This window comes from Streptomyces sp. NPDC048383 (assembly GCF_040651775.1).
Classification (GTDB): Bacteria; Actinomycetota; Actinomycetes; order Streptomycetales; family Streptomycetaceae; genus Streptomyces.
Genome location: NZ_JBEZKS010000069.1, coordinates 1 through 40,497, shown reverse-complemented (window position 1 = coordinate 40,497; position 40,497 = coordinate 1). Strand labels below are relative to the sequence as shown.

The window sequence follows — 40,497 nt, the reverse complement described above, 5'->3', positions numbered from 1 at the left end:
CACTCCGCATTCGTCAAATCTCCCCGGCCAACCATGCTGACCAGCCTGGACCGAGACGCATGATCACATCAGGAGATCCAAGAAACAGAACCTAGGCGCGGAGCGCTTCGACCGCCCGTCCTTCCAGTTCGAGGCTGCGGTCCACGTGTTCGGCGCAGGCGTCGAAGAGGTCCCGGCGCTCCTCGGCCCGGGCCTTCGGATCGGCGGCGAGGGCGAGGGCGGCCAGGGCGGACCAGTGCCCGGCGGACTCCCGGAACAACTCCGCCGGTTCGGCGCGGCCGACGAGTTCGAGGAAGTCGGCGTACAGCGGGCGGGTGGCGCCCGGCGCCGTCCACTCCTCCTCCAGGCAGGCGTACAGCCGCGCGGTGCCCTGGCGGAGGGCTTCCGGGGAGCTGCCGAAGCGGCGCTCCCAGCCGGTCTTCGTGGTCCGGTCGCGCAGCTGCGCGGCGAACTTCTCCATGCCGGTGAAGCCGAAGTTGACGTCGAACTGGTTGCCCAGGACCGGCCCGGTGAGGTGGGTGACGGTGGCGGCGACGGCCCCGTCGACGTCCGGTTCGCCCTCGGGCGGCCCGGTCGGGACGATCAGCTGGTGGCGGCCCTTGCGGTGCGCGGTCCAGGCGGCTCCGAACTCCTCGCGGTCGATGCGGTGCGGGGTGTCGGCGCCGTCCTCGATCAGCAGGTCGTCGCCGTCGTAGCCGGCGATGACGACGGTGTACGGGTCCGTGCCGGTCATCTCGGCGTCCGGGTCCGCCTCGTGCCAGGGCAGGGAGGACCGGTCGACGACGCAGAAGGCGGGCTGTCCCTCGTCGAGGGCGGCGCGGACGCGGCCCCAGCGGGGCTTCATGGCGCGGGTGGCGTCGTACGGAACGCCCAGGCGGCCGAGAGCGACCTGGACCCAGGGCTCGGGGTGGGACTGGGCCACGATGGTGGGGATGGGGTCGCGGCCCGCGTACTCGAAGACGAAGTACATGAATCCGATGCCGCCCGCCAGGCCGGCGACCAACTCCTCCGGGTGGGCGCTGCCCAGGGCGTGTCGGATCAGGGAGGCCTCGCGGTGGCGTCCGGTACCGAAGTCTTCATACACGAGCACAGTCATGACATCAGCCTAGTTGCGCCCGGAGGCCCCTTTCTCCCCGAGGTGCCGAGCGGCGCGAGCGGTACTAGCGTTTGTGGGGTGAGAGCCGCCCCCACGGGGCACGCCCCCAGCGGCCGGAGTTCCCGCACGTCATGGACGGGGACCGAGGCTCTGTCGCGTGCCCGTCTCGGGGAGGTACGTCGCATTGGACGCGTCGCTGGGGCAGACGTGCGGACGTACGGAGGCAACGCCACGATCCGCGTCGCAGCGTGTTCACGTGCGGCCGCGGCCACCCGCTCCTGCCCCGAAGACGTGGTGGGAGGAGGGTGGAAGGAAGGGTATTCCCATGCATGCACAGAGAGCGAAGCGCCTGTTCGCGATTTCGGCTGCCGGCCTCCTCATGGCAGGCGGCGCCGCGATCGGCACCGCGAGTACGGCCTCGGCGGCGACCCCGTCGCACTCGGTCAGCTACCTCGCCGGTGGCGGCTGCGGCGGAGACTCCGACCACGGCGGCTGGTACAACAGCGGCTGGGACGACGATGACGACGACTGGGGCGGCTACGGCGGCCACGGTCACGGTCACGGCGACTACTGACTCCGCCCCACGGAGGAACGGTGCGCGGTCCCGCGAGGGGCCGCGCACCGCTGCGTTCCGGTGCCCGGGTGACCTCCCGATGGCCCGGCGACCTCCCATGTCCGGATGTGACAGGAAGCCGTCATTGCGGTCACCGATGGCGGCCCCCAGGATGGGTCCATGCCCCTCACCCACCGCGTCGTCATCGCGGTCTTCCCCGATGTCGACCTCCTCGACGTCACCGGCCCGGCCGAGGTCTTCGCGCTGGCCAACCGGGAGACCGCGGGCCGCGCCGGCTACCTGGTCCGGCTCGCGGGACCGACGGCGGGCGAGGTGCGGACGTCGGCCGGTGTGCGGTTGCTGGCCGACCTGGCCTTCGACGAGGTGGGCGGGCAGGTCGACACCTTGCTCGTGCCCGGCGCCGTGGACCCGGGCGACGAGGGGCCCCGGGCCCGCGTCGACCCCGATGTGGTGGCCTGGGTGAAGGAGACCGCCCCGTACGCGCGCCGGGTGGCCTCCGTGTGCGTGGGCGCCCATCTGCTGGCGGCGGCCGGGCTGTTGGACGGGCGGACGGCGACGACCCACTGGTCGACGGCGGCCCAACTCGCCGCCGACCATCCGGCCGTCACCGTCGACCCGGATCCGATCTTCGTCCGTACCGATCGTGGTCGGCTGTGGACGGGCGCCGGGATCAGCGCCTGTCTGGACCTCTCGCTCGCGCTGGTCGCCGAGGACCTCGGCGAGGAGGTGGCGTTGGCGGTGGCCCGGCAGTTGGTGATGTACCTCAAGCGGCAGGGCGGGCAGAGCCAGTTCTCCGTACCGCTCAGTCGGCCCGCGTCCGCCCGTCGGGACATCGACGCGCTGCGGCTGTGGATCGCCGACCACCTCGCCGAGGACCTGTCGGCGCAGGTGCTGGCGGCCCGCATGTGCCTCAGTGAGCGCCACCTCGCCCGCGTCTTCGTACAGGAGACGGGCGCGAGTCCCGCCGCGTACGTGGAGGCCGCCCGGGTCGAGGTGGCCCGGCGGCTGCTGGAGACCACCGACAGCCCGGTCGCGCACGTCGCGGCCGCGGCCGGGCTCGGATCCGCGGAGACCCTGCACCGGGCCTTCCGGCGGCAACTCGCCACCACCCCGGCGGCCTACCGCCGCCGGTTCCGCACCACGGCGGGGGCCTGACCCGTCGGGTCACCGTTTCCCTCCGTCCCCTCCACCGGGCCCGGGGGCCCTGCTCCGCCATGCCCGCGCACTGGAGCCCCGGCCCCCTCCATTCCTGGACACCTGAATTCCCGAACCCCCGAAAGGCACTCCATGAGCACGCCCACGCCCTCCACCACCCTGCGCGACGTCATCGGCCTGGACAACCGGCCTCCGAAGCTCGCCGACTCCGTCCTGATCATGGTGGACTTCCAGAACACCTACCGGACCGGTGTCATGGCCCTCGAAGGCGTCGAGGAGGCACTCGCGGCCGGCGCCCGTCTGCTGGAACGTGCCCGCGCCGCCGGCACGCCGGTCGTCCACGTCCTCAACGACGGCGGCGAGGGCACCCCGTACGACATCCGCGCCCACATCGGGGCCATCAGCGACGAGGTCGCCCCGGCGGCCGGTGAGCCGGTGGTGGTCAAGCACTTCCCGAACGCCTTCCACCTGACCGAACTGGAGCGGACCCTCACCGAGCTGGGCGCGGCGCCGGGCGGCGACCGGGACCTCGTCATCGCCGGCTTCATGACGCACATGTGCGTCACGTACACGGCCCAGGGCGCGTTCAACCTCGGCTACCGTCCGACCGTCGTCGCCGAGACCACCGCCACGCGGTCCCTCGCCGCCCCCGACGGGAGCGTCCTGCCCGCCGCCGCGCTCCGGGCCGCCGCGCTGACCGGCATCACCGACCTGTTCGGCGCGGTCGTCGCCACCGTGGACGAACTGCCCGCCTGACCCGTACGGACCGGCCCCCGGCGCCCCGGCGGGCGGGGGCGGTCCGGGGCGCGTGCCGTTGCGGGCCGTGAGCGGGCGACGTACCGCCGAACGGCGCGCCGGCGGCGTCGTGGTGAGGGCGCGCGGCTCCTGGGGCCGGCATCCTGGAAGCCGCCCGCCCCCGGGGCGGTCCGCTCCCCCGCGGGAATGCGCGGGGGTCGGGTGGAGTTGCCCCGGCACAGGTTCTTCCCTCCCGAAGGAGCGTCCCGTGCCGCTTTCTCCCGCCGAACGCGAGGAGTTCCTCGCCGAAGCCCACATCGCCGCGTTCGCCGTGGACGCCGGTTCCGAAGGGGACCGGGCCCCGCTGACGGTCCCCATCTGGTACCAGTACTCCCCCGGCGGCGACATCTGGATCATGACGGGCCGGGACTCCCGCAAGGCCGTGCTGCTCGCGGCCGCGGGCCGGTTCAGCCTGATGGTCGACCGGGTCGAGCCGTCGATCCGCTACGTGGCCGTGGAGGGGCCGGTCCTGTCGACGGAACCGGCGACCCGCGAGCGGCTGACGGAGCTCGCCGCCCGGTACCTGCCGGCGGACAAGGTCGAGGGGTACGTCGACTTCGCGTGGAAGGACCACGGCGAGCAGATCGTCGTCCACATGCGCCCGCAGCGCTGGGTGAGCTCGGACCTCGGCCAGGTCTGATCCGGAGGGTGCGCCCGGCGGTCCCGTCGGGGTTCCGTACGGTCAGCGGCGGCGGAGCCAGCCCGGGCGTCTGCGGGAGGTGCGGGGGCCGCGTTCCGAGGGCAGGGGCGGGGCGAGGGCGAACGTCACGGTGATGTGCGCGCCCCCGCGCGGGCCGCGGGTGATGCGCAGGGAACCGCCGGTGACGTCCGCGGCCCGCCGGGCGATGTCGAGGCCGAGCCCCGACGAACCGCTGCTGCTGCCCCGGGACAGGGCCCGGTCCGGCTCCGGGATGCCCGGTCCGGAGTCCTCCACGACCAGTTCCACGGCCTGCGCGGTCCGTGCGACGCGGACGCCGAACGGGGTCCCGGACGCTGTGTGGCGGAAGACGTTGCCGATGAGCGCGTCGACCACGGCGGCGAGGTCGTCGTCGGACAGGGCGACGGCCGTGGGTTCCTGCGTGAGTTCGACGGCGCAGGGCCGGTTCTGCTGCTCGGCCAGGATCGCCCAGAAGGAGGTCCGGCGCCGGACCACATCGGCGGCCTCGCAGCGCGCGGATTCGCCGTGGGAGGTGGGGCTGTCCGTGCCGAGCAGGCCGTGGCCCATCGGGCCGACGGCGAGCGGGGTGCGGGCCGCCGTGATGATGGCTTCGAGTTCCGTCTCCAGTTCGGCGACCGCGGCCTCGACGCGGGCCGACTCCGGCGTGCCGGCCATGCGTTCCGAGGCCAGGTGCAGGGCGGTCAGCGGGGTCCGCAACCGGTGCGACAGGTCGGCGACCAGTTCGCGTTCGACGGCGAGCAGTTCGGTCATCCGGTGCGCCATGGCGTTGAAGGCGACGCCCGCGTCGCGCAGTTCCCGGGGGCCCATCGGGTCGACGCGGGCGTCGAGATCGCCCTCCCCCAGCGCGCGCGAGGCCTGCGCGAGCCGCCGGGAGGACCGTACGACCTTCGCGCCGAGCCGGTCGGCGACCATGACGGACCCTGCGACGAGCCCGATGGCGAGCAGGACCATGACGGCCCAGGAGGCCTTGACCCCGCGGGTCAGATCCGCCTCGGGAACGAAGTTCTCGATGACGGCGACCCGGTCGCCGGGCAGCACCACCGGTTGCAGGGACGTCCAACCGGCCGGGATCTCCTGGGAGATGGACTCGCGTCCCTGTTGTGCGCGTTTCAGCAGTTCCGCGGGGGCGTGGGAGGTGCCGAGGGGTGGTGCGTCCGGCAGGTGGATCACCAGGTGTTCCGTCGCGTCGAGTCCCGCGACGGACTCCCGCAGGGCGGACGGGTCGGTGGTCAGCGTCAGGACGGGGGCGAGGGCGGCCGCGCGCTGTTCGGCGGCGGTGACGCTCTGCTCCTTGACCAGCGACATGACGAGTGCGGCCAGCGGTATCAGGAAGGAGAGGGCGCCCATGGACGTCACGGCGAGCGCGACTCCGGCCAGTGAGCGTCTCACCGCGGTGCCACCAGTTTGATGCCGACCCCCCGGACGGTCAGCAGGTAGCGCGGGGCCGCGGCGCGTTCGCCGAGCTTGCGGCGCAGGGACGACAGGTGGACGTCCACGGTCTGGTCGTCCACGTAGGGCTCGCGCCAGACCTCGCTGAGCAGGCGCCGTTTGGAGACGACCTGACCGCTGTGGTGGGCGAGGAAGGCCAGCAGGTCGAACTCCCGGCGGGTGAGGTGCAGTTCCAGCCCGGCCAGGTGCGCGGTGCGGGCGGCGGGGTCGACGGTGAGTGCGCCGACGGTGGTCGCCCGCAGCGGTTCGGCGGCCGGCGCCGACCCGGGGGCGGTGCTCGGGTGCGTCGGCGGCACGTGGCTGGTGCGGCGCAGGACCGCGGAGAGGCGGGCGATGAGCTGGCCGCCGGAGAACGGTTTGACCAGGTAGTCGTCGGCGCCCGCGTTGAGGAGCTTGATGATCTCCGTCTCGTCGTCGCGGGCGGTGGCCACGAGGACGGGGACGGAGGAGATGCCGCGGATCATCCGCAGGGCGTCCCCTCCGTCCAGGTCGGGCAGTCCGAGGTCCAGGACCACCGCGTCGACGGATATCTGGGTGATCTCCCGCAGGGCGCCGAAACCGTCGCCCACGCTCCGTACGGCATACCCGTGTTCCGACAGGACCTCGATGAGTGACTGACGGATGCTGGGGTCGTCTTCCACGACGAGGACGCTGGGCATGGGGACACCTTAGGTGCTCGGCCGCGGGAGGTCGTGAGCAGGCGGCGGGCGGCCCTCCCCACGTCTCGGAACGCGCCCGGGGACCCGCCCTACGGCGCGGCGAGCGTCGCGCCGGCGGCGGTGACCCGCAGCTGGACGGGGCGGTCGGTGACGGGGATGGTGCACCCTTGGTCGGTGCTGCAGCTCGCGTACCCGAACAGGACGCTCGCCTCCCCGTCGGCGCCGGCGCGGACGGGCAGGGTGAGGGTGACCGGGCCGTCCGGGTAGACCGGTACGGGGGCGTCGACGCCGGGCAGGGCGATGTCGCGCACCTGCGCACCGGCCTTCGGTGCGCCCGTCGCGGTGAGGGCGCCGGCGACCTTCATCGTGGTGGGCCTGCCGACGCCCTCGACTCCGGTGGCCGGTAGCTCCGCGCTGTACAGGTGGAAGCCCTCCTCCGGGGTGAACACGGCGGTCAGGGTGCCCTTCGAGGCCTGCCAGTCGGACACCGAGAGGGCGACGGTGACGCCGTTCTCGGTGAAGCGGGTGACGGGCGCGGGGGCGTTCGTCCCCGGAGACTGTCCCCCGCAGCCGGTGAGCGGCGCGCTCAGGGCGAGGAGCGCCGCGACCGTGCGGGCGCTTCGGGCGTACCCGGCCCGGCGGGGCGCGTGCGGACGCGGCGGTCTCATGACGCCCACTGGCGGAGGAAGGCGTTGAGTCCCTCGGCGGTCAGCGACGGGTTGCCCGTGGCGTGGGTGTCGGTACGCACCGTGCCGGAGGGCGACAGGACGACCAGGACCGGCATCTTGTAACTACCGCCCCCGGGGCTGTACTTGCGCAGGAGCGTCGAGGCGGCGGAGCTGTTGCCACCGATGTCGATCTTGACCATGTGGTACGACTCCCCGAGCAGGGCAGCCGTCTGCGGTTGGGCGAACACCTTGTCGGCCGCCTTGCAGTTGCCGCACCAGTTGGCGCCGAAGTCGAGCAGGACCATCCTCCCGTCGGCCTTGGCGGCGCGCAGCGCCGCGTCCACCTGCGCCTGCCCGACCGAACCGTCGTAGCCGGGCCCGGGTATCCGGCCGGCGGGCGCGGGCGCGGCCGAGGTCCGGGGCGGCTGGGAGGGGGTACGGGACGGGGTCGCCGTCTTCGTCCGCGACGGGGTGGGCGAGGAGTCGGTGGGGGTGCTCGCGGACGCGGAGGGCGAGGCCGGGGGCTTCGTACCAGGTGACACCGAGGCGGAGGCGGAGGCGGACGCCGACGCGGACTCGGAAGCGGACGGGGCCTCGGAGGACGTCGCGGGCGACGAGCCGGCGACGGACGCCGCGGCGGCGCCGACGGGCGGGGAGGAGGTTCCGCAGCCGGCGGTCAACCCCGCCGCGACCACGACCGCGGCGACCAGTGGCAGGCGCGCCCCCGGGCGGGCGGCGGATCCCGGCTGTGCGTCGCGGCGGGCGCGGACGGGTCGGAGCAGGCGAGGACTCATGGCGAAGACACCCCAAGGCACGGTTCGGACTGCGGGAGGGACGGCGGCGCCTCCCGACTCGGTGAAACCGGCGGCCCGAGCGATCGCCGGGTCGTCACGCCCGGGACGCCGAGGCCGCTCGGCTGACGCGAGCCTAGGGGCCCGCGCCACGTCCTGGGCCCTCCGGGACCGATCTTGAGGTTGCCCTAAGGAAGAGCTCACCTTCCGCTTCGCCGGAACACGTCGATCGGTGGGCGTAAGCCACCTCCGCACGCGAAAGGTGACGGGTACGGCGGATGGCGCGGATCGGGCGCGGCGGCGATGCCCGTCGAACTGCCGCCGCGCGAACCGGAAGGAGCTCGGGGTTCAGAACGACGTCTCGCGGACGCTCGCCTTCGCCACCGGCTCGATCGTCGCCGAGATGACCGACCGGTGGTCCCCGGCGCTGAACGTGACCGTGAGGGTGTCGTCGGAGGTCTGTGACGTGGTGGCCTTGAAGCCCCGGCCGGGCACCGCCGAGATCAGACACACCCCGCGGGCGCCGTACCGGACGGTGGCCTTGCCGCCCTGGGAGGGGATGGTGTGCAGGCCGGGCCCGCCCTCCTGGCAGTCGACGGCGGGCTTCGGCGCGGGCGCCTTCGTCGTGGTCGGCGGGGCCTTCGGGGAGGTGCTGGGGGACGCCGAGGGCGACGGCCGCTCCGACACCGAGGGCGAGCCGCTCCCGGACGGGGTGACGGAAGCGGAAGGGGACGGCGGTCCGCTCGACGGCGCCGTCACCGCTTCCCAGGCCGGCGGGGATTCCACGACCGTCGGAGCGGAACGGGCGACCGGGGGCGTGTGCCGGGTCGAGCCGACCACGAACTGGACCGTGGCGAGCACGGCGGTCACGCTGGTGGCCGTGCACGACAGCCATATGAGCAAGTAGCGCGGAATTCGGGGCACGGCCCCATAGTGACCGACGGACCGGACCACCTGTCACCGCCTCCCCCATCGGGCGCCCGCCCGCCCCCGGGCCGCCGGTCGCGCCGGAGCGCAGGCGGGTGGGACCGTACGCGCGGGCCGGGAACGCAGACGTCCTCCGGGCCCGGGGGGCGGGCCGGAGGACGTCTGCCGCGCGGCGGCCGTACCTGGGGGCTCGACGGCCGCCGGGACGTTCTCTCCTGCGGGTTCCCTACTCGGATTCCGGAGCCGGACTCCCGCTGGAGTCTCCTGCTTCGGGTCCCTGCTCCGGGTCCCTGCTTCGGGTCCCTGCCTCGGGTTCCTACTTCGGCGCGCCGAAGTTCTGCGTCCACCACGGGCCGCCGTCGCCCTTGTGGACGCCTATGCCGATCTCGCGGAACGCGCAGTTGAGGATGTTCGCCCGGTGGCCGGAGCTGTTCATCCAGGCCGACATGACCGCGGCGGCGTCCGCCTGGCCGCGGGCTATGTTCTCGCCCAGGCGGGACCAGGCGTAGCCCGCGGCTTCCACCCGGGTCGTCATGGTGGACCCGTCGGGTCCGGTGTGGGACATGACGCCGCTGCGCGCCATGGTGTCGCTGTACGCGCGGGCGGCGGAGTTCAGCTTGGCGTTCGCGGTCAGCGGGCCGCAACCGGCCGTCGCGCGCTCCTTGTTGACCAGGGCGAGGACCGCGGACTCGGAGTCCCCCGAGGTGCTGCCGCCGGACCCGCCGGAGCCTGCGGAGGTACCGCCGTTGCCGCCCGATCCGCCCGAGGTTCCGCCGCCGGTCGGAGCGGTCGTACGCGTCGGCTTGCTGGTCTCGGGGGCCTTCGGCTTGGCCGGTCCGTCGTCCGCCGCGGCGGGCTTCGTGGGCGCCGCGGAGCCGGGGGTGGTGGCGGCGGGCGGCGCGGCGGGCATCGAGCCCGACGCGGCGGCGGCTTCGGCGCTGAGCGACGGGGAGGGTGAGGCGGGCGTGGACGTGGGGGTCGCCGACGCGTCGCCGCCGCCGGGGAGGTCGCCGGGGGGCGTCGTCGCGGCCTGCCGGCCGGCGGCGCCGTCGGCGCGCTGCTCCACGCGCGCACCGCCGTCGGAGTCGGCCACGGCGACGCCGACCGCGACCGCCGCGGCCGCCGACGCCGCGGTGACGGACAGGACGATGCGGGTGCGCACCGTCTTCTTCCGCCGAGCGTCGGTCCGGGACGGCGTTGCGGGAGTTCGGCTGCGACTCATGCCTGTAGCACCTCACTGAGAGTGGGGAGGGGGGTGGTGCGATCGAGACTAGGACGGTGATCAGCGAAAAGACCGCCAGGAGGGGGTACTTCAGGTTCCCTTAAGGAAGCCCGCAGGGTCGGATCAGGAACAACTCGGGTCAAACACCGCGCACATGACCGGCGGCGATCCGCTCGCGCCAACAACCGCAGCGACGACCCCCGTGCGCCACACCCTCGGCGCCGAGGGCGAGCCTGGGGCGAAGGGTGCTGCGGGGGCATCGGAGCGCACTTCAGGGCACGAGGACGACCTTGCCGGCGACCGTGCCCGATTCGGCCAGGCGCATGGCCTCGGCGGCGCGGGCGAGGGGGATCTCGGCGGCCACCTTGGCGGTGATCTCGCCGCGCTGGAGGGCGGCGAACACTTGGGTGAGGTCGGAGCGCAGGCGGGCGCGGAACCGGTCCTTGGCGTAGGCCCGGCCGGCCCAGACGTTGAAGAAGTGGGCGCTGCGGCCGTTGGGCAGCGCGTTCCACAGCCACACCCGGCCCAGCAGCCGCAGGACGGGCCAGGAGCCGGAGCCCTCGTCGTCCCGGGTGGCGGCGCTGCCGTACGAGACGAGCGTGCCGCCGGGGGCCAGGAGCCGCCAGGAGTCGACGATCCCGTCGCCGCCGACGTGGTCGAAGACGGCGTCCACCCCGGCGGGGGCGAGTTCGCGGACGCGGGCGGGCACGTTGCCCGAGCGGTAGTCGACCGGTACGACGCCCAGGGCCCGCAGTGTTTCGTGGTGGCGGGTGGACGCGGTGCCGATCACCCGGATTCCGGAGGCGAGTGCCAGTTGCACCAGGATCGAGCCGACGCCGCCGTTCGCGCCGTGGACGAGGACGGTGCCCCCGGCGCTGACCGAGGCCTTGCGGTGGAGCATCTGCCAGGCCGTGATGCCGTTGACGACCGCGGTCTCCGCCTCCGCCGCCGTGACGCCCACGGGCACCTCCACCGCGTCGGCGGCCTCGACCACGACGTGGCTGGCCCAGCCCCCGGTCTTCGTCATGACGGCCACCCTCCTGCCGAGCAGGTCGGACGCGACGCCCGGTCCGGCGGCCCGCACGGTGCCCACCAGGTCGTAGCCGGGGACGAAGGGGAACTCGGGTTGGTCGTAGTAGCGCCCGCGGCGCATCTGCTGCTCCGCGAAGGACACGCCCGTGGCCTCCATGGCGATCAGCAGCTGTCCCGCGCCGGGCTCCGGCACGGGGCCGCGGTGCAGTTCCAGTCCTTCCGGTTCGACCTTGCCCGGCAGCAGGACCTCGACGCGCTCGATGGTGTTCATGACGACCTCCGCTTGTTTGTGCTTATCGCGTTCGTTAGAAGCTGTAACCAGAGTGAGCGTCGACGCGACCTCTGTCAAGCCGTCGACCCGATCGAACGCGAGATGGCGTGCCGTTGGTGATACGTTCTAACAATCGACTGGATGGAGAGGCGACGGCCATGACCGGAAGCACCACGACCCCGCGCGAGCGGTACCGCCAGCAGGTCCGCACCGAGGTCAAGGAGAAGGCCCGGCAGCAGATCGCCGGTTCCGGGGCCTCCGCACTGTCGCTCAACGCCATCGCCAAGCAGATGGGCATGAGCGGGCCCGCGCTCTACCGGTACTTCGCCAACCGCGACGAACTGATCACGGAACTCGTCACGGACGCGTACCGCAGCCTCGCCGACACCTTCGCCGCCGTGTCCGCCGACGGAACCGGGCCGGAGCGCCTGACCGCGCTGGCGACCGCCCTCCGCCACTGGGCCGTGGCGGACCCGCACCGCTACTTCCTCATCTACGGGACCCCGGTCCCCGGTTACCACGCTCCGGACGACGTCACCGCGATCGCGTCGGAGATGATGTCCGTCCTGCTGGACGCCGCCACCGCGGCGATCGGTACCGGGGCCGGCGCCGGGAGCGGCGCCCGCGCCCTCGACGCACACCTGGCGGACCACCGGGAGTGGGCCGACGGGCATCCGGACGCCCCACCGGCGGCCCTGCGTACGGCCCTCGCCTTCTGGACCCGGCTGCACGGCGCGCTCTCCCTGGAACTGGCGGGCCACTTCACCGGCATGGGGTTGGACACGGCCCTGCTGTTCGCGGCGGAGGTGGACACGCTGGTGTCCCCACCCACACCGACGGACCCGCCTACAATGACCAAATGATCTTCATTGTGGTGAAATTCGCCGTCAAGCCCGCATACGTCGACCAGTGGCCCGAGCTGGTCTCCGACTTCACCCGCGCCACCCGCGCCGAGCCCGGAAACCTCTGGTTCGAGTGGTCCCGCAGCCTGGAGGAGCCCGACACCTACGTCCTGGTCGAGGCGTTCCGGGACGGCGCGGCGGAGGCCCACGTCACCTCGGAACACTTCCGCGCCGCACTGGAGACCATGCGCCCGCTGGTCACCCGTACGCCGGACATCGTCAGCACCACCATCGAAGGCGCCGACGGCTGGAGCCGGATGGGCGAACTCCAGGTCGACTGACCGTCCCGGACGAGGTTGCCGCCGGTCAGCGGCCTGCCGGAGATTTTCGTCGGGCGGGGCGCGTAGGGCTCGACCCCCTGGGCAAGCGAGGGATCGGAACGGACGGAATGCGTTCCGACGGACCACCGATCAAGGGGGGCGGCAGTGATTTCACCGCGCCCGCAAACCGGAGGAGTTGTTTTCGCGTGACCGAGAACATGTGGAACTACCGTTCGACGTCGGGCCACCTCACGGGCGCCGATCTGTCGGGCTACAAGGTCGAGGCCACGGACGGCAGCATCGGCAAGGTCGACAAGCACAACGACGAGGCCGGGGACGCCTACCTGGTGGTCGACACCGGCGTCTGGATCTTCGGCAAGGAGGTGCTGCTCCCCGCGAGCACGGTGATCAGCATCAACGCGGACGAGCAGAAGATCTACGTGGACCGGACGCGGGCGCAGGTCAAGGACGCCCCCGAGTTCCACCGGGACCAGCACCTGGCGGACCCGCAGTACCGCGAGGAGATCGGGATCTACTACGGCATCGGCGGCCCGTTCGGTCGCCCCCTGTAATCCCGGCCGACAGGCGTGCGCGCGGGGCCCCGACTCATCCAGTCGGGGCCCCGCCGTCATGTCCGGGCGCGCTCCGCGGCGTGGCGGAGCGCAGGCGAAAACCCGGACCGCGAGGCACAGAAAACGGGGAGGGGTGTGTGCCCCGGGCCGGGCCCGGCGGCCGGGAGGCCGCTACCACTCATCGGCCGCCACTCCCAGAGTAGCCACAACTCGGGCACATCGGTCACCCGAGGTCGAAGCGCAGGTCAACGTCCCGGGCGGAGGCCCGGGGCGGGCCCCGAGTCGGGTCCTGGACGAGGTCCCGGGTCGCGACGCAGGTCCAGCCGCATCAGCACCCTGGGGTGGCCCGCCAGTACCGAGGTGGTCTCCGAGGCGTGCGAGAACCCCGCCCGGTCGAAGTTCTTCCGGATCCCGGCGTACGCCATCGTCAGGTCGACCCGGGCTTCCCCGTTGTCGAGGGGGTACGCCTCGACCACCGGCGCCCCGTGCTCCCGGGCGAAATCGACGGCCCCCGCGATGAGCGCGTGCGAGACGCCCTTGCCGCGGTACCCGGGGCGGACCCGGACGCACCACAGGGACCAGACGGGCAGGTCGTCCAGGCACGGGATGGTGCGGCTGCGGGCGAAGGAGGTGTCCGAGCGGGGCGCCACGGCGGCCCAGCCGACCGGCTCGTCGCCGTCGTAGGCGAGGACCCCGGGCGCCGTCGGCATACCGCACAGGGCGGCGACGTGCTCGCCGCGGGCCGGGCCGCGCAGTTCGTTGTTGAGCTTGGACGGGATCCGGTAGCTCAGGCACCAGCACACGTTGGCGGTGGCCGACTTGGGGCCGAGCAGGGTCCGGACGTCCCCGAAGACGGAAGCCGGACGTACCTCGATGGTCATGGCCCCACCCTCGCACGGCCTCCGGGAGGCCGTCACGCGTTGTCCGCGGGGGCGGCCGGAACCGGTCACGAATCGAGAAGCCCGCCGCCCCGGGGCCGGGCTAACGTAACGGGCATGAGCACCGGCGCGGCGCCCGAGGCCGAGGGGGTCCGCGCCGCAGGCCCCGTACGCATCAGCAGGGAGACACGATGAGCAAGGCCAAGAGGGCGGACGCCCCGTCGCCCGCGGCGCACGCAGCCGACGGGCACGACCTGATCCGCGTGCACGGAGCGCGCGTGAACAACCTCAAGGACGTCAGCGTCGAGCTCCCCAAGCGCAGGCTGACCGTGTTCACCGGCATCTCGGGGTCGGGCAAGAGCTCACTCGTGTTCGGCACGATCGCCGCGGAGTCCCAGCGGCTGATCAACGAGACGTACAGCGCCTTCGTGCAGGGGTTCATGCCGACCCTGGCGCGGCCCGAGGTCGACGTGCTCGAAGGTCTCACGACGGCGATCATCGTCGACCAGCAGCGGATGGGGGCCGACCCGCGTTCCACCGTGGGCACCGCCACCGACGCGAACGCGATGCTGCGCATCCTCTTCAGCCGGCTGGGCCGGCCGCACATCGGCTCGCCGAACGCGTACGCGTTCAACGTGCCCTCGGTCCGCGCGAGCGGCGCCGTCACGGTCGAGCGGGGCGCCGGCACCAGGACCGTGAAGCAGACCTTCAGCCGGACCGGCGGCATGTGCCCGCGCTGCGAGGGTCGGGGCGCGGTGTCCGACATCGACCTCACCCAGCTGTACGACGACACCAAGTCGATCTCCGAGGGTGCCTTCACCATCCCCGGTTGGAAGTCGGACAGTTGGTGGACCGTCCGGCTGTACGCCGAATCGGGCTTCCTCGACCCGGACAAGCCGATCCGCAAGTACACCAAGAAGGAGATGCGGGACTTCCTGTACCGGGAGCCGACCAAGGTGAAGGTCGAGGGCGTGAACCTCACCTACGAGGGACTCATCCCGAAGATCCAGAAGTCGTTCCTGTCCAAGGACCGGGAGGCGATGCAGCCGCACATCCGGGCGTTCGTGGACCGGGCGGTCACCTTCACCGCCTGTCCCGAGTGCGGCGGCACCCGGCTCAGCGAGGGCGCCCGGTCCTCGAAGATCAAGAAGATCAACATCGCCGAGGCGTGCGCGATGCAGATCAGTGACCTGGCGGACTGGGTCGCGGGGCTCGACGAACCCTCGGTGGCGCCGCTGCTGACGACGCTGCGCCAGACCCTCGACTCGTTCGTGGAGATCGGACTCGGCTACCTGTCACTGGACCGGGCGTCGGGCACCCTGTCGGGCGGCGAGGCGCAGCGCGTCAAGATGATCCGCCACCTGGGTTCCTCCCTCACCGACACCACGTACGTGTTCGACGAGCCCACCACGGGCCTGCACCCGCACGACATCCAGCGGATGAACGCCCTGCTGCTACGGCTGCGCGACAAGGGCAACACGGTGCTGGTCGTCGAGCACAAGCCGGAGACGATCGCGATCGCCGATCACGTCGTCGACCTCGGCCCGGGCGCCGGTTCGGCGGGCGGCACCGTCTGTTTCGAGGGCACCGTCGAAGGGCTGCGGACCGGCGGCACGATCACCGGGCGCCACTTCGACGACCGGGCCTCACTGAAGGAGGCGGTGCGCAAGCCGACGGGCGCCCTTGAGGTGCGTGGCGCGGCGACGCACAACCTGCGCGATGTGGATGTAGACATTCCGCTCGGCGTGCTGTGCGTCGTGACCGGGGTCGCCGGTTCCGGCAAGAGCTCACTGGTGCACGGTTCGCTGCCGAAGCACGCGGGGGCCGTGGGCGAGGGCGTGGTGTCCATCGACCAGGGTGCGATCCGCGGTTCGCGGCGCAGCAATCCGGCGACGTACACGGGGCTGCTCGACCCGATCCGGAAGGCGTTCGCGAAGGCCAACGGCGTGAAGCCGGCGCTGTTCAGCGCGAACTCGGAGGGCGCCTGCCCGAACTGCAACGGCGCCGGGGTCATCTACACCGACCTGGCGATGATGGCCGGTGTGGCCACCACCTGCGAGGAGTGCGAGGGGAAGCGGTTCGACGCGTCGGTGTTGGAGTACCGGTTCGGCGGCCGTGACATCAGCGAGGTGCTCGCGATGTCGGTGACCGAGGCGGAGGAGTTCTTCGGCGCGGGCGAGGCGCGCACCCCGGCGGCGCACAAGATCCTGGAGCGGTTGGCGGACGTCGGTCTCGGCTACCTCAGCCTGGGGCAGCCCCTCACCACCCTGTCGGGCGGCGAGCGGCAGCGGCTCAAGTTGGCCACCCACATGGCGGAGCAGGGGGGCGTCTACATCCTCGACGAGCCCACCGCCGGCCTGCACCTGGCCGACGTCGAGCAGCTGTTGGGGCTGCTCGACCGGCTCGTCGACTCGGGGAAGTCCGTCATCGTCGTCGAACACCACCAGGCCGTGATGGCGCACGCCGACTGGATCATCGACCTGGGGCCGGGCGCCGGTCACGACGGCGGCCGGATCGTCTTCGAGGGCACCCCGGCCGACCTCGTGGCCGGCGGCTCCACCCTCACCGCGCAACACCTCGCGGCGTACGTGGGCGCCTGACGGGTCGCCCCGGTGACCACCGGGCCGCCGCCGGGGCCAACGGCTCGGGCGGGCGCGCCCGGTGACGGCCGGCGGGTGCGCCGGGGGCGGGTACTGGGTGATCCTCGGGCGGGTGCGCGGAGTGCGGGTGCTTGGTGATCCTCGGGCGGGTGCGCCGGGCGCGGGTGCCTGGTGATCCTCGGGCTTCATCCGTAGCATGTAGCGGGTGACTGGTATGGGTGACACTTACTCGCTGCACGTCGGAACTCCCTCGGTGGAGGTCTACCTCAAATTGCGCTCCGGATCGGGCCTGAGCCCCAAGACCCCCGAGATGGCCCGGGCCGGAATGCCCGGAACCTGGCACGGGGTGAGCGTGCTGCACGACGACGAGCCGGTGGGGATGGGCCGGGTCATCGGTGACGGGGGCTGCTTCTTCCAGATAGTCGACATCTGCGTCCTGCCGGAGCACCAGGGCCGGGGCCTGGGCAAACGGATCATGGAGGAGTTGGTCCGGGAGCTGGAGCGGCGGGCCCCGGCGGGCGCGACCGTCTCCCTCATCGCTGACGGCGACGCCCGCTTCCTGTACGAGAAGTTCGGGTTCCGGCTCACGACCCCCGCCTCCGTCGGCATGCAGCGGATGGTTTGAGGCGCGATCTCCCCCTGTTCGAGCCTCAATTCCCCCAAGGGAGCCCGCCGTTGCCGCTCCCGACCCATCGGGTAGCTTTCTGGAAACCGAAACCGATGCGATGGGGCTGACGTGTTAGAGCTGACGGGCAGCGGGGCCACCCCGCTGGAGGCCGAGGACCCGCGTCGGATCGGGGGGATACCGCTGGCGGGCCGGCTCGGGGCCGGCGGCATGGGGCGGGTGTACCTCGGGGTCCATGAGGGCCGGTACGTGGCCGTGAAGCAGTTGCTGCCCTCGGTGGTCGGCGAGGACGAGGACTTCCTGCGCCGCTTCGGGCACGAGTTGGACAACCTGGCCCGGCTGCCCGAAGGGGCCACGGCTCCGCTCCTCGCGAGCGACCGCACCGCGCGGCCCCCGTGGTTCGCCACCGCCTACGTGCCCGGCCTCACGCTCAAGGAGGCCGTCGAGCTGAACGGCGGCCCACTGCCGGCGCGGGCACTGTGGCTGCTCCTGCGCGAGGCCGCCACGGGGCTGGAAGCCGTCCACGCGTTGGGGATGGTCCACCGGGACCTGAAGCCGTCCAACGCCATGCTGACGCTCGACGGGCTCACCCTGATCGACTTCGGCGTCGCCCGGGCCGCCGAACAGAGCCAGTTGACCCGGACCGGAATGGTCGTGGGCACGCCCGCCTACATGGCACCCGAGCAGGCCTCGGGCAAGCGTGGGGTGAGCGGTGCGACCGACGTGTTCGCGCTGGGTTCGGTGCTCGCGTACGCCGCTTCGGGCCGGCCGCCCTTCGGTGACGAGTCCGGGCACGGCGTGCTGTACCGCATCGTCCACGAGGAACCGGACCTGGAGCCGCTGCGGGAGCTGGACGCGGAGCTCGCCGAGCTCGTCGCGGCCTGCCTCGACAAGGATCCCGAGGCGCGGCCCACCGCTGCCGAACTCCTCGAACGTGCCTCCCGGCACGAGCCGTTCACCGCGCCGCTGTGGCCGGACGCCATCACCGCGCGGCTGACGGACCGGGCCGCCTTCGCGGCCGAGGTGCGGGAACCCGATGTTCCCACGCTGCCCCTCACGGGCCGCGCGTCCGACCCGGAGCCGGCCGGTGCGGGCCGGGGTCCCGAGGCCGAGGCCACCCCGGCCGTCACCGGGCGGCCCGAGCCGCGTGAGAAGCGCCGCCGTACCCGTGTGCTGTTCGCCGTGCTCCCCGTCGTGATCGTCGCGGGTGGTACGACGCTCGCCATCCAGCTCCTGCCGTACACCATCCCCCCGCGGGCCAAGGCCCAGAACACCCCGCTCCCCCCGGTGTCGGCGCCGGCGGGTACGACGCCGCCTCCGTCCACCGCGGTGAGCGGGAGCCCCTCCGGCTCGCCCTCGCCCGGCCAGTCGCCGTCCCAGGGACAGCCGCCCGGGGCCGACGGGCAGGCGAACGGACAGGGAGGTGCCTCCGCTCCCCCGGTCGCGCTCCCCGGCAACGCCTCATCCGGGCCCGGTTCCGGCAACGGCAACGGCGGTGCCACCGGCGCCCCGAACGGCGCGGTCGGCGGTTCGGCGAACGGCGTCGGCGGCGCGGGTACGCCCCCTCCCGCCGGCGGGGCGTCCACGCCACCTCCGGCCCCCCGACCCCCGCAGTCCGGGACCGGCCACTACCGCAACGGCAACAACGGTCGGTGCATCACCCAGGTGTTCGGGTCCTCGGACCACGGCAGTTGCTCGGACCCGACCGCGCGCTGGACCGTGCAGGGCAAGCCGGACGGCACGTTCAAACTCGTCAACCAGCAGAGCGGCCAGTGCCTGTACGCCAACGGGCTCGGCCAGGCCGTCTTCGTGGGCGACTGCGCGCAGGACATCGGCCGCCTGTGGCGTTCCGGCGCGGGCGGCAGTCTGCGCAGTGAGTGGGGCGGCGGCTGCCTGGACCTCGGAATGCAGAGCGGCCTCGTCACGAAGTCGTGCACCGGGCCCGCCTCCCAGCGGTGGACCCGAGAGGCCTGAGCGCCGCCGCAAGGAAGCCCGTACGCACGAAGGCCCCGGCCTCCATGAGGAGGCCGGGGCCTTGGTTCGAGCGCTGGGCAGGCCTTGCACCTGCATTCCCCCACGGGAAGTGGGATGTCTTTCCTTGGACCACCAACGCGAGGCCCCACCGCCGTGGATCACGGCCGCGAGCACAAGATCAACGATAACCCACGGATCGGGGTCCGCGCACCGCGCGCATCCGGTGGTCGGGCCGTCTCGGGGGCGTGTGACCATGTCCCCTCGGCACACACGCACCTCATGGGGGGACCATGCGCACCCGCACCACCAACGTCACTGCCGGACTCGCCGCCGTCCTGTCGGCGCTGCTCGTCCTGACCGGCTGCACGGGTCAGGGCGACGCACCGGGCGCGGCGAGGAGTTCCTCGGCTCCCTCGCCCGCGACCCCGCCCGCGCGGGGCGGCGCCGCCGGGTTCGACGGGCCCCTTCCCCAGGACCAGAACCTGCTGGCATGGACCGGTGACCCCAACGACGCGGGGCACGTGACGGCCCAGTCGGCCGCCGGTGTGGGCGGCCGGGTCACCTTGGTACGGATGGTGCTGCGCGAGCGGATCACCTGGTCCAACATCTGGCTGGGCCTCGCCGGCGTGGACCCCAACGCGCAGCTGTCCAACTGCTACCTCGGCGTGTACGACTCTCGCGGCACCCTGCTCGCGACGACGGCGGACGTCTCGCCGCAGTTGATGACGGACGCCATCGCCAAGCCCTTCCCCCTCGGCAAGCAGTTCACCGCAGCGCCCGGCACCTACTTCATCGCCCTGTTGCTGAACGGCAATTGGGCGACGAACGCCCTCACGCTCAAGGCGACCGGGGCCGGCATCTCCGTCAACGCCGGCCTCACGCCGCCGCAACTGCGCTACAGCACCCTGCTGACCGGGCAGACCTCGCTGCCGGCTTCGGTGAACCTCGCCGACCAGTCCACCAGCACCATCAACACGGGCTGGGCCAGCCAGTGGTACGCCATCTCCTGAGCCGTCCCGCGGGCGCGACACCGCCCGCGCGCCGGCGGGGTCAGGACACCGGCACCTGAGGACATGGGGGCCCGTCAGGAGCGGGGCGTCCAGGCGCGCGGCATGAGGCCGCTGCGGCGGGCCGCGTCGTCCTCCGCGCCGGAGCCCCGGCGCTTGCCCGGAGTGGCGCGCAGGACGTAGCGGAAGGGGAAGCCTCCGGGCACCGCGAGCATGCCGCCGAAGCGGGGGTCGCCCGCGAACCAGACCTGGTCGTCGGTCAGTTGACGCGGGGCGGCCGGACCGTCCCAGCCGTTCCAGGGCGGCGGGAACGAGCAGTGGCTCTGGCCGTCCGGTTGCAGCAGCACCACGCGACCGTCCGTGCCCCAGCGGCGGCCCCGCACACGCTGCCCGTCGCCGGAGATCACCCGGACCTCCTGGGCGCGGCAGGGCCACACCTGCCAGCCGTAGGTGCTCATGGCGAGCCGTTCCCTGCGGCGGGCCCGGCGCCAGAGCAGCAACAGGCCCGCCGTCACCGCGAGTACGGGGACGAGTCCGGCGGCGGTCACCGCGGCGGCCGTCGACGTGGGACCGACGAGCAGGACGACGCCGACCAGCAGGACGAACTCCGCCACCAGCAGCAACACCCCGCGTCGCACGCCGCGTTCGCGGCGCCGCAGGACCTCTTCGACCCCGGGGGTCTCCAGGGCCGTCCCGGGCAACACCGGGTAGCCGTACTCGTGCGCCAACATCGCGGTGCTCCGGTCTCGGGTAGGGATGACGAGGAGGATACCGCCGCCTCCCGTACCGCCACAGGGTCGGTACCCCCGTGCACGCGGGCCACGGGCCGGGGTGTCCCCTTTCGGGCGCCGTGTGCCGCAACGGGCACCGGGGCGGTCGACCGCACGGCATCGTCGGAACGGAACCGACAGGCCGCCCGACCGAAGTTCCACTCGTGGTCGCGGAACCTGCCGAGGCGGCGGGAACCCGACGCGTCCGGCTTCCGACTCCTTGGGGTGTGGGAGGGCGGACACCCGGGCCGGCCCACTCCCGGCTACGGAGGATCGAGGGACGTGCGATGGGCGGGCTGGACGTACGGATGCGGGAGGTGGCCTGCCGGCACGGCCGGGTCGAGGCCGTCGCCGACGTGGACCTGGAGATCGCGGCGGGGGAACGGGTGGCGCTGACCGGTACCAACGGTTCGGGCAAGACCACCCTGCTGCGGGCCGTGCTCGGGCTGCACCGGCAGGTGACGGGCTCGATCCTGGTCGGCGGCCGGGGCACGGGTTCGGCCGCCGAGTGGGCCTGGCGGCGACGGGCCTGCGCCTGGATCCCGCAGAAACCGGCGGCCGGCAGGTTCCCGCTCCTCGGATCGGAGCTCCTCGCGGCCGGCGCCCGCGGGGCGGAGGCGACCGAGGCCGCCGACCGGCTCGGGGTGGGCGCGTTGACCGGGCGGCCCCTGCACACCCTCTCCGGTGGCCAGCTGCAGCGCATGTACCTGGCTCGGGCGATCGGCTGCGTCGCCGCCGGGGCCCAGGTGGTCCTGGCCGACGAGCCGACCGCGGCCCTCGATTTCGACGGCCAGTCCCGGGCCGCCGACGTCCTCACCTCCCTGCCCGTGACCCTGATCGTGGTGACGCACGACCGTGCCATGGCCGGGCGCTGCGACCGGGTCCTGGAGATGGCCGCGGGCCGGCTGCGGGAGGTCCGGTGACCCTCGCCGGCGCGGACCTGGGCGAGCTGCTCGACCTGTTGGCCGTCCAGCGGGCGGGCCTGGCGCTGCTGCTGGCCGCGGTCGGGCTGCCGGTGATCGGTGTGGTCATCGTGGGCCTGGACATCATGCCGGTGCGGTTCGCCATGATGCACGTGGCGCTGCTCGGCATCGCGGTCGCCCTGCTGACGGGCCTGGACCCGATGCTGTGCGCGCTGGTCGCCTGCGCCCTCGCCGGCGCGGGCGTCGCGCCGCTGGCCCGGACGCCGGACGGCTTGTCGGGGGCCATGGGGCTGCTGATGAGTCTGGCCATCGCGGCGGCGCTGCTCCTGCTGGCCGTGTCGGGGGTCAACGCGTCCGGCGCGTTCGCCCTGCTGTGGGGGTCGATCCTGTCCGTGGGGATCGCCGACCTCGCCGTCCTCGCAGTGCTGGCCGTGGCCGTGCCCGGCCTGTTCTGGTGGCGGCGGCGCGAGATCGGGCTGCTGCTGTACGACCGTGAGCTCGCCGAGGTTTCGGGGGTACCTGTACGGGCCCTGACCGCCGCGCTCCTGGTCCTGGTGGCCGTGGCCGTGGCGGGGGCGATCAAACTCACCGGCGCCCTGCTCGTCGACGCCCTGACGTTGCTGCCGGCCCTGGCCGCGCGTCGGCTGGGCGGCTCGCTGAAGTCGATCACCCTGTGGGCGGTCGGCATCGGCGTCGTGGTGAACCTGACCGGCTTCGTCCTGGCCCTGTGGCTGGACTGGCCGCCCGGCCCGGTCCTCGTCCTGACGGCGGGGGCGGTCGTCCTCGCCGTGCACCTCATCCCCGAACGGAGAATCAGCTCATGGCGCCCCACCTCGTCCGAGTCCCTTCCCTCTTCGCACTGAGCGCGGTCCTGCTGTTGAGCGCCGGCTGCGGGAGCGGTGCCTCTTCCCGTTCCGAGGACGCCGCGCCCTCTCCCGGCGGGAAGCCCGTCGTGGTCGTCACGACGACGTGGGAGGGGGCGTTCGCCAAGGCGGCCGGCGCCGAGGACATCAAGGTGATCGTGCCGCAGTCCGTGCACCACGCCCCGGACTACGACCCCAAGCCCTCCGACCTCGCCGCCGTGTCGCGGGCCGACTTCGTGCTGTACGCGCCCTTCGAGCCGTACGCCGCGAAGATCAAGGAGGCGGCGGGGTCGAAGGCGAAACTGGTCGAGGTCAACCTGGACAACGACCCGGACGCGGTGCGCGCCGAGGTGGCCGAGCTGAGTCGGCTCTTCGGGACGCAGGAGGCGGCCGCACGCTGGAAGTCCGGGTTCGACACCTCGTACGCGCAGTTGAACGAGGAGGTGCGCGCGGCCTGGCCCGGGGGTCGGAGTCCCTCGGTGGTGACGCAGGTCTTCACCGCCTGGTCGGCGAAGCTGGCGGGGGCCACGGCGGTGGGCACCTACGGGCCGGAAGCGGTGACCCCGGCGCAACTCGCCGAACTGTCCGCGAAGAAGCCCGCGTTGGTCTTGGACAACGCGCACATGTCGACCGGCACGGTGCTGCCCGACTCGGGGGCGAAGCAGGTGAAGATCGCCAACTATCCGGGTGAGGACCTGGACCTGTTGTCGGTCTACCGCAACGCCGCGGCCGAACTGAAGAAGGCGATGGCCGGATCGTCCTGAACCCGCTGGTGGATGGTGGGTGTTCGTGGGGCCCGGCGGCCGATCGGCCGCCGGGCCCCGTCGCGTCACCCGGCTTGCGCGAGCGGGACGGCGTCGCTCCGGCCTTCCATCAGCCGGTCGTCCATGACCTGACCGTCCGTCACGAACGCTTTCAGTGCTGCCCGATCGGGTTTGCCGGCTGCCGTCAGCGGCAGTACGTCGACGATCAGGAGCCGTTCGGGGTGCTTGGACCGCTCCAGGCCGCGGGCGCTCAGGTGCTCGGCGAGCGAGGCGAGCGTGGGGCGCCGGGCTCCGCGCGCCACGACGCAGGCCGCGAGGCGCTCCCCCATCAGCGGGTCGGGGACGCCGACGCAGACGACGTCGCGGACGTCGGGGTGGGCGGTGAGTTCGCGTTCCACCTCGGCCGGGCTGATGTTGGCGCCGCCGCGGATGACGATGTCCTTGAGGCGGCCCACGACGTGCAGCGCCCCGTCGGGGTCGAGGAAGCCGAGGTCGCCGGTGCGGACCCAGCCGTCGGGGGTGCGGTAGCGGGCGTCGAGGTCGGGGGCCGCGACGTAGCACAGCGGGGTCATCGGTCCGCGCGAGATGATCTCCCCCAACTCGCCTTCGGCCAGAGGGGCGTGGGTGTCGGGGTCGGCGATGCGGATCTCCGCGACCCGGGGGTCGGGGTGACCGGCGATGACGCCGGCGCCGTCGGTGGGCGGCACCGTGTGCGCGAGCCCGGTGTGGCAGTTGACGCCGTCGGCGGACCCGTAGAGGTTCACGACCGGGCAGCCGAAGGCCTTCGCGGCAGCCGCCGCGGTGGTCTCGTCGAGGGGCGCCCCGCCGAGGACCAGGGCGGTCGGCGGGGGCAGTTGCCCGCCCGTCGCGTCGAGGCGTTCGAGCATCATGCGGACCATGGTGGGGACGCCGAGGACGTGTGTCGGCTCGTGCGCGCGCACCGCCTCGATCGCGGCCTGCGGGGTGAAGTGGTCGAGCAGGACGAGCGTGCCGCCGTGCCGGGCCAGCGTGACGGAGGTCCCGTTGGAGCCGAACGCCGACGCGAGCGGTACGAGGAACAGGCAGCGCGGCGCAACGGTGCGGTCCGGGATGAGGGAGGCGAGGAAGTTGCCGCGCCCGCCGGCCAGCGCGTTGTGCGAGTAGGCGACCATCTTCGGCTCGGCTTCCGAACCGGAGGAGACGAGGATCCGTGCGGCGCTGTCGGGGTCGGGCCGGGCCGGCACGAACCCGCCGGGGTCGGACCGCATGAGCTGCCGCAGGGGCACCGCGCCCTCGGGGACGGCGCCCGGGCCCGCGGCGATGACGTGGCGCAGGGCCGGCAGGGCGCCCGCCAGGGTGACCAGGTCGGCGGCGTGCCGCGTCCCGCGGTGGTCGGCGGCGGCGATGACGGCGACGGCCGAGGCCCGGCGCAGCAGGCACTCGGCCTCCAGCGTGCCCCGACCCACGGGGAAGGGCAGGGCGATCGCGCCGAGGGCGGCCAGGGCCAGATCGGCGATGACCGCGCTCCGGTCGTTGGGGAGTTGCACGCCCACCACCTCGCCGGGGCGGATGCCGAGGGCTTCGAGGCCGGCGGCGAGACATCGCACCTTGCGGTCGAGCGCGGTGTAGCAGAGGGGTCCCTTGGCGTCGATGACGGCGGTGCGGTGCAGGTCGGCGATCTGGCGGGCCCGGAAGAGGCTGTAGAGGTCCAGGTCGGGGCAGGTGCCGTCGACGACCCACGAGCGGCGCAGTTCGGCGGGCAGCAGGTCGCGCAGGGCGGGTCCGGTGGCGGTCACGCGAAGCTCCAGGGATCGGGGACTGCGGGGGCGCCGTACGGGTCGCGGCCGATGGGGCCGCTCAGGCGCGGGTCGCGGTGCAGGGTGGACAGCTCGGTGGTGACGGCCGTCGCGGACAGACCGTTCTCGTGGAGCCGGTCGAGGGCGTCGGCCGTGGTGCGGCCGCGCAGGTCCTCGGCGAACCGGGAGGCGGCCGCGGCGCTGTCGTCGGCGGGCGCGATCCAGCCGTCGGCCGTGCGCAGGGGGCGGCGGAATCCGGCGGGCATGCGGGGGTCGAGGCCGCGGGCGGCCCGTCGCAGGGCCGGGGCGGTCAGGAGGTCGGCGGCCCCGAGGAGGGAGGAGTCGACCCGGACGCCGCGGCCGGTGCGTTCGCGCGACAGGAGCCCCGCGAGGACGGCTTCGGCACCGAGCAGGCCGCCGAGTACGTCGAGCAGGGTCATCAGGGAGGGGGCGGCGGGTTCACCCTCCGGACGGACGGCTTCGCCGACGCCGGTGCGGGCCTGGACCATGAAGTCGGTGCCCATGGGGGCGTCGTCGAGCCGGTCGGCCCAACCGCTGGTGTACGCGTACACCAGCTCGGGGTTGACCGGTGCGAGGTCGTCGGCGTCCAGGCCGAGCGCGGCGGCCCGGCCCGGCGCCCAGTTGTGGAGGAACACGTCGGCCCCGGCTGCCAGTTCCCGCAGTCGGCGGCGGCCGGGGGCGGACTTGATGTCAATCTCCGCGGCGCTCTTGCCCCGGTTCAGGGCGAGCCAGCGCGCGGAGACTCCGGAGCAGGCGGGCGGCATGCCGCGCAGCGGGTCCCCGCCGGGCGGTTCGATGCGGATGACATCGGCGCCGAGGAGCCCCAACAGGTGTGCGGTCAGCGGGGCTTGGATGCGGCGGCCCGCCTCCAGGACCGTCAGCCCCGCGAGCGGGCGGCCGGGGGTGGGGTCGGCGGAGGGCCGGGGGGCAGGGGGGCGAGCCGCGCCGGTGGTGTCCAGGGGCAGCAGCGACCAGGGGGCGGCGCCGTCGTGTTCCCCGGCGCGTTCGGCGAGGGTGCGCAGGGGGCACACCTGGGCGCCGGAGAGGACGGCGGCGCGGGTGACGGCCCGCATGGGGTGGGCCCGCGCCACCGTGTGGAGGGCGGCCGGGATCGGCGCGCAGGCGGTGGCGTAGCGGAACTGGAAGGGGCGCCAGCCGGCGCGCAGCGCGTCGGCGGGCGCGTCCAGGGCCCGCCAGAACGCCGCCCAGGCCCCCGGGTCGAGGGTCTCCAGCTCGAAGAGCACCCCGTCGGCGGAAGTGAAGGGCGGTCCGCCGGGGGCGAGTTCGGCGGCTTCCGCCTCGTCCGCCCCGTCGGCGGCGAGGTACTGGGACACCGCGAGGAGCCCGGCCCGGTCGGCGGCGGTGGTGACCTCGGCGGCGCCGCCGCCGCGGGCCTGCCCGACCAGTCCGGCGAGCAGGCCTTGGACGGTGAGGACGGCGGTGGCCGTCGCCACGTAGTCGGCCGCCAGCCCGCGCGGGCTGCCCTCGCGGCGGCCGTGCACGGCCATGATCCCGGTGGCGGCCTGGACGGTGGCCTCGTCGACGAGGCCGCTGCCGGGTGACCCCCAGGCGGTGAGTGCCCGGGCCGCCTCGAAGCCGCCTCCGGCGAGGACGAACCGGCCCGGGCCGACCGAGGGGGCGGCGCGCTCGGTGCGGGGCGGGGGCGCATCGTCGGTACGGTCCGGGACGGCGCCGAGGGCGCGGAGGTGGTCGGTGACGATGTCCGTGATCCGTGGGGGGCCGGAGGTGTCGAAGCGCAGTGTGTCGAGCGGCCGGACCGTCCGCGCGGTTGCTGGTGACGCCATGCCTCTCCTCTCCTGGCGCGGCGGTGGCCGGCGCCCGGGTGCTGGCGGGAAGCGGGAACCCGGGAGCGCGTGCGCCCGACCAGTTCCACGAACAGACAGTCGGACAGTCGTTCGTACGGGTTCCCGGGACGCAGGAGGAATGCAGTGACGGATCCGAAGTCCCCTGCCGGGCAAGCGGCACGACCCGGCCCGCACGTGGCGGGGTTGAGGGAGAGGATCACCCGGTTCGTCGCCGACCGGGTGGTCCCGTACGAGACGGTGCTGGACGCGGGCGGGCCGGCCGCGGACGCCGCGCTCGACGCCCTGCGGGCGCGGGCCCGGGAGGCGGGGTTGTGGGCGCTGCCGCTCCCGGCGGAACTGGGCGGCGGTGGCCTGTCCTTCGCGGAGTACGCCGCGCTGGCCGAGGCGGAGGGCGCGAGCGACCACGGGCCGGCCGCCCTGGGCTCCGCTCCCCTGCTCGACGTCACGATGCTGGCCCGGTACGGGGGGCCGCGGGTCCGCGAGGAGTACCTGACCCCCTTGGTCGCCGGGACCCTCCGGGCCTGTTACGCCATGACGGAGCCGGACGTTCCGGGCAGCGATCCGGCACTGACCGGCACCCGCGCCGAACGGAGCGCGGACGGCAGTTGGCTCGTCAGCGGCCGCAAGTGGTTCACCTCGGGCGCCGGCCGGGCCGACCTGGTGACCGTCCTGGTCCGCACCGGCGGGTCGCCCGGGGACCGGGAGGGGCTGTCCCTGCTGCTCGTGCCGACCGGCTCCGCCGGCTTCCGGATCCTGCGGGAACTGCCCGTGCTGGGGGCGGCCGGCCAGTACGAGATCGGCCTCGACCGGGTCCGGGTGCCCGCCGACCACCTCCTCGGCGCGGAGGGCGGGGCCCTGTCCATCGCCGGTGAGCGGCTGTGCCTCGGCCGGACGCTGCGCTGCCTGCGCTGGATCGGCCAGGCGGAACGCGCCTTCGACCTGATGTGCGGCCGGGCCGCCGCACGCAGCGGTTCGGGCGGGCCGCTCGCCGGACACCAGCTGGTCCAACAGCACGTGTTCGAAGCCCTGCTCGCGCTGCGCGGGGCCCGGCTGCTGGCCCACGAGGCGGTGGCGCTGATCGCCGCCGGGCAGGACGCCCGTACGGAGGTGGGGCTGGCCAAGGTCGCCGCGGCACGCATGCTCCAGCAGGTGACGGACTCCGCGATCCAGGTCCACGGCGCCGCGGGCCTCGGCCCGGACACCCCGCTCCCGTCCCTCTTCCGCACCGGCCGTGCCGCCCGCATCCTCGACGGCCCCGACGAACTCCACATCACCTCGGTGGCCCGCCGCGTCCTGGCCGCCTACGCCCCGGTGGTACCCGCCCCCGAGCCGACCGGGCGGACCGCCCCGCCCGGCTGATCCGGAGGCGGGGTCCGTGCGGGGACGCTGTGGTGGGCGCGGCGAGCCGGGCCCGACGGGGCTGGGGGCGCTGCCGTGCGCCGGGAGGGGGTCGTAGCGACCCGGCTTCGTCGGGTGGGTACTGCGCGGCCCGTGCGGGCGGGCGCGCGCCGAGCCCGTGCCGGCGGGCGCGCGGCAGGGAGGGCTACAGGCGGGTGGGATCGACGAGGCCGGTCAGGGCCGCGAGGCCGAGGGCCAGGAAGAAGTCGCCCCAGACGAGTTCGTGCCGCACGGCCAGGGCTCGGCCCGCGTCGTAGCAGCCGTTCAGCAGCATTCCGGCCGGGCGGCCCGGACCCGGGCCGGTGACGTGTTCCCGGACCAGGTGGCCGAGGATCGCCGCGGCGCGGTGCGCGTACTGGTCGGCTCCGGGGCCGGGCAGTCGGGCGAGCTTCAGCAGGGCGACAGCGGTGATGGCGGCCGCCGAAGTGTCGAGCGGGCCATGCGGGTGTCCGGTACGGGCGGGCGGTACGAGCGGCCCGGACCGGAGGGTCGGCGCCGCGAGCGTGTCGGCTGCCGCTACCAGTCGGGCGGGGCGGTGGCCCGCGACGGCCGGGGTCAGCAGGGCGTCGGCGACCGCGAGGAGCAACCAGGCGTCGCCCCGGCTCCAGCCGGGTTCCGGCTCCGCACAGGGCCGCCAGCCCGTCGCCGCACCGTGAAAGCTCCAGGCGGGCGGGCGCGGGGGGCTCGGCGGGTTGTGGGGGGCGCGGGCCGGGTAGGCCCCGGCTCCGCGCGCACAGGACGGCGACCCCGAGAGCGGCCCGGCGTACGCGTCGGGGGGCGGTCCGCCCGAGGGCTCGGTGTCCGCGCCGGTGGGCGAGTCGAGCAGCGCCCCTGCGCGCCGGCCGGGGCGTCGCACCGGCTTCGCCGCGTCGTCGCGGCCCAGGCAAGGGTCCGGGCAGAGGTCCGGGCAAGGGTCCAGGCAGAGGTCCAGGTGCTGGTGGAGGTGGGTCGAGGCGGCGGCCGCTCCGGTCGGGCCGGCCGCGGCGAGGAGGGGGACCAGGCCCGGGGCGCCGTCCGCCCGGGCCAGCAGGCGTGGTCCGCCGAACGCGTCGCCCCAGGGCACGATCCCGAGCGCGGGGTCGAAGTCCGCCAGGCAGGCGCGGGCGGCCCGGGCGCGGAGGGCGGCGGCGTACGGGTCGTCCTCGGCCGCGGCGGTCCCGTACCAGAGGATCAGGCCCCGGGTGGCGGTGTCGGCCTCCGCCCAGCGCGCCAGTCGGGCCGTGCATGCGGACGCGGCCCGCCGGTCGACCGCGGCGCCGGTGGAGCGGGCCCGGAGCCACAGCAGCCCGGCCCAGAAGCCGCCGGTCCAGGAGCCGTTGCGGGTCGTCGTCCACGTGCCGTCCGCCGGCTCGGCGTGCAGCGGGAAGCGGTCGCCGACGGCCGCCCCGGTGACCGCGACCCGTTCCAGGACGGAGTCCAGCGCCCGCCCCGCCCACCGGCCGGTTTCCGTCGCGTTCACGCCGTACGTCCCGCACGGTCACGTCGGGCCCAGGCGGAGGCGACCGCCGCCGCGACCGCGAACTCCGCGGCCACCAGCAGCCAGCCGGCCCCGTACCGGCCGCTCTGCGCGAGGAGCCCGAACAGGGATGGTCCCAGAGCGAATCCGGCGAAGAAGCCGGCCGCGACCAGGGCCGAATCCTGTCCGGCCCGGCCCGGCGCGGCCCGCTGTACGACGAGGACCATGGAGACGGCGTTGCCGGACACGGCGAACACCCCGACCGCCACCGCGCCGACCCACACCAACGGTCCCGCGACGAGGGCGCCGCCCAACAGGCCCGCGGCCACGAGGGATCCGCACGCGAGCCGGGCCGGGAGCCGTTCGGCGCGGCCGGGCCGGGCCGCCTTCGACCAGCCGATCCGGCCCGCGATGCCCGCCACGCCCAGTACGGCGACCAGGGCCGCGGCCGTCGTCGGGCCCATGCCCAGCCGTTGCGCCCCGAAGAGGGCCAGGTAGGTGTTGACGGAGGCGATGCCGGCGCCCAGGAAGAGGGAGAACACGGCCAGCCAGGCCACCATGCCGCGCGGCACGAGCGGACCGCGCGGCGCGGCGGGCGGCGGCGGGGCCGGGTCGGCGGGCAGGGTGCGCAGGGCCCACAGCCCGGCCAGCAGGGCCGCGCCGGCCCCGGCCCATACGGCACCCCGCCAGCCGATCCCGGCCGCGAGCACCGCCAGCGGCAACCCGGCGAAGAAGGCGCCCAGTTGGACCCCCGATTGCTTGATCCCCGTCACCGCCGCCCGCCGCGCCGGCGGTACGGACCGCAGGACCGCCTTGTTGGTGGCCGGGTTGGCCAGCGCCTGCGGTACGCCGCCCAGCGCGACGGCGGCCAGCAGCAGGGCGGCGCCGGGCGCGGCGCCCATCAGGGCGAGCGCGGCGGCGGAGAGCAGCAGCAGCGCTACCAGGGATCGGCGCGGGCCGATCCGGTCCACGATCCGGCCGCCGGCCGGCGACAGTACCGCCGCCGTCCCGAAACCGATGGTGGTCGTCAGGCCCAGCACGGCGGGCGATAGGCCCGGCTCCCCCACCAGGCGGGGGCCGAGGGCGCCCAGGACGAACAGTTGGAGCATGGAGAAGCCCATGGCGCACGTAAGGAGCGCGGTCAACCGGCCTTCCTTCGGACCTGGTTCGCCGGTCTCCGCTGCCGCCTTCGTTTCCTCCGCCGCCACGAGAATCCCCCGTCCGCGCATGTTGAACCTCTCGGCCGACCGGGTAGGCAGTCGGATGCGTCGGCGGATCGGTTCCCGGCGCACGTGGTGCTCCGGACGGGCCGGAACCACCTGGCACGAGAACTTGTCGGGATGTGCGCAGCCACTGCGCGGCTCGGAAGGCCGGTGCGAGGATGAGCCCGCCATGAAGCCGGGCCACTGTCATCGAGCCTTGCGGGCCGCGTTGTTCGCGGCCCTCTGCGTGCTGCTCGCCGCCATCGGGCACCTCCTGATGTCGGGGGCGGCCGTGCCGTGGTGGGCGCTGGCGCCCGCCCCGGCCGCCCCCGCGGCGGCGGGTTGGTTCCTCGCCGCCCGGGAGCGGGGGCCGCTCCGGGTGACCGCGGCGGCCGTGGCCGTCCAGGCCTGGCTGCACGCGGCGTTCTCCCTGGTGCAGTCCCTGACCCAGCCCGCCCTGCCGGCGGGCACCCCGTTCGTCCGGCAGTGGGCTCAGTACCTGACCTGCGGCGGGCTGTCCGCCGGCCCGCCGGCGGGGGCCGCCGGAGGTATCGGGTCGGTCGGCCCGAACTCCGCGACCGGGTCGGGTGGTTCGGGCTCGGCACTGTTCGGGACGGCCCCCGGTGGCGACATGTCGGCGGCCGCCGGCCATGCGCACCACGCCCTGCACGACACGGCGCACGCCGCGTACACCGTGCAGGTGGGGGCGGGTGGCCACGAGATGGCCGGGATGTCACCGGCCGGCATGGTGACGGCCCACCTGTTGGCCGCCGTGCTGTGCGGTCTGTGGCTCGCCCACGGCGAGCGGGCCGCCTACCGCATCGCGCGGTGCGTGGCTGCCCGGCTCCGGGCGCCGCTGCGTCTCCTGTCGCGGCCGGTCGGCCCCCCGCACCGGCCTGCCGTTCCGGTGAGCCGGTCCCACCAACACCGTCCGCCGCGACGTCTGTTCCTCGTCCACGCCATCACCTCGCGGGGGCCTCCTGCGGGAACCGCTGTCCTCTGACAGCCGGTTCCCCGAGCACGCGGCGCGCCGCCGTTCCGTACGCGCCCGCGTCGTGCCTCGGGCATCGGCCGTGCCGTCCGGCCGGCCGTACCCTTCACCGGCGCCGCCCCGCTCGGCGTCGGCTCCCTTGCCCCTAAGGACCCCTGGCGATGACCCATGCCCTGCCCACCGTGCCGGCCTTGCCCACCCCGCCCGCTCTGCCCGCCTCGCCCACCACACCCCGTACCGTCGGCACGGGACTCCCGCACACTCCCGACTCCGACGCGGCGGTGACCCGTCTGGCGCTCGCGGCCCGCGACGGCGACCCGGTCAAGACGGACCGGTTCGTGCGTGCGCTCCACCGTGACGTGTGGCGGTACGTGGCCTACCTCAGCTCGGACTCCCAGGCGGCCGACGACCTGACCCAGGACGTGTTCCTGCGCGCGCTCCGCTCGCTCCCCCGGTTCGAGGGCCGCTCCTCCGCCCGCACCTGGCTGTTGTCGATCGCCCGCCGCACGGTGGTGGACAGCCACCGCCACGCCGCGGCCCGACCCCGGACCGCGGACCGCACCGACTGGCAGACGGCCGCCGAACAGGCCCAGCCGCGGGGCGTCCCGGGCTTCGACGACGGCATCGCCCTGGCCGAGTTGCTGGCCGGCATTCCCGCGGAGCGGCGCGAGGCCTTCGTACTCACCCAGCTCCTCGGGTTGCCGTACGCGGACGCGGCCGCCGCCATCGGTTGCCCGGTCGGCACCGTCCGCTCCCGCGTGGCCCGAGCCCGCCTCTCCCTGTCCGCGCTCCTGATGGACACCCCAGCGGTGCCCGCCGACACCGCACCCCCGGCCCACCGCCCGGTACCGCGAGTCCGCGGGGGCGCGTTGGCGGGGGCGCGCCCGAAGGCGGCCTGACGGGGGTACGGTCCGCCGCCCGCAGCGGTTGCGGACCGTACGTCGGCGACCGTGGAGGGCGCCCGCACGCCGGCGTCCCGCAGCGGAACGCGTGGACCCCGAAGGCGGTTCTCGATCGTGCGTACCTCACCCCGCGCCCCCACCTACCGGGCTCCGGCCGATCCCACTGTCGGATGGGCGTCGGCAGAAGTCGTACCCCCGGGGTCCGGGCCGAGTGGCTGCCGTGCGCGCTCGCATGGGTCGGCGGCGTGGGGGTAGGGGCTCGGCGAGGGAGGGCTGTGCCGTGGAACTTTCCGATTGGCTGCTGACAACCCGTGACCGCGGAAATCCGGCGACGCGCCTGGATTCCCGGCGTTCGGGGGCCTTGGCCTGGGTGGCGGGCAATGACGTCCGGCCCCTGGTGCACGGCAGCACGTACTTCCGGGAGCTGCTCGCCGGAATCCGCGCACAGGAGCGCGGTGACCTGCTGCTGTTCACCGACTGGCGGGGCGACCCCGACGAACGGCTCGCCGGCGAGGGGACCGAGATCGGCCGGGTGCTGCGCGAGGCGGCCGAGCGTGGTGTGATCGTCAAGGGCCTCGTGTGGCGCTCCCACCTGGACGGCTTCCAGTTCAGCGAGACCGAGAACCGTCACCTCGGCAAGGAGGTGGAGGCGGGCGGCGGCGAGTTCCTGCTGGACATGCGGGTCCGGCCGGGTGGCTCCCACCACCAGAAGCTGGTCGTCCTGCGCCACCCCGACCGCCCCGAGCGCGACGTCGCGTACGTGGGCGGGATCGACCTGTGCCACGGCCGCAACGATGACGCCGCGCACGGCGGCGACCCGCAGGCCGTGCCGTTCGCCGACGCGTACGGGCCCCGACCGCCGTGGCACGACGTACAGCTCGCGGTGCGCGGACCGGCCGTCGGTGATCTGGAGGCCGGGTTCCGCGAGCGGTGGGAGGACCCGGCGCCACTGACGCGCAGCCCTTTGGTCCGGCTGCGGCAGCGCGCGCACGGCGAGGACGAGCACGCCGACCGGCTACCGCCGCAGGCCCCCGATCCCGAAGCGTGCGGCACCCATACCGTGCAGGTGCTCCGCACGTATCCGAACCGGCTGTTCCGGGGCTACCCGTTCGCGCCCGACGGTGAGCGGAGCATCGCGCGCAGCTACCTCAAGGCCGTCGGTCGGGCGCGGAGCCTGATCTACCTGGAGGACCAGTACCTGTGGTCCCCGAAGGTGGTGGAGCACTTCGCGCGGGCGCTGGCCGACCGCCCCGACCTGCATCTGATCGCCGTCATCCCCACCGTGCCCGAGCAGGACGGGCCGGTGACCCTGCCGATGAACCTGGTCGGACGCATCACCGCGCTGGAGCGGCTGCGCCGCGGCGGCGGGGACCGGGTCGCGGTGTACGGGCTGGAGAACCACGCCGGTACGCCGGTGTACGTCCACGCCAAGGTGTGCGTGATCGACGACGTGTGGGCGTCGGTGGGCTCCGACAACGTCAACCTGCGGTCCTGGACGCACGACTCGGAGCTCAACTGCGCCGTCCTGGACGCCGCGCGGGACCTTCGCGAGCCCCTCGATCCCGCCGGCTTGGGGGACGGGGCGCGGCGCTTCGCCCGGGAGTTGCGGTTGGAACTCTCCCGCGAACACCTCGACGCCGAGCCGGAACCGGGGCTCGCTGCCTCGGACGTGTCCGAGGCAGCGGATCCGCTCTGCGATCCGGTGCGCGCGTTCGAACGGTTCGCGTCGTCGGCGGCGGCCCTGGACGCCTGGTACGAGGGCGGTCGCCGGGGGCCCCGGCCGCCGGGCCGGCTGCGGGCGTACCGCCCGCCGGACCTGTCGCGGGCGACCCGGGCGTGGTCCCTGCCGCTGTACCGGCTGCTCGTCGATCCGGACGGCCGTCCGCTGGGCGTGCGTCGGCGCGGCGAGTTCTGAGGCCGGCCGCCGGTCGCGCGCAGGCGCGGCACCGACGGATCCGGCGCCGGCCGTTTCGACTAGGGTCGACGGGACAGCGCGCCACCGGGCGCACGACGAACGACCACACGAGGAGCAGCCGTGAGCCAGCCGGCGTCCACCGCCCTGCAACAGGAGATCGCCCGGGAACTCCAGGTGCCGCCGACCTTCGACGCCCCGCAGGAGATCGAGCGCCGCGTGGCTTTCCTCACGGAGCGGCTGACGTCCACCGGTCTGCGGTCCCTGGTGCTCGGCATCAGCGGCGGCGTGGACTCGACCACCGCGGGGCGGCTGTGCCAGCTCGCCGTCGAGCGGGCCCGCGCGGCCGGCCACGAGGCGACGTTCTTCGCCATGCGACTGCCGTACGGTGTGCAGGCCGACGAGAAGGACGCCCAGCTCGCGCTCGGGTTCATCAACGCGGACCGGGTCCTGACCGTGGACGTCAAGCCCGCGAGCGATGCCGCCCTGGCGGCCTCCGTGGCCGGTGGCATCGCCTTCCGGGACGCCGCCCACCAGGACTTCGTGCAGGGCAACATCAAGGCCCGGCAGCGCATGATCGCCCAGTACGCGGTGGCGGGCGCGCACGACGGTCTCGTCGTCGGCACCGACCACGCGGCGGAGGCGGTGTCCGGCTTCTTCACCAAGTTCGGCGACGGCGCCGCCGACCTCGTCCCGCTGACGGGCCTGACCAAGCGCCGCGTGCGTGCCGTCGCGGACGCGCTGGGCGCCCCGGCCCAACTGGTCTGGAAGGTCCCGACGGCCGACCTGGAGACCCTCGACCCCGGCAAGGCCGACGAGGACGCGCTCGGTGTCACGTACGACGACATCGACGACTTCCTGGAGGGCAAGCCGGTCGGCGAAGCGGCCTTCGACACGATCGCCCGGCGCTACCGCCTCACCGAGCACAAGCGCCGGCTGCCGATCGCCCCGTAGCAGGTACGTTCCGCGCGCTGCCGCCACGGCGCCGACCGCTGCCGTGGCGGCCCGGGGCGCCGGGGCAGGCGCCCCGTGGGATGGTGGAAGGGGCGCGCAGGGGGGACGGAACCGGCCCGGTACGAACGGCCACCGGCTTACGGCGGCCGCCGGGGCGGGGAGAGGTACCCGGATGAAGCGCAAGCTTCGGCGGTGCGGATCACCGTGATCAACGACGGCCACACCGACCGTCGCGCCCCCTCTCGTCCTGGGAGTCGGTGGCGGTGGCGGTAGCGGTGGCGGTGGCGGTGGACTCCAACTGTCCCCGGCCGACGGCGGCGACTTCGCCCTCTGCGGCAACAACGTCCGCGCGACCGCCTTCCGTTGAGCACCGCACCAGCGGGGCGCGGAGTTCATGCGAACGCGTCGAAGGTTCGAAGGACGGTGGATTGTCGGGAAGCCCCCGGACCACACCCGACCCGGACCCGGGGGGCACCGCGCACCCCCGACCCCCGGGTCGCCCTGTGACTCCGCACACCCGGACTTGACCCACGAAGGAAGGCTTACCTAAGTTCAAGGCATGAGCCCGCACCACCCCACCCTTCCCCCCACCCCTCCCCCCGGTCAGGACGGCCCCGGCGACCGGCCGGACGGCGTCCCGCCGGTGGTCGACTTCACCATCGATCTGACCTCCCAGGAGATGCTCCGGAGGTCCCGGGTGATGGCCGCCCTCGGAGCCGACTGGGACCCGGTGGAGGTACTGCGCGGCGAGGAGGCGGCGTACGACCTCCTGTACTCCGGCTTGGACGCCGACCAGCAGCGCGTCTACGAGGACCTGGTCGCGGCCGGTGTCCTGCCCCGCCGCGGGGGTGGCCATGCTGCCGCTTGACCCGCAGGCGGACATCGGCCGCCGGGCCTGGGTGCCCTGCCCGAACTGTGACGACACCCTGGGCTGCACCCCGTGCGAGGACGGCCGGACGTGCTCGCGGCACTGGCGCTACATGCTCGCCAACTCCGGCAGCCTGATCCACCTGCAGTGCCCGGGGTGCACCCACATCTGGGCGCACGAGACCGGTTTCGGCGCCACCCGCTCCTTGTGGAGCCGTGTGACCAGCGGCCTGACCCACCGACGCTGAGGCCCGCCGCCCCCGCTGTCAGGCCCTGCGCCAGAGCGCGGGTACGTTCGGCGGCTCCCAGCCGGGCACGGCGACGTGTGCCTGGAGGCAGGTCCAGGCCGTCGAGCCGTAGGTGACCCGGTCGCCCGTGCGGTACGAAGTACCGACCGCCCAGCCCCCACCCGTCGGCGTCGCGGTGGGCGTGGGCGTGGGCGTGGGCGTGGGCGTGGGGGTCTGCGGAACATTCAGGACGAAGTCGAAGGTCCCCTCCTTCGCCGGTCCGACCTGGCGCACGGTCATCAGCAGTCGGGCGTCGAAGATCGAATCCGTGGCGTTGCGCGGCTCCCCCGGGAAGTACAGCTGGGTGGTCAGCACCGGGCGGCCGGGCGCCTGCACCTTGACGTGCACGTGGCGGGTGCGTCCGGGGTAGAGGCCGGGAACGATGGTGGTCAGCCGGAACGCGCCCTGCGCGTCGGTGAACTGGTGGCCGCGGAAGCCGTAGCCGGTGTTGTCGTAGGCGCCGTTCACGTCGGCCTGCCAGAAGTCGAGGAGGGCTCCCGCGATGGGCAGGCAGGCCCGACCGAAGACGTACCCGCTGACGGTGAGGCGGGTGCCGGGGGTGGAGGCCGTCACCAGGGAGGTCCGGCGCGGCGAGTTCGGTTTGAAGTACGGGCCCTCGGTCTGGGGCACGGTGGGTTCGTCCCCGTCGTCGCAGGCGGGGGTGAGTTCGGGCAGGACCCCCTCCGCCGCCGCCCCGCGCTGGTCGCGGGCCAGGGCCGCGCCGCCGCCGAGCAGCAACGGGGTGGCGCCCGCGAGGGCCGCGGCCTTCAGGAAGTTCTTGCGGCTGAGGCGGCTGCCCGCGCCGGAGCGGGATGACGGGGTGGGTCGGGGCTGATCGCCGGTTCGGTCCTCGTCGATGGGCACGCGTGGACTCCTTCGCGCTCGTGGGGGGATACGCCGGGTGCCGGAGCCGGAGTCCCGGGCCGCGGTGGGGCGCGGCCCGGGCGGGCGGCGACGGAACCGTCGGCCGGTTCCGTCGGCGTCACGCTACGGTTCCCGGCTCGGCGGCCGCGATGGACCGGATCCGGGGATCGTGGTGAATTCCTCCGCTGCCGGAGGCCGTGGGACCGGTGGCGATCCCGGCCCGGTAGTCGCCCGGTGTCAGGCCGGTCTCACGTCGGAAGAACCGGCAGAAGTAGGCGGGGTCCGCGAAGCCGGCGCCCCGGGCGACCTGCCCGATCGTCAGATCGGTCCGGGCGAGGAGCCGCTTCGCCTCCAGCGTCCGCCGGCGGCGGATCAGGCCGCCGGGGGTCTGCCCGGTGGCTTCCTTCACCCTGGCGTGCAGGTGCCCGGAGGTGACCCCGAGCCGCTTCGCGCAATCGGCCACGGAGAGCCCCGTACCGTCCGGTGAGGCGATCAACCGGGTGAAGGCGGCGGCCAGTTCCACGGCCCGGCCCGCTGGAACGGGGCTGCTCCCCGGGCCGGGTTCGCAGGCGCGCAGGGCCCGTACGACCAGGATGTGCAGATAGGCACGCAGCACCCCCGCGTACCCCTCGCGCAGGTCCCGGTACTCGCGCTCCATCTCTTGGAACAGTGCGGCGATCCCGTCCCGGCCGTCGTCGGGGCGCAGCCAGGGCCGGGCGGCGAGCAGGTCCAGCGCGGCGGCGTCCTCGGGGTGGCCCAGCAGGAAGTCCTCGTTGAACAGCATCACGTGTCCGGTGAGGTCCTCGGCGTCCTCCCAGTGGTGGACCTGCCCCGGTGTGATCACGCAGAGGTGGGGTGGATCCAGGGGCCAGTGGGCGAGGTCGAGGACGTGCGCGCCGCTGCCGCCGGTGACGAGGACGATCTCGTAGAACGCGTGGCGGTGGGGGAATCCCGCCCGGGAGAGCGGCCCGATGGAGTCGAAGGTGCCGATGGCGAAGGGGAGCAGGTGCGGGAGCGGTACGTCGAGCCGGTGCAGGGGCAGCTCGCTGCCGCGGGTCGCGCTCATGACGCGGTCCGGCGCGGGGCGGCCGCCCGGCACGGGGCGCTTCGGCGCGCGATGGCCCGGCGCGGGGTCGCCCCGGCCGGCGCACCCCGACCCGGTGTGGCCCGCCCCCTCGTGGTCCGACGTGCCGTCGTCGGACCCGGCGAGGCCCGACGTCGTGTGATCCGTAACTCGTCCATCGGGCCAGTCTGCGACCCGTGGCCGGTGCGGGCCCAGGGTGTGGATGGACCGGGCGGCGCACCCGCCACCCGCCGGGCCGCCGCGCCGCCGGGCAGGATGGGCGGCATGGATCCTCGTCTCGATTCCCTGCCGGACGCCTTCTGGACCGTGCCCTACACCGGTTCCCGGTACCCCGGCTCCCCCGCCGTGAGCCGGTTGCCCGGCCTCGCACCGGGTGCCAACTGCCAGCTCTTCGCCTACGAGGTGCTGCGGCACTTCGGCAGGTGCGTGCCCCCGCTGCGCTCCAGCGAACTGTGGAACGACACCCGGCACACCGCGCGGGTCGCGCGGCCCGACTTCCTCGACCTGCTGTTCTTCAACGCGGACACGGACCCGTACGGGGCGCACGTCGGCGTGTGGGCCGGCCCGGACGCGGTCCTCCACCTGAGTTCCGAGGTGGGTCGGCCGGCTGTGTGGAGCCTCGCGGACTTCACCGGCCACGACCGCTACCGGGTCCTGCTCGGGGCCAAACGGGCGGGTCCGTGCGGAGCGGGGACACCCCTCGATTTGATAGGCAAGTGAACGTTTGCCTATGCTGGGGCCGTGGCCGATGACCTCTTCAAAGCTCTGGCCGACCCCACCCGCCGCACCATCCTCGACGAGCTCACCGAGAAGTCCGGACAGACACTGTTCGAGATCTGCTCACGGCTGGGCATGAAGCACCAGCTCGGCATCTCCCGCCAGGGCGTCTCCCAGCACCTCGCCCTGCTGGAGGCCGCGGGGCTCGTCGAAACCAGGCGGGAGGGCCGCTACAAGTTCCATGACCTGAACACGGCCCCACTGCGGCACATCGCCGAGCGGTGGCCCGTGCCCGCCCCCTCCGGACCCGAGGAGATCACCCCGTGAAGATCCACATGACCAGCGTCTTCGTCGACGACCAGGCCGAGGCCCTGCGCTTCTACACCGAGATCCTCGGTTTCGCGAAGAAGCACGACGTTCCGCTGGGCGGGCCGGACCGTTGGCTGACCGTCGTCTCGACCGACGAGCCCGGCGGCACCGAACTGCTCCTGGAGCCTTCCGGGCACCCGGCCGTCAAGCCGTACCGCGACGCGCTCCTCGCGGACGGCATCCCGCTCGCCCAGTTCGCCGTCGAGGACGTGGAGGCGGAGTACGAGCGGCTGACCGCCCTCGGCGTCCGCTTCACCCAGGAACCCTTGGCGATGGGGCCCGTCACCACCGCCGTCTTCGACGACACCTGCGGCAACCTGATCCAGATCGCCACGAAGCCGCAGTAGGCCACCCGTCACCGGGGGCCATACAGGCGTACGTCAGGAGGCGCCCACCCGGGGCCGGGTGGGCGCCTC

General features: G+C 73.9%; 40 protein-coding genes. 24 read left to right on the top strand and 16 right to left on the bottom strand.

Annotated elements, in window-relative coordinates; translation table 11 throughout:
- Window positions 1-91: 91 nt before the first annotated feature.
- Window positions 92-1,096 (bottom strand): BtrH N-terminal domain-containing protein, encoded by a 1,005-nt coding sequence (locus tag AB0D46_RS33670; RefSeq protein ID WP_362883183.1) that lies wholly within the window; start codon window positions 1,094-1,096, stop codon window positions 92-94.
- A gap of 325 nt (window positions 1,097-1,421) precedes the next feature.
- Here AB0D46_RS33670 and AB0D46_RS33665 point away from each other — a divergent pair, with 325 nt between their 5' ends.
- From AB0D46_RS33665 to AB0D46_RS33650, 4 genes are all read left to right on the top strand, one after another.
- Window positions 1,422-1,670, top strand: a complete 249-nt coding sequence (locus AB0D46_RS33665; protein WP_362883181.1) for a hypothetical protein — start codon at window positions 1,422-1,424, stop codon at window positions 1,668-1,670.
- 159 nt (window positions 1,671-1,829) lie between these two features.
- A complete protein-coding gene (locus AB0D46_RS33660) occupies window positions 1,830-2,825 on the top strand; it encodes a DJ-1/PfpI family protein (protein WP_362883179.1) in 996 nt (331 codons plus the stop codon).
- 132 nt (window positions 2,826-2,957) lie between these two features.
- Window positions 2,958-3,581, top strand: coding sequence for a cysteine hydrolase family protein (locus AB0D46_RS33655; RefSeq protein ID WP_362883178.1), 624 nt, complete (start codon window positions 2,958-2,960; stop codon window positions 3,579-3,581).
- Window positions 3,582-3,828: 247 nt separating this feature from the next.
- Window positions 3,829-4,260, top strand: a complete 432-nt coding sequence (locus tag AB0D46_RS33650; protein WP_362883176.1) for a pyridoxamine 5'-phosphate oxidase family protein — start codon at window positions 3,829-3,831, stop codon at window positions 4,258-4,260.
- Between the two features lie 42 nt (window positions 4,261-4,302).
- On the opposite strand, the gene AB0D46_RS33645 is transcribed toward AB0D46_RS33650, so the two are convergent.
- From AB0D46_RS33645 to AB0D46_RS33615, 7 genes are all read right to left on the bottom strand, one after another.
- Window positions 4,303-5,688 (bottom strand): HAMP domain-containing sensor histidine kinase, encoded by a 1,386-nt coding sequence (locus tag AB0D46_RS33645; protein ID WP_362883175.1) that lies wholly within the window; start codon window positions 5,686-5,688, stop codon window positions 4,303-4,305.
- Window positions 5,685-6,407, bottom strand: coding sequence for a response regulator transcription factor (locus AB0D46_RS33640; RefSeq protein WP_362883173.1), 723 nt, complete (start codon window positions 6,405-6,407; stop codon window positions 5,685-5,687). Before AB0D46_RS33640 ends, AB0D46_RS33645 begins: the two co-directional genes overlap by 4 nt.
- Window positions 6,408-6,496: 89 nt before the next feature.
- On the bottom strand, window positions 6,497-7,075 hold the full coding sequence (locus tag AB0D46_RS33635; RefSeq protein ID WP_362883171.1) for a hypothetical protein: 579 nt from the start codon (window positions 7,073-7,075) through the stop codon (window positions 6,497-6,499).
- A complete protein-coding gene (locus tag AB0D46_RS33630) occupies window positions 7,072-7,869 on the bottom strand; it encodes a thioredoxin family protein (protein WP_362883169.1) in 798 nt (265 codons plus the stop codon). The genes AB0D46_RS33635 and AB0D46_RS33630 overlap by 4 nt, the downstream gene beginning before the upstream one ends.
- A 345-nt stretch (window positions 7,870-8,214) precedes the next feature.
- Window positions 8,215-8,790 carry a hypothetical protein gene (locus AB0D46_RS33625; RefSeq protein WP_362883168.1) on the bottom strand — a complete coding sequence of 192 codons (576 nt, stop codon included), beginning with the start codon at window positions 8,788-8,790 and terminating at the stop codon, window positions 8,215-8,217.
- A 319-nt stretch (window positions 8,791-9,109) separates the two neighbouring features.
- Entirely contained in the window at window positions 9,110-10,015 is a 906-nt protein-coding gene (locus AB0D46_RS33620; RefSeq protein ID WP_362883166.1) for a CAP domain-containing protein, read from the bottom strand.
- A 271-nt stretch (window positions 10,016-10,286) separates the two neighbouring features.
- Window positions 10,287-11,318 (bottom strand): medium chain dehydrogenase/reductase family protein, encoded by a 1,032-nt coding sequence (locus AB0D46_RS33615; protein ID WP_362883164.1) that lies wholly within the window; start codon window positions 11,316-11,318, stop codon window positions 10,287-10,289.
- A gap of 158 nt (window positions 11,319-11,476) precedes the next feature.
- Here AB0D46_RS33615 and AB0D46_RS33610 point away from each other — a divergent pair, with 158 nt between their 5' ends.
- From AB0D46_RS33610 to AB0D46_RS33600, 3 genes are all read left to right on the top strand, one after another.
- Window positions 11,477-12,181 (top strand): TetR/AcrR family transcriptional regulator, encoded by a 705-nt coding sequence (locus tag AB0D46_RS33610; protein ID WP_362883163.1) that lies wholly within the window; start codon window positions 11,477-11,479, stop codon window positions 12,179-12,181.
- Entirely contained in the window at window positions 12,178-12,501 is a 324-nt protein-coding gene (locus AB0D46_RS33605; protein ID WP_362883161.1) for a putative quinol monooxygenase, read from the top strand. The genes AB0D46_RS33610 and AB0D46_RS33605 overlap by 4 nt, the downstream gene beginning before the upstream one ends.
- 185 nt (window positions 12,502-12,686) lie before the next feature.
- Window positions 12,687-13,052, top strand: coding sequence for a PRC-barrel domain-containing protein (locus tag AB0D46_RS33600; RefSeq protein WP_362883159.1), 366 nt, complete (start codon window positions 12,687-12,689; stop codon window positions 13,050-13,052).
- A 245-nt stretch (window positions 13,053-13,297) separates the two neighbouring features.
- Here AB0D46_RS33600 and AB0D46_RS33595 read toward each other — a convergent pair whose 3' ends face one another.
- Complete coding sequence (locus AB0D46_RS33595; protein ID WP_362883157.1) at window positions 13,298-13,933, bottom strand: GNAT family N-acetyltransferase; 636 nt, start codon at window positions 13,931-13,933, stop codon at window positions 13,298-13,300.
- Window positions 13,934-14,121: 188 nt separating this feature from the next.
- On the opposite strand from AB0D46_RS33595, the gene AB0D46_RS33590 reads away from it, so the two are divergent.
- From AB0D46_RS33590 to AB0D46_RS33575, 4 genes are all read left to right on the top strand, one after another.
- On the top strand, window positions 14,122-16,530 hold the full coding sequence (locus AB0D46_RS33590; protein WP_362883155.1) for an excinuclease ABC subunit UvrA: 2,409 nt from the start codon (window positions 14,122-14,124) through the stop codon (window positions 16,528-16,530).
- A gap of 214 nt (window positions 16,531-16,744) precedes the next feature.
- Window positions 16,745-17,155: a GNAT family N-acetyltransferase gene (locus tag AB0D46_RS33585; RefSeq protein WP_362883153.1), complete on the top strand. Its 411-nt coding sequence runs from the start codon at window positions 16,745-16,747 to the stop codon at window positions 17,153-17,155.
- 111 nt (window positions 17,156-17,266) lie between these two features.
- Window positions 17,267-19,129, top strand: coding sequence for a protein kinase (locus tag AB0D46_RS33580; protein ID WP_362883151.1), 1,863 nt, complete (start codon window positions 17,267-17,269; stop codon window positions 19,127-19,129).
- A gap of 290 nt (window positions 19,130-19,419) precedes the next feature.
- Window positions 19,420-20,139: a hypothetical protein gene (locus AB0D46_RS33575; RefSeq protein WP_362883149.1), complete on the top strand. Its 720-nt coding sequence runs from the start codon at window positions 19,420-19,422 to the stop codon at window positions 20,137-20,139.
- A gap of 74 nt (window positions 20,140-20,213) precedes the next feature.
- Here the strand turns inward: AB0D46_RS33575 and AB0D46_RS33570 are convergent, their stop codons facing one another.
- On the bottom strand, window positions 20,214-20,867 hold the full coding sequence (locus tag AB0D46_RS33570) for a hypothetical protein (protein ID WP_362883147.1): 654 nt from the start codon (window positions 20,865-20,867) through the stop codon (window positions 20,214-20,216).
- Between the two features lie 326 nt (window positions 20,868-21,193).
- Between AB0D46_RS33570 and AB0D46_RS33565 the strand changes: the two genes are divergently transcribed.
- The 3 genes from AB0D46_RS33565 to AB0D46_RS33555 are packed head-to-tail and all read left to right on the top strand — an operon-like array spanning window position 21,194 to window position 23,456.
- A complete protein-coding gene (locus AB0D46_RS33565; RefSeq protein WP_362883146.1) occupies window positions 21,194-21,829 on the top strand; it encodes an ABC transporter ATP-binding protein in 636 nt (211 codons plus the stop codon).
- Window positions 21,826-22,692 (top strand): metal ABC transporter permease, encoded by an 867-nt coding sequence (locus AB0D46_RS33560; protein ID WP_362883144.1) that lies wholly within the window; start codon window positions 21,826-21,828, stop codon window positions 22,690-22,692. The genes AB0D46_RS33565 and AB0D46_RS33560 overlap by 4 nt, the downstream gene beginning before the upstream one ends.
- A complete protein-coding gene (locus tag AB0D46_RS33555; RefSeq protein WP_362883143.1) occupies window positions 22,650-23,456 on the top strand; it encodes a zinc ABC transporter substrate-binding protein in 807 nt (268 codons plus the stop codon). The genes AB0D46_RS33560 and AB0D46_RS33555 overlap by 43 nt, the downstream gene beginning before the upstream one ends.
- Window positions 23,457-23,521: 65 nt before the next feature.
- Here the strand turns inward: AB0D46_RS33555 and AB0D46_RS33550 are convergent, their stop codons facing one another.
- Together AB0D46_RS33550 and AB0D46_RS33545 are read right to left on the bottom strand one after the other, a co-directional pair.
- Window positions 23,522-25,231 carry a class I adenylate-forming enzyme family protein gene (locus AB0D46_RS33550; RefSeq protein WP_362883141.1) on the bottom strand — a complete coding sequence of 570 codons (1,710 nt, stop codon included), beginning with the start codon at window positions 25,229-25,231 and terminating at the stop codon, window positions 23,522-23,524.
- The gene (locus tag AB0D46_RS33545) at window positions 25,228-27,057 is read right to left on the bottom strand and encodes a CoA transferase (RefSeq protein ID WP_362883139.1); all 1,830 of its coding nucleotides are present in this window, start codon (window positions 27,055-27,057) and stop codon (window positions 25,228-25,230) included. The genes AB0D46_RS33550 and AB0D46_RS33545 overlap by 4 nt, the downstream gene beginning before the upstream one ends.
- A 144-nt stretch (window positions 27,058-27,201) precedes the next feature.
- Here AB0D46_RS33545 and AB0D46_RS33540 point away from each other — a divergent pair, with 144 nt between their 5' ends.
- Window positions 27,202-28,437 carry an acyl-CoA dehydrogenase family protein gene (locus tag AB0D46_RS33540; protein ID WP_362883137.1) on the top strand — a complete coding sequence of 412 codons (1,236 nt, stop codon included), beginning with the start codon at window positions 27,202-27,204 and terminating at the stop codon, window positions 28,435-28,437.
- Between the two features lie 184 nt (window positions 28,438-28,621).
- On the opposite strand, the gene AB0D46_RS33535 is transcribed toward AB0D46_RS33540, so the two are convergent.
- Together AB0D46_RS33535 and AB0D46_RS33530 are read right to left on the bottom strand one after the other, a co-directional pair.
- On the bottom strand, window positions 28,622-29,935 hold the full coding sequence (locus AB0D46_RS33535) for a sugar ABC transporter permease (protein WP_362883135.1): 1,314 nt from the start codon (window positions 29,933-29,935) through the stop codon (window positions 28,622-28,624).
- Complete coding sequence (locus AB0D46_RS33530) at window positions 29,932-31,053, bottom strand: MFS transporter (RefSeq protein ID WP_362883189.1); 1,122 nt, start codon at window positions 31,051-31,053, stop codon at window positions 29,932-29,934. The genes AB0D46_RS33535 and AB0D46_RS33530 overlap by 4 nt, the downstream gene beginning before the upstream one ends.
- Before the next feature lie 271 nt (window positions 31,054-31,324).
- On the opposite strand from AB0D46_RS33530, the gene AB0D46_RS33525 reads away from it, so the two are divergent.
- The 6 genes from AB0D46_RS33525 to AB0D46_RS33500 all read left to right on the top strand — a co-directional run bounded on the left by AB0D46_RS33525 (window position 31,325) and on the right by AB0D46_RS33500 (window position 37,008).
- A complete protein-coding gene (locus AB0D46_RS33525) occupies window positions 31,325-32,137 on the top strand; it encodes a hypothetical protein (RefSeq protein ID WP_362883133.1) in 813 nt (270 codons plus the stop codon).
- Between the two features lie 143 nt (window positions 32,138-32,280).
- Window positions 32,281-33,024, top strand: a complete 744-nt coding sequence (locus AB0D46_RS33520; RefSeq protein ID WP_362883187.1) for a sigma-70 family RNA polymerase sigma factor — start codon at window positions 32,281-32,283, stop codon at window positions 33,022-33,024.
- A 283-nt stretch (window positions 33,025-33,307) separates the two neighbouring features.
- Complete coding sequence (locus AB0D46_RS33515) at window positions 33,308-34,942, top strand: phospholipase D-like domain-containing protein (RefSeq protein ID WP_362883131.1); 1,635 nt, start codon at window positions 33,308-33,310, stop codon at window positions 34,940-34,942.
- A 120-nt stretch (window positions 34,943-35,062) separates the two neighbouring features.
- Window positions 35,063-35,893, top strand: coding sequence for an ammonia-dependent NAD(+) synthetase (nadE, locus tag AB0D46_RS33510; protein WP_362883129.1), 831 nt, complete (start codon window positions 35,063-35,065; stop codon window positions 35,891-35,893).
- Between the two features lie 559 nt (window positions 35,894-36,452).
- Window positions 36,453-36,761: a DUF6400 family protein gene (locus tag AB0D46_RS33505; protein ID WP_362883127.1), complete on the top strand. Its 309-nt coding sequence runs from the start codon at window positions 36,453-36,455 to the stop codon at window positions 36,759-36,761.
- Complete coding sequence (locus AB0D46_RS33500) at window positions 36,748-37,008, top strand: hypothetical protein (protein ID WP_362883125.1); 261 nt, start codon at window positions 36,748-36,750, stop codon at window positions 37,006-37,008. Before AB0D46_RS33505 ends, AB0D46_RS33500 begins: the two co-directional genes overlap by 14 nt.
- A gap of 18 nt (window positions 37,009-37,026) precedes the next feature.
- Here AB0D46_RS33500 and AB0D46_RS33495 read toward each other — a convergent pair whose 3' ends face one another.
- Both AB0D46_RS33495 and AB0D46_RS33490 read right to left on the bottom strand, forming a co-directional pair.
- The gene (locus AB0D46_RS33495) at window positions 37,027-37,818 is read right to left on the bottom strand and encodes a carbohydrate-binding protein (RefSeq protein ID WP_362883185.1); all 792 of its coding nucleotides are present in this window, start codon (window positions 37,816-37,818) and stop codon (window positions 37,027-37,029) included.
- A 211-nt stretch (window positions 37,819-38,029) separates the two neighbouring features.
- Entirely contained in the window at window positions 38,030-38,977 is a 948-nt protein-coding gene (locus AB0D46_RS33490; protein WP_362883124.1) for an AraC family transcriptional regulator, read from the bottom strand.
- 282 nt (window positions 38,978-39,259) lie between these two features.
- Between AB0D46_RS33490 and AB0D46_RS33485 the strand changes: the two genes are divergently transcribed.
- Genes AB0D46_RS33485 through AB0D46_RS33475 form a run of 3 tightly spaced genes read left to right on the top strand, consistent with a single transcriptional unit; the run spans window position 39,260 to window position 40,428 of the window.
- Window positions 39,260-39,715 carry a hydrolase gene (locus tag AB0D46_RS33485; RefSeq protein WP_362883122.1) on the top strand — a complete coding sequence of 152 codons (456 nt, stop codon included), beginning with the start codon at window positions 39,260-39,262 and terminating at the stop codon, window positions 39,713-39,715.
- A gap of 21 nt (window positions 39,716-39,736) precedes the next feature.
- The gene (locus tag AB0D46_RS33480) at window positions 39,737-40,039 is read left to right on the top strand and encodes a metalloregulator ArsR/SmtB family transcription factor (protein ID WP_362883120.1); all 303 of its coding nucleotides are present in this window, start codon (window positions 39,737-39,739) and stop codon (window positions 40,037-40,039) included.
- A complete protein-coding gene (locus AB0D46_RS33475) occupies window positions 40,036-40,428 on the top strand; it encodes a VOC family protein (RefSeq protein WP_362883118.1) in 393 nt (130 codons plus the stop codon). The genes AB0D46_RS33480 and AB0D46_RS33475 overlap by 4 nt, the downstream gene beginning before the upstream one ends.
- The last annotated feature ends 69 nt before the right edge of the window (window positions 40,429-40,497 follow it).

Bases quoted from the DNA above. Each gene is read 5' to 3' on its own strand.
- AB0D46_RS33530 (WP_362883189.1), bottom strand. From the start codon at position 31,053: ATGGGCTTCTCCATGCTCCAACTGTTCGTCCTGGGCGCCCTCGGCCCC.
- AB0D46_RS33585 (WP_362883153.1), top strand. From the start codon at position 16,745: ATGGGTGACACTTACTCGCTGCACGTCGGAACTCCCTCGGTGGAGGTC.
- AB0D46_RS33500 (WP_362883125.1), top strand. From the start codon at position 36,748: ATGCTGCCGCTTGACCCGCAGGCGGACATCGGCCGCCGGGCCTGGGTG.
- AB0D46_RS33575 (WP_362883149.1), top strand. From the start codon at position 19,420: ATGCGCACCCGCACCACCAACGTCACTGCCGGACTCGCCGCCGTCCTG.
- AB0D46_RS33590 (WP_362883155.1), top strand. From the start codon at position 14,122: ATGAGCAAGGCCAAGAGGGCGGACGCCCCGTCGCCCGCGGCGCACGCA.
- AB0D46_RS33660 (WP_362883179.1), top strand. From the start codon at position 1,830: ATGCCCCTCACCCACCGCGTCGTCATCGCGGTCTTCCCCGATGTCGAC.
- AB0D46_RS33620 (WP_362883166.1), bottom strand. From the start codon at position 10,015: ATGAGTCGCAGCCGAACTCCCGCAACGCCGTCCCGGACCGACGCTCGG.
- AB0D46_RS33630 (WP_362883169.1), bottom strand. From the start codon at position 7,869: ATGAGTCCTCGCCTGCTCCGACCCGTCCGCGCCCGCCGCGACGCACAG.
- AB0D46_RS33555 (WP_362883143.1), top strand. From the start codon at position 22,650: ATGGCGCCCCACCTCGTCCGAGTCCCTTCCCTCTTCGCACTGAGCGCG.
- AB0D46_RS33545 (WP_362883139.1), bottom strand. From the start codon at position 27,057: ATGGCGTCACCAGCAACCGCGCGGACGGTCCGGCCGCTCGACACACTG.
- AB0D46_RS33610 (WP_362883163.1), top strand. From the start codon at position 11,477: ATGACCGGAAGCACCACGACCCCGCGCGAGCGGTACCGCCAGCAGGTC.
- AB0D46_RS33525 (WP_362883133.1), top strand. From the start codon at position 31,325: ATGAAGCCGGGCCACTGTCATCGAGCCTTGCGGGCCGCGTTGTTCGCG.
- AB0D46_RS33640 (WP_362883173.1), bottom strand. From the start codon at position 6,407: ATGCCCAGCGTCCTCGTCGTGGAAGACGACCCCAGCATCCGTCAGTCA.
- AB0D46_RS33605 (WP_362883161.1), top strand. From the start codon at position 12,178: ATGATCTTCATTGTGGTGAAATTCGCCGTCAAGCCCGCATACGTCGAC.
- AB0D46_RS33670 (WP_362883183.1), bottom strand. From the start codon at position 1,096: ATGACTGTGCTCGTGTATGAAGACTTCGGTACCGGACGCCACCGCGAG.
- AB0D46_RS33615 (WP_362883164.1), bottom strand. From the start codon at position 11,318: ATGAACACCATCGAGCGCGTCGAGGTCCTGCTGCCGGGCAAGGTCGAA.
- AB0D46_RS33485 (WP_362883122.1), top strand. From the start codon at position 39,260: ATGGATCCTCGTCTCGATTCCCTGCCGGACGCCTTCTGGACCGTGCCC.
- AB0D46_RS33635 (WP_362883171.1), bottom strand. From the start codon at position 7,075: ATGAGACCGCCGCGTCCGCACGCGCCCCGCCGGGCCGGGTACGCCCGA.
- AB0D46_RS33595 (WP_362883157.1), bottom strand. From the start codon at position 13,933: ATGACCATCGAGGTACGTCCGGCTTCCGTCTTCGGGGACGTCCGGACC.
- AB0D46_RS33565 (WP_362883146.1), top strand. From the start codon at position 21,194: ATGGGCGGGCTGGACGTACGGATGCGGGAGGTGGCCTGCCGGCACGGC.
- AB0D46_RS33655 (WP_362883178.1), top strand. From the start codon at position 2,958: ATGAGCACGCCCACGCCCTCCACCACCCTGCGCGACGTCATCGGCCTG.
- AB0D46_RS33570 (WP_362883147.1), bottom strand. From the start codon at position 20,867: ATGTTGGCGCACGAGTACGGCTACCCGGTGTTGCCCGGGACGGCCCTG.
- AB0D46_RS33665 (WP_362883181.1), top strand. From the start codon at position 1,422: ATGCATGCACAGAGAGCGAAGCGCCTGTTCGCGATTTCGGCTGCCGGC.
- AB0D46_RS33490 (WP_362883124.1), bottom strand. From the start codon at position 38,977: ATGAGCGCGACCCGCGGCAGCGAGCTGCCCCTGCACCGGCTCGACGTA.
- AB0D46_RS33505 (WP_362883127.1), top strand. From the start codon at position 36,453: ATGAGCCCGCACCACCCCACCCTTCCCCCCACCCCTCCCCCCGGTCAG.